The sequence below is a fragment of the Shewanella sp. A32 genome (assembly GCF_029167175.1).
GTDB lineage: Bacteria > Pseudomonadota > Gammaproteobacteria > Enterobacterales > Shewanellaceae > Shewanella > Shewanella yunxiaonensis.
Genome location: NZ_JARFTS010000001.1, coordinates 287,373 through 345,043 on the forward strand (window position 1 = coordinate 287,373; position 57,671 = coordinate 345,043).

The following is a 57,671-nucleotide window of genomic DNA, read 5'->3' on the forward strand; positions in this document are numbered from 1 at the left end:
GTTAGCCACGGCTATATTAGGGTCGGAATTTATTAAAGGAGAGTGGGCTCGTTATGAATATAGAATTAATGCAACAGCGAGCAGACCATGCGGTCGTATTGCTGAAGGCACTTGCTAATGAGAGACGATTATTTATTCTGTGCTATCTCTTGAATGAAGGGGAGATGTGTGTCGGAGACATGAATAAGAAACTCGGCTTAAGCCAGTCCGCATTGTCTCAACATCTAGCCTGGCTGCGTAAAGATAATCTGGTAGCCACTCGAAAGGAAGCACAAACGGTTTATTACTCTCTGAAGAGTGACGAAGTCAAAGAGATGATCCGTTTAATTGACAATCTTTATTGCCATTAAACGGTTGCGTGCACTTTTAGAGACGTATTAGCAATTTTTGGCTGGTAGCCTGGATAAGTTATCCGCAGCGCAGTATGTGACTGCTGCGGAAGAATAGTAGTGGACATGGCCAGCCAAAACGTTGTAGTTGTTAGCTCGTTTTATCTACTGATGTGATTTTGCCTTTCTCCGAACGCTATCCTCTCAAGTTGTTCTCTTAAGCGATAAATTCTCAAAAAATTAGGGCAATAAAAAACCGGCTTTCGCCGGTTTTTTTCATAAGTGCTTATTAGGCAGCCAACGCTTTAATGCGGGTGTTCAGACGAGCCTTATGACGAGCAGCCTTATTCTTGTGGATCAGGCCTTTGGTAGCCATACGATCCAGGATAGGCTGTGCTGTAGCAAATGCTTCAACAGCAGCTTTGTGGTCACCGGCGCGGATAGCGGCGATAACTTTCTTAACATAAGTACGCATCATAGAGCGACGGCTTGCATTGTGTTGACGACGCTTTTCAGACTGAAGCGCGCGTTTCTTTGCAGTCTTGCTGTTAGCCAAGGTGCAACTCCTAAAAACTGGGAATTAAGACTTTTAAAGGCCGAGGAGGATGCCCGTTTTTCGCCTTTTTGTCAACGACAATGATGGAATATCCGCCATATAAAGCAAATAAATCCTTGGCGATTTGGCTTTCCTCAACCCAACTCGTGTAAGATGGGGCGCATTCTAACAGTAATTGCCGCCATGTGACAGTGTCCGATGGAAAATTTGAGACAAGTCCAGCAAGTCGGTCATGGGTTTTCCGGGGAAGTCTGATTGAGTAAAAAACTGGTGCGTTCAGGTCTGATTGTTAGCGTGATGACCTTGATTTCGCGCGTCTTAGGGCTTATCCGAGACGTGGTGGTCGCTAACCTGATGGGCGCGGGTGTCAGTGCAGATGTTTTTTTCTTTGCCAACAAAATTCCCAATTTTCTGAGACGCTTATTTGCGGAAGGGGCATTTGCACAGGCTTTTGTACCTGTACTCACTGAGTATCAGGAAACTAAATCCAGTGATGAAGTCAGACAACTACTGTCAAAAGTCGCGGGAACTCTTGGTATCTTGGTCTCGGTCGTTACTATGGTGGGCGTGCTGGCATCGCCAGTGCTGACGGCTTTATTTGGGGCTGGATGGTTTGTCGCCTGGGTAAATCATGAACCCGATGGTGCCAAGTTTGAGCTGGCATCTTTGATGCTGAAAATTACCTTCCCTTATCTGTGGTTTATCACCTTTACTGCGTTATCGGGTTCTATTCTTAATACCCGTGGTCGTTTTGCGATTTCAGCGTTTACGCCGGTTTTTCTGAATGTTGCGATTATTGCTGCGGCTATCTGGCTGAGTCCTAGGTTAGAACGTCCGGAAATTGGCCTGGCGTGGGGCGTGTTTGCGGGTGGCATAATCCAGTTTTTATTTCAAATTCCATTCCTGTTGCGGGAACACGCATTAGTTAAACCAACCTGGGGATGGCACGACCCTGGTGTGGTTAAAATTCGGAAGCTGATGTTACCAGCGTTGTTTGGGGTGTCAGTGTCACAAATTAACCTGCTGTTAGATACCTTTATAGCCAGCTTCCTGATGACCGGTTCTATCAGCTGGCTGTACTACTCAGATCGATTACTGGAATTTCCACTGGGCCTGTTTGGTATTGCTATTGCTACGGTGATTTTGCCCACGTTGTCGCGTAAGCATGTTAATGCTGAGAGCACCGAATTCGGACAGACCATGGACTGGGGCGTGCGGGCGGTAATTTTGCTTGGTGCGCCCGCCATGGCCGGGTTGATAGTGCTTGCTAAACCGATGTTGATGGTGTTGTTTATGCGCGGTGCTTTCGATATCCAAGATGTGAATATGGCATCCAGTTCATTAATTGCTTATGGCAGTGGCCTGCTCAGTTTTATGCTGATTAAAGTGCTGGCGCCGGGGTATTACGCACGCCAGGATACCAAAACTCCGGTAAAAATCGGCATTATTGCCATGCTCAGCAATATGGTATTCAACATCATACTGGCATTTCCGTTTAGTTATGTCGGGTTGGCGATTGCGACATCGATGTCGGCATTATTAAATGCTGGTATGTTGTATCGAGGTTTACATTTAGCGGGGGTTTATCGTGTCAGCAGCAATACCTTGATCTTTTTACTGAAGGTTTTGCTGGCGGTGACAACGATGGTGTTGGTGTTAGTGTGGTTGTCTCCAGCGATGTCGGATTGGTTGCATTGGTCTATTCATCAACGAATCTGGCATCTTTTACGCCTGATCTTAGCGGGTGTCGCAGTTTATCTGTTGATTATTCTGCTGTTGGGCGGACGTCCATGGCGTAAACCGCTGCGCAAGGGCTGATTATGCAATTTAGCTGGTATATAATCCGCAAATTTCCTTGTGTGCAGTTGTTTGATTAATGGAACTGATTCGCGGAATACATAATATTCAGGCTCATCACCGCGGTTGTGTGCTGACCATCGGCAACTTCGATGGTGTTCATCGTGGGCATGCCGAGGTAATTACTAATCTGGTCAAGAAAGCCAGGCAATTAGGGTTACCTGCCACACTGATGACCTTTGAGCCGCAACCTCAGGAGCTATTTGCTGGTCAAAATGCCCCGGCAAGGATCAGTTTGCTTCGAGATAAGATTGCCCTGTTAGCCGAGTTAGGCGTTGATCGTCTGCTGTGTGTGCGTTTTGATCACCAATTTGCGCAGTTGCCGCCGGAACAGTTTGTTGAATCGTTATTGGTCGATAAACTTGGTGTCCGCTATCTGGTGATTGGTGATGATTTTCGCTTTGGTCAGAAACGTCGCGGTGATTTTGAAATGCTTTGTGAAGCCGGTGAACATCATGGTTTTGCTGTGGTAAACACTGCGAGCTTTTTGGTGGGAGACCAACGCGTCAGTTCTACTATGGTCCGTGAAGCTCTGGCCAAAGGAAATCTGGAACAGGCGCGGCGATTATTAGGTCATCCATTTACGTTGTCTGGCCGCGTGGTTCATGGTCAGCAGCTCGGTCGTACTTTGGGATTTCCCACCGCCAATATTGCGCTAAAACGGCAGGTTGTGCCGGTACGCGGTGTTTTTGCTGTCAGATTATGGTGGTCGGGTAGCGAGAAATATGACGGAGTTGCCAATGTTGGATTCCGTCCGACAGTGAAAGGTCAGAATTGTTTGCTGGAAGTCAATCTATTTGATTTCTCTGGCGATATTTATGGGAAACGGGTTGAAGTGGAACTGGTGGCGAAAATTCGTGATGAAAAGCCGTTCCAATCACTGGACGCGTTGCAAAAACAGATTATGAATGATGTTGATGACGCTAAGGCGTTACTCAGCAATGATGCGGGCTGAGTCATCAGCCATATAAATGGTAAAGGATCAATGAGCGACTATAAATCAACTTTGAATCTGCCGGAAACTGAGTTTCCGATGCGTGGTAACCTGGCAAACCGGGAACCCGAGATGCTGAAACGCTGGAATGATGAACAGCTATATCAGCAGATCCGCAACAGCCGTAGCGGCCGTGACATGTTTATTCTGCACGATGGCCCTCCATACGCAAACGGCAGTATTCATATTGGTCACTCAGTTAATAAGATCCTGAAAGACATCATTGTAAAGTCCAAGACCATGTCCGGTTTTGACGCACCTTATGTACCGGGATGGGACTGCCACGGTTTGCCTATTGAACTCAAAGTTGAGCAGAAGGTGGGTAAACCGGGCCAGAAAATTTCAGCGGCAGAATTCCGAGAACAGTGCCGTCAATATGCGGCGACTCAGGTGGATGGCCAGCGTCAGGACTTTATTCGTCTGGGGGTGCTGGGGGATTGGTATAATCCTTACCTCACAATGAACTTCAATACGGAAGCCAATATCGTTCGCTCATTGGCCAAAGTTATCAGCAATGGTCATCTGCAAAAAGGCGTGAAGCCGGTGCACTGGTGTACCGATTGTGGTTCGGCACTGGCCGAAGCGGAAGTGGAATATGAAGACCGCACTTCACCCGCTATTGATGTAGCCTTTGTTTGTGCAGAACCGGAAAAAGTCGCCGCAGCATTTGGCGTTACAGCGGTTACTGCTCCAGCCATGGTGATCTGGACCACCACGCCATGGACTATGCCAGCTAACCGCGCCTTGTGTGTCAGCCCTGAGCTGGACTACGTGCTGGTAGAAGCTGAACTGGAATCGGGCAAGAGGACACTGGTGCTGGCAGAAGCCCTTTATGAAGAGTGCCTCAAACGTTATGGCGCCACAGCATCCCAAGTATTGGGGCGCTGCAAAGGTGAAGCGCTCGAACTGATCCGTTTCCAGCATCCATTTTATGAGTTTACAGTACCGGTGGTATTAGGCGATCACGTCACCACTGATTCCGGTACCGGTGTGGTGCACACTGCGCCTGGACACGGTCAGGATGACTTCGTGGTAGGCCAAAAATACGGTTTGGAAGTCGCGAATCCTGTCGGTGACAACGGTGTCTATAAAGATGACACTCCATTGTTTGCCGGTAAGCATGTGTTCAAAGCCAATGATGATGTCGTCGCCGTGTTGAAAGAGCGTGGCGCGCTGTTACATTATCAGGCCTATCGCCATAGTTACCCGCATTGCTGGCGCCACAAAACCCCAATTATTTTCCGTGCGACACCGCAATGGTTTATCTCTATGGATAACAAAGGGTTGCGTAGTGATGCGTTGAAAGAGATTGAACAGACGCAATGGATCCCTGACTGGGGTGAAGGCCGCATTGAGAAAATGGTCGCTAACCGCCCTGACTGGTGTATTTCGCGTCAGCGTACTTGGGGTGTCCCTATCACCCTGTTTGTCCATAAAGATACCGATGAACTACACCCTGACAGTATCGCGCTGATGGAAAAAATTGCTGAGCGTATTGAACAACATGGCATTCAGGCCTGGTGGGATTTAGACATCGAAGAGCTGCTGGGTGCCGATGCTGCTAACTACCGCAAAGTGTCTGACACGTTGGATGTGTGGTATGACTCCGGCTCAACTTTTGCCACTGTGGTCGCGACTCGTCCAGAATTTCATGGGAAAGAAGCTGACCTTTATCTGGAAGGTTCAGATCAGCATCGTGGCTGGTTCATGTCGTCATTGATGTTGTCCACTGCCATGAATGGTAAGGCACCTTACAAGCAAGTGCTGACCCATGGTTTTACGGTCGATGCCAAAGGCCGCAAGATGTCCAAGTCATTGGGTAACGTCATTGCACCAATGGAAGTCATCAATAAGCTGGGGGCTGACATTCTGCGTTTGTGGGTAGCCTCTACGGATTACAGTGGTGAAATGACCGTTTCCGACGAAATTCTGAAACGCAGTGCCGATGCCTATCGTCGTATCCGCAACACCGCGCGCTTCCTGCTGGCTAATCTGAATGGTTTTAATCCAGAAACGGATACCATCGCTATCGAAGAGATGGTGGCGTTGGATCGCTGGGTGGTGCGTCGTGCCGCCGCATTGCAGCAGGAGTTACTGGAAGCTTACAACAGCTATAGTTTCCACATCGTGGTGCAGAAGCTGATGCAGTTCTGTTCGGTAGAGCTGGGTAGTTTCTATCTGGATATCATTAAAGATCGCCAGTACACCGCTAAAAGTAATGGTCATGCGCGCCGTAGCTGCCAATCAGCCCTGTTCTTGATTGCGGAAGCCATGGTCCGTTGGATCGCGCCAATTCTGAGCTTTACTGCCGATGAAATCTGGCAGTTAATGCCGGGCAAACGCGACACTTATGTGTTTACTCAGGAATGGTATGACGGTCTTAAATCTGTCACCTTGGACAACGATCTCAGCGATAGCTACTGGCAACAGTTGCTGCAAGTGCGTGATGAAGTCAACAAGGCCTTGGAACAGGGGCGTCGTGACCAACTGATTGGGGGGGCGTTAGAAGCTGAAGTGGTGTTATTTGCTGATGAAGCACTCGCTGACGCACTGGCAAAAATTGGTGATGAATTGCGTTTCGTGCTGTTGACCTCGAAAGCTACCGTGCAGCCGTTGGCGCAGGCGCCTGCCGATGCCACTGACACAGAATTGTCGGCATTGAAACTGCAGGTTAGCAAAGCGGCTGCAGAAAAATGCGAACGTTGCTGGCATCATCGTGAAGATGTAGGCGTAAATCCTGCGCATCCACATCTTTGTGGTCGCTGTGTGACCAATATTGAAGGGGAAGGCGAGCAACGTCTGTTCGCTTAAGGTACCGTATGCCTGCTGACTGGAAACAGAGTGGTCTGCGCTGGTATTGGATAGTGGTGTTGGCCTTTATGGCGGACCAACTATCCAAACAGTGGATTCTGGCCAATTTTGATCTGTATGAATCGGTAAAACTGTTGCCGGTTTTCAACTTGACCTATGTGCGCAACTACGGTGCCGCTTTCAGTTTCCTCGGGGATGCTGGTGGCTGGCAACGCTGGATGTTTACCTTGGTCGCTGTGGGTTTCAGTGTTGTGCTGACCATCTGGTTACGTCGCTTACCTGCGGCAAAAAGGTTGCTGTCAGTAGCCTATACCCTGGTCATTGGCGGTGCGCTGGGTAATCTTTTGGATCGCCTGGTGCACGGATTTGTGGTGGATTTTCTCGATTTCCATTGGCAGACCAGCCACTATCCTGCTTTTAATATCGCTGATTCGGCTATCTGTGTCGGCGCATTTCTGATTGTGTGGGAGGCTTTTGGGGGCGATAAGGCCCAGGAAAAGCCCGCTGCAACAAAGGAATAGCTATGTCTGAGAAGCGTTCTCTACTGTGTCATATGGTAATCTTACTGGAAGATGGTTCCACCGCAGAAAATACCCGAGCAAATCATAAACCGGTACGTCTGAATATCGGCGATGGTAGTTTAAGCCCAGCGTTTGATGCCCAGCTTTCTGGGCTCGTTGTAGGCGACAAACATGATTTCACGTTAGCGCCGATTGATGCGTTTGGAGAGGTAAATCCCGATAATATCTATTATCTGGACCGTACCCGTTTCCCGGCCGATATGACGCTGGAGCCCGGCGTCATCGTCGGCTTTGCCGGTGCTAATGGCGCTGAAATTCCAGGCATTGTTCGAGAAGTTGCGGGAGATTCCGTCACCGTGGATATGAATCATCCATTGGCCGGACAGACACTAACATTCCAGTTAGAAGTGCTACAGGAGCTTAACTATGACTGATACCAAGCCACAACCATCAGCTCTGAATATTCTTCTGGCCAACCCTCGTGGTTTTTGTGCCGGTGTGGATCGTGCTATCAGTATTGTAGAGCGGGCGTTGGAACTGTTCTCTCCTCCAATTTATGTGCGACACGAAGTCGTACATAACCGCTATGTGGTGGAAGATCTGAAACACCGCGGGGCGGTATTCGTCGATGAACTCGATCAGGTCCCAGACAACAGCATTGTGATTTTCAGCGCACACGGCGTGTCGCAAGCTGTGCGTGGCGAAGCCAAACAGCGTGGACTGAAAGTCTTTGATGCGACCTGTCCGTTGGTGACGAAAGTGCATCTGCAGGTGACCCGTGCCAGCCGTAAAGGCGTCGAGTGTATTTTGGTCGGTCATGCCGGTCACCCAGAGGTGGAAGGCACCATGGGGCAATATGATAATCCTGAGGGCGGGGTGTATCTGGTTGAGTCTCTGGAAGACGTTGCCAAGCTTCAGGTTAAAAATGCCGAAAACCTTTGCTTCGTCACCCAAACAACGCTGTCTGTTGATGACACCATAGATATCATTGCCGCGCTGCAAAAGCGTTTCCCTTGCATTGAGGGGCCGCGTAAGGATGATATTTGTTACGCCACCCAGAATCGCCAGGATGCGGTACGTAAGATTGCATCAGATGTGGACCTATTAATTGTTGTTGGCTCTCGCAACAGCTCAAATTCAAATCGCCTAAAAGAACTCGCGCAGAAGTCTGGCACTAAGGCGTACTTGCTGGATAACGCCGCGGATATTGACGCTGACTGGTTTTCTGGGGTCACTAAAGTGGCGGTGACCGCAGGAGCATCTGCGCCAGAAGTGCTGGTGCAGCAAGTGGTGGACGCTATCGCTCAATTAGCGCCTAGTGTGATAACCGAAGTTGAAGGGCGCAAAGAAGATACCGTATTTGCGGTACCTGCTGAGTTAAGATAAACATACCTGGGCAGCGGCAGTATACTGCTACGTCATTCAGTATTTGGCAAAGCTTCTAACAAAAAGGCCACGGTATTGACCATGGCCTTTTTTACATACTAAATCAGAAGGGTTTCCAAATCAGCATCAAAGCTGCTATCGATTTCCTTAAGCTCCCGCATTAAGCGGTGTTTTTCCTTTAACGCTTCAATCTCCCGCCATTTACGTTTTTTGGAGTTGCGAGAACGGCTGGGTCTTTCTTCCACTAGGTCAAGCGCACTACCATAATCTAATTGATCCATGGCAACCTCCTGTTGTTGTATGTTTTGTCAGCATTTAAATAGCATACTTGCTGAACAGGGTGCAAGCTAAATGTTTCCCCAGTGTTAAATGTTTAAGACATTTACATTAAGATGAAATTTCTTGATGTGAAGTGAGATAAGGCCGGGATTGAATGCCGGCCTTAATTATTTGATATGATTTAAATTCTTTGTTTTCTAAACAAACCAATCAGACTGTTACTGGAGCTATCAAGGTCATTACAGTCTTGTGGTGCAGAAAGTCGGGTTAACACAGCATTTCCTAATGTTTTCCCAAGCTCAACTCCCCATTGATCAAAGGAATTAATATCCCAAATAGCCCCTTGCACAAAGGTCCGATGCTCATAGAGTGCAATCAGTGCACCTAGGGTTTCGGGGGTCAGTTTATCCATCAGGATGGTATTACTGGGTTTATTCCCATGCATCACTTTATGACGGGCAATCAGCTGCTTTTCAGATGCACTTAAAGGACTGTTAGCGAGTTCTGTCAAGGCTTCCTCATAGGTGCGGCCTTGCATCAATGCTTGTGTCTGGCCAAAACAATTGGAGGCCAACTGTGCATGATGTTCACCTAAAGGATGATGACTTTGCAATGGCAGAATAAAGTCAGCGGGAATTAACGCTGTGCCTTGATGCAGCAGTTGATGATAGGCATGCTGACCGTTGGTGCCTTCGCCACCCCAAATCACCGGCCCGGTGCTGTAGTCTACAGTTTCACCATCTAAGGTAACGGACTTACCGTTACTTTCCATATCCAGTTGCTGGAAGTAAGCCGGTAAACCGCGCAAGTAATGATCGTAGGTCAACACCACATGCGATTGTGCGCCTTGGAAGTTGTTATACCAGATAGACAACAATCCCATTATTACGGGCATATTTTGCGCTAGTGGTGTTGCGGCGAAATGCACGTCCATTTCTCTCGCACCTTGCAACAGCAGGCGGAAATTATCCATACCAATCAATAATGCGATCGGCAGTCCTATGGCAGACCATAACGAATAGCGGCCACCCACCCAATCCCACATCGGAAAGATGTTATCGGCATCAATACCAAACGCTGTCGCTTTTTCAACATTCGAAGTGATAGCAGCGAAATGCTTGGCAACATCCGCTTGTGTATGCCCCTTGGCTAAGAACCAAGCTTTAGCTGAAAGCGTGTTGGTGAGCGTTTCCTGAGTACCAAAAGATTTAGAGGACATCAGAAACAGGGTCGTCTGTGGATCGAGCGCTTCAAGCTTATCGCTAAGACAACTACCGTCAACGTTTGCGACAAAATGGCAGTTGAGTTTGCCGTTCCAGTAGGGTTTCAGTGCTTCGGAAACGATTTTAGGACCGAGAAATGAGCCGCCAATGCCGATGGCAACCACATCGGTAATTTTCTTGCCAGTACAACCGCGCCACTCTCCGTGATATAACGCGTCGATAAACGCCGCCATTTTTTTGAGGGTTGCTTGTACTTCGGGGACGACATTGCAGTCATCGACTCGAATATCGGCATCGGCAGGTGCACGTAAAGCTGTATGCAGGACGGCACGTTTTTCGGTGGTGTTAATCAGCGCACCAGCAAACATCGCGGCAATTTTTTGCGGTAATCCCGCCTCTGCTGCAAGTTGCAGTAACTGTTGTACAACTTGGGCATCAATACGGTTTTTTGAGTAATCTAGTAGCAGCCCGCAGTCTTTAAGCGAGTACTTATCAAAGCGTTGCGGATCATCAGCAAACAACTGCCGCATGTGGGGTAGGGTGTTTACCAGTCCTGTCAGTGCCTGCCAACTTGTATATCGGGTGAGTTTACTCATGGGATAAATTCATAGTCCTTTATATCCAGAGCGAGCTTAAGCTAACTTAGCCTTAAGCATAGCCTCCAGTTTATCCTGATCGATGGCAAAGTTACGGATCCCCTCTGCCAGCTTTTCAACCGCCATGGCATCTTCGTTAAATGCCCACCGAAATTCTGCTTCGGTCATGGGCGCTGGTGCAGGCTGAGTATCGTCGGCCGGTCTCAACTTTCGGGAAATAACCACGTCACTGTTGGCCAACTCTTCTAACAATGACGGGCCGATAGTCAAACGGTCGCAACCGGCAATTTCGATGATTTCTCCGGTATTACGGAAGCTCGCACCCATCACGACGGTATTGTAGCCGTGCCGTTTGTAGTATTCATAGATTTTCGTAACAGACAACACGCCAGGATCTTCACTGGCACTGTAGTCTGAACCGGTACTCTTTTTGTACCAATCTAAAATGCGGCCAACAAAGGGTGAAATGAGAAATACGCCCGCTTCAGCACAAGCTCTGGCCTGGGCGAAACTGAATAGCAGCGTTAAATTGCAGTTGATGCCCGATTGTTCGAGTTGTTTTGCCGCGCATACACCTTCCCAGGTGGATGCGAGTTTGATCAGAATACGTGATTTATCGATGCCCGCTTCTTGATAGAGTTTTATCAGTTTCTGCGCTTTAGCGATTGATGCTGTTTTGTCAAAAGACAACCGAGCATCTACTTCGGTAGACACTTTACCAGGCACCAGTTTCAGGATTTCGACGCCGATATTGACTGCAAGTTTATCTGCGGCATCTTCCAATTGCTGGGCTTTGTCACTGCTTTGAGCTTTTGCCCAAGCAATTGCGTTATCAATGAGTCCTGCATATTCGGGAATTTGCGCAGCTTTGAGGATCAAAGACGGGTTAGTGGTTGCATCTTCCGGTTGATAACGTTTAATTGCTTCAATATCACCGGTGTCGGCAACTATGGTAGTCATGGATTTCAGTTGTGCGAGTGTATTCGCCATGGATAACGTCCTTTACAGATATTCTGTCAAACTTGCATGATCTTTACTTGTAATGTGTTCGCACATCTTGCCACTCACTGGATAGTCATGGCAACCGGAGGCAAATCGTTTGACGCAACAAACTTTTGTTGTGCCAGTGTACCGACTATCGCGGCAACAAAAAAGCCGCTGAAGACAGCGGCTTTTGTTCGGTATCAACTAACAGCTTATTTCAGCAGTGCTTGCTTATTTTTAAAGCTGATGTGAGCTTCAATGCGGCGGTTTGCTTCGTTAGCTTCAGGAGAAGTTCCCTGTACTAATGGCTGGGTTTCACCATAACCTTTGGCAGTGATACGAGAGGCTGCAATGCCATATTTATCCACCAGGATCTTGGCGACAGCGTCAGCACGTTTTTGAGACAACCACAGGTTGTAGCTGGCTTTACCTGGCAGAGAGGCATGGCCTGAAATTTCCAAATCAGCTTTTGGATATTTGTTCATAAAGCTGGCGACTTTTTCGATATCAGCCATGGAGTCTGGTTTTACCACGGATGAATTGTTATCGAATTTAGCGGCAATTTTCAGGGTTTCCAGCTTTTCTACGTAAATAGAACAACCTTTAGCGTCAACCTTGTGTTCGATAGGGGTATTTGGACACTGGTCCATATCATCAGTTACACCATCATGATCGCTATCGACTGGCGCAGCAGCGACGGGAGCTGGTTCTGGTGCTGGCATTGGTGCCGGTGTGCTATAGCCAAAGCGATAACTCAGTTCCAAGCCCCAGTAGTTACTTTCCATGCTGAGGGTGTTCCACTTTTCTTCATCAAGATTTTCGTAGCGGCGATATTTTGCCTGCAGCTTGAGATTTTCGGTGATGTTGTAACCTACACCCACACCAAAATAAGGTGCTACACCACTATCGCTGTAGTAGTGAGTGCCATATTGTTGTTTGTTAGAGATCAGGTAGTTCATCGCGCCCGCTTCAGCAGATACGGCCCAATCTTGTGCAATAGGCCAGAAACCAACCAAGCCTAAAGTTGCACCTTTGACACCCGCATCATTTCTGACATCGGAATAATCCGTCCATTCAGCACGGCCCAGATTGCGATAACCGAGTTCCACGCCAAAGTAATCATTGAACATGTAACCGCCAAAAACGTCCCAAGCAAATGGGTCGTCTTTGCCGCAAGTTTTCATGGTTTTTTGATCACAGTTAGGTTCGTAATTATTGATACCTGCGCCGGCACCGATGTACCAAGGCGTCAGTTTCTGTTCTGCTGCTGCCGCCACAAATGGCATAGCAGAAACCAGTAATAAAGAAGTAAGTTTAGCGTTCATCATATGCTCCACGTCCTATGAAGTTTGTTGGTCGTATATTCGACCTGGCGAGGGATAAATCCCGTTGTTATTAATCAACATTGAGAATTATCTGGCGTTATTAAAAAACTTTCCACACACAGCACAAAATTTCCTTTATTTGTAATGTATATGATTCTTATATGTGAAAATTTGGTAAATATCCAGATTTAATATGGTTAAAATTAATCTGTTAACCGCGATGTAAAATACCTTTTTGATGTTGTTCTTTAATCAAATGGAAAATTATGACAACCGGAAAATTATCATCATAAATAATCTGCACTGCTTTCTATTGGGCTTTCACATGTTGTCAGCGATTATGATTTATTAGTCAAAAGCGGTATTTCATCTAAAAATATTAAAAATTGTGAGATTTTTTTTCGTATCTACTGCGGAATATTTGCCGATAGCTAGCTTATGGTTTGATTGGGCGCAACAGATTTGTATTCATGCATTCTTTTCGGGTAGATTGATGGTGGAACCTGTTGTGGCAGGTCGGCGATATTCTGCGCAGATGTTGTTGTGCATCTATTTTAGATGATTTGCATCGCCTTCTTATGCAATAAGGGAAATTGCAGAGATAATAAAAAATATAATTAAAACAATGTGGTGGATATGAATTGGAGGCCTTGAAACGGTGATGTTTGGCCGGTTGCGTTCAATTTATGCCTGATGTCTATTTTGTTGGTCTTGGGAGGATGTCTTGGGTCCTGCGGTGGTCATGGTCAATGACTTGCCGTTGTCGCCCTTGAGTTAAGCTCATGGTTGAAACTATCGTTAATTTCCTCAACTCCCTGTTATGGGGCAAGTTACTGGTTTATGCGCTTGTCGGTGCAGGTCTGTATTTCACAATTAGATTGTTATTTATTCAAGTAACTCATTTAGGCCATTCAGCGCGGATCATGATGACCAGTCGTGAAGGTTGCGACAGTGGTTTGTCGTCGTTTCAAGTCTTTTGTACCAGCATGGCAGCCAGAGTTGGTGCGGGTAATATGGCCGGGGTAGCTGTTGCTATCAGTACCGCCGGCCCGGGCGCAGTATTCTGGATGTGGGTCATTGCATTGCTGGGCATGGCGACGGCAATGGTTGAGTCAACCCTCGCCCAAGTCTATAAAGTGAGGGATAAAGACGGACAGTTCCGTGGTGGTCCATCCTATTATATGGAACGTGGACTGGGACAACGGTGGATGGGGATCCTGTTTGCGGTATTTCTGATTATCTCTTTTGGCTTGGTTTTCAATGCCGTACAGGCTAACACTATTACCGGGGCGATGACGGAAGTATTCGGTTGGCAACCCGCCTGGATAGGTGTTTTGCTGGTCGTTGGTAGTGCCTTAGTGATTATGGGCGGACTACGCAAAGTCGCTCGAGTCTCGGAAGTGATTGTCCCGGTGATGGCGCTTGCTTATATCGCTATCGCGTTAGTTGTTGTCGCAATGAATATCAGTCAGCTCCCGGCAATTTTAGTCATGGTGGTGAAAAGTGCTTTTGGTTGGCAGGAGGTGGCCGCAGGTGGTGTTGCGTACACAGCATCTCAAGCATTACAAGCCGGGATTGCGCGTGGGCTATTTTCTAATGAAGCCGGTATGGGCAGTGCAGCTAATGTCGCAGCGAGTGCCTCTCCGACACCTAACCACCCGGCGTCGCAGGGCTTTGTACAGATGGTAGGCGTGTTTATGGACACTATCGTCATATGCAGTGCCACTGCCGCCATTATTCTATTGTCGGGTGAATGGAATAACAGTGCTGAAGATGGTATTCAACTGACCATTAATGCGCTGAGTCATCATGTAGGTTCATGGGGCGGCTGGTTTGTTGCGGGGTCAATTCTGCTGTTTTGTTTCACGTCGATCATTGCCAATTATTCATACGCTGAAACCAACGTGTTGTTTCTTACCGGTAATAGCAAAAAGGCCATCGCCATATTCAAGCTACTGGTGCTGGCGATGGTGATGTTTGGCTCGGTGGCGAAGATTTCGTTGGTGTGGAATATGGCTGACCTTTCCATGGGGCTGATGGCCATGGTAAATATTCTGGCACTGGTACTGTTATCTGGGGTTGCCATGAGAGTTATCAATGATTATCGAGAGCAATTGAGTGAAGGTAAAAGCCCGGTATTTGATAAACGACAGTTTCCAGATCTGGCATCGCAGATTGATGACGATATCTGGAATGGCGAGTCAGAAGAACCAGTAACCGAGGCAGTCGTTGTCGAGGCTAATACCTGACATCGTTTAAGCCTATCGAAAAAACCACGCAATCACCGCGTGGTTTTTTTATTATGGATCAGTATGATATTAACAATTGAAACGCCAATTGGAGTGACGAATGCTTATCCTGATTTCGCCTGCAAAAACCTTAGATTTTGAACATCCTGCAGCGGTGAAACAATATTCCCAGCCCGAATATCTACAGTACAGTGAGCAGTTGATGGCGGAGTGCCGCCAATTAACCCCTTCACAAATTGCATCATTGATGAAAGTCAGTGATAAAATCGCAGGCCTGAATGCCGCACGTTTTGCGCAGTGGCGTCCTCCTTTTTCTCCTGATAACGCTAAGCAGGCACTGTATGCCTTTCGTGGTGATGTCTATACCGGGCTTGATGCCGATACCATGTCTGAAACCTTAGTGGAAAATGCCCAACAACACTTGCGGATCTTGTCTGGTTTATACGGGTTATTAAAGCCCTTGGATTTAATGCAGCCTTATCGTTTGGAGATGGGAATACCGCTGCAAAATCAGAAAGGGACAAATCTGTATCAATTTTGGGGCAATACCCTTACTGAAGGGATTAACCAAGCATTACTGGGGCAGCCGGATAAATTGATCATCAATCTGGCATCTAATGAGTATTTTAAGGCGGTACGCCCTGAGAAACTTAGCGGTCAGCTAATCTCGCCAGTTTTTAAAGATGCCAAAAATGGTCAATACAAAATTATCAGCTTCTATGCCAAAAAGGCGCGCGGCTTAATGGCGCGTTATCTGCTGGAACATCCAATAACAAAGGCGGAAGAACTGCAGCAGTTTAACCGTGCGGGTTACTACTATTGCGCCGCACAGTCGACAGCTAATACGCCAGTATTTCTTCGGGAAGAACAATAGGCATACATAACTGAAAAGGCCGGTGAGTTACGGCCTTTGTCTTTTTATAAAAGGGCGTTGATTAACTAAGGATCTGGATTTGATCTGCGGCCTGAATGGGTAACAGATGTTGGCCGTTGAGTTTCATTACCGCTCCAGATACAGCGACTTTTTTATGCAAAAAGTATGACGCTGGATTAATGATTCCCTGTTCCTTCAATTGCGCCACCGCATTAGCTGTCAGCGCCAGATTCAGTCCCTTATTGCCATTTGCAGACCATAGAAACACCGCACCTTCATCAGTCAGGCGATCTAACCCCTGTTGTACCAGCATTTCAATCTCAAGGTTACTTTCACCGATTTTCTGTAACACCTCTGTTTCATTGGAACGTTTACGGGCGTTAATAAAACAACTGGTGATAAACAGCAGTGCGATAACAATTTGTAAAACCATGGCAAATCCTATAAGCAATTAGTTGTTTAAGTTAATTTAGTTACGATACTGTGCGTGGTTTGACGAATTGTCCAGTCAATTTGACCAGTCCTGCTTTAAGGTTTAAAGGCCATTAGCATGCGGGGAGCGCTATGGTTCTGCGTTAACTATTTTTCAATGGGCTACGTTACTCAGCAGAGTATTAGTGGCTAGGTAGCTTTCCAGTTGCCCAGGCGCAAACTCAAGAATATCCACTTTACTTTGCCGGTCGTAGTTATCGGTAAAATGTACCTGGCGAAGGCCAAATTTACTAAAGTCTGCTGCACGATAGCTCCACCAAGATTTACCGGAACGCTGCTGAGCAAATGGCTTAATTTGTCCCATGAGGGTGATTTCCTCCCTGACACCAATACGTTCAAAGAAGGCGATTTCACGCTCACGCCATTCGGTAACTGATAGACATTTATGTTCATCAAAGCCTGGCACTAAAAATCGGTACCAGGGCTTGTCCCAGTGTTGCTGCCAAGCCCCTCCCTGAAAGCCAATCACGGCATCTTGGTCGACCTTGACACTACTGGCTGCGGTAAAGATATAGTTGGCACAACTGCCCGCACATATCTCCCGAACTTCTACAGCGACTTGCTGCTGATAGACCCATTCCCCCAACATCATTCCGCCCGCGGGATTACTGCCTGTGCTGGTAATAATCAATGTGGTGACCGGAGATTTAGCATTTTGCACCAGAGCTAATGCTTGTTTAACACTTTCAGTTCTAGTCTCGCCGCTGAAGACTAATGTGTGTTGATCCGGCATATAAACATTCGCCATCGGTGGCTGGTAGGCAGAACAACTGCAACCGCCTAACAGTAGCAATGTCAGGAAGAAAAAGATTTTGGACATAACCCCTCCCCAGGGACACAGAAAACCAAGGATGGATGATTGCGTTATGCGCTCTGGAGAAAAAATAGTCATGAGCGGCAAGACAAACCAGAATTAAATTCCAAATCGCTGAAGTACCCCGCAATATTAGTGTTAGCGTGATCCGCGTACCAATATGGTGTACCCTGTCAAGGCACAAAGTGATGCAATGAATCTAGGCTGTTTATCCTCGACTTCCGTGAGTCAGCATGGCTTTGCTGCTGAATTTTTGCAGTTGAGTGGGTAGGCAGTATTAGGGGCTGAGATTTTCTATCATCCTACTGCTGCAAGCCTTTAGTGAAAGCCCAGCCTGTCTTCTATCTTAAATTCCTCTTTATCAGCTCTCGCCTCTTCTGGTGTGCTAAGCCAGTGTTGTCAGCCGTCTGGTAACGGTGGTGCGTTATTCTCGGAGTGTTCGCATTATGATGATTGGTCCCATGATTAACAGTTGTGCCATTATTGTGGGTGGCTTATTGGGTGCATCGCTTTGTAAGTTTATTCCAAAACGACTGCAGCATGGGTTACCCGCCACTTTTGCGCTGGCTTCAGTGGCCATTGGGACTTCGATGATCATCAAAGGGCACAACATGCCTGTGGTAGTGATGTCGCTGATTTTAGGAACGGCTATTGGCGAATTATTTTATTTCGAGGCGGGAGTCACCAAAGTCGCCGCCATTATTCAGCAAAAAATTAATCGTTTTCTGCCCATGCCGCGGGGATTAGGAAAAACTGAGTTTTCTCAACAGTTCACAGCATTGATTGTGCTGTTTGGTGCCAGCGGGTTAGGGGTGATTGGTGCCATCACCGAAGGGCTTAATGGCGACTATAAACTGTTATTGGTTAAATCAATGATGGATTTAGTGACCGCCATGATATTTGCGATAGCGCTAGGTCCCGGAGTCGTGATGATCGCAATCGTGCAGTTTGGTGTGCAGGCGTCGTTGTTTCTGTTGGCAAAACCGATTCAGCCATATATGGATGCGATAGCCTACGCTGATTTTTCCGCCGTAGGTGGCATCATTATGTTAGCGATAGGATTGCGGATTGCGAAAATCATGAATTTTTCCGTGGTGAATTTTTTACCGGCACTGTTATTAGTGCTGCCTTTTTCCCATCTGTGGCGACATGTTTTCCCTTCGTAAGGTTGCGGCAATCTCCGAAGTTAAACCCGCCAAGTGGCGGGTTTAACTAATTGGCACTCACTTATTTTAGTTGTTCCCCGTTCACATACAGCTTAAAGCCATGAGCATCCACATTGGCTAAATTGCCTTTGAAGTTGCTCAGATAACTATCGGCAGTCAATTGCCAGTGGCTGGTAGGGCTTAATATCATTGCCACTTCAGCATTGGTGCCATCAGCATTAATACTGCCTGTTAACATTGAGTTACCCTCCAGAGAGAGTTGCAGACTGGAACTATTATCCACCAGGATCTTGCCCTCAAGCTGCTGATCAATTGCGGTAAACTCGCAGTGGCCGCCATTTTTACCTAAGTGTCCCCAACCATTGCGCGCATCGTTACCCGCTACTTTCAGTAGTACGCTGTTAGCAAGGTTGAGCATGACTTGTTGCAGGGTGACTTTTGCATGGGTATTGGTCACATAAAACATGTCGCCATTGTTGGCGGTCAATGCACCACCTGTCATGGTAAAGCGGCCAGTGCCTTGTTGTGCATCACCTGACATGCTTTGGTACAACATAACATTCTGTAGATTCTGAGCACCTTTGCGCTGCATGTTGCCACTCACAACACTGCCATTTAGTTGCACACTGTTGCTACCTTCTACAACAACCGCTTCTGAGGTCGTTGCTGTCAATTTGGCATCATTCACAATGATATCGGCAGTGCTATATATCGCAGGAGAGCCTTCTCCCTGTGCCATGTACTGACCGCCATTTACGGTTAATTTGCCGCCGCCGCGATCACTTCTCAAAGCGGCAGAAGCGCGACCTTGAGTGTCAATATCTGCGCCTTGTACATATACTTCGGCACCACCAGCAACCATGACGCCACCGGCATTGTCGCTGGTGGTACGGATATAGGTGTTGTTGACGTGAATTTTCGTGGAGGTGCCATAGGCAAATATACCATTGCCGCCACTGGCTTTGCTTTGAATATTACCTCGAACCAAGGTGACATCGGCACCATTCAGGGCTAAGACGGCTGCATTAGCCCCATAAAAATTTGCGGCGTCTTCTGTGACAGGTTTACCCGCAGTTTTGAATACGGTGATATCGGTGAGCGTGGGATGAACCTTACCCGTCACCCGAAGCGCGTTCTGATTATCTGCACTTGAACGATAGCTACTGTGATTCACATCAGCGGTTAGGGTATTGGCATAACCACCATGATCCACCGGACGTTCAGGCATCGGCGCAAATCCATTATTTAACTCTGGCGATGGCAAGTCTTTCGGGGGTTCCCCAAATTGATCTGGTTGATGGCCGTCACGAACTCTTGAACCATCCGGACGCGGTGGTCGGCCTTTGAAATCAGTTGGCGCCTCATTGCGGGTCACTAATCGGTAAAATATGGGGGCAAACTCCGCCCGACTGAACGCCTCTTGGGGATTAAAGTTGCCATCATAATCTGTGCGCATCACACCAAGTTTTAGCATGGTCGCGACCGCTTTTTCGTACCCCAATGTAATGTTGGCTGCATCGCTTACAGAAGAAAGATCTTCTGAAATACTGTCGGTCGGCATACCGGCAAGTAATTCACTTTTATACATCCACAAGGCAACGTCCTGACGCGTCACCTGAGTGTCAGGGTTGAAGGAAAACGTATCTTTGAAGACTTTGGCTGCTCGGCCGTGCAAGGTTGCCTGATAGTAGAAAATATCAGGTTTTACATCATCATAAGCGGCACTGCTATTCGGGTAACGATAAAAAGCGTAGAGCATTGCTGCCAGTTCACCTCGGGTCAATGCCAGATAGTGGTGATATTCGCCCTGATATCCAGGCAGTAATCCTTTTTCCTTTAAGGCATCAGCATATGCGTTGATATCTGCCGTACGATCATTCAGATCTTTGAAATATTTAGAATGTTGCTGCGCTGGCAGCGCATTCTTATCCATTTCACCCTCTGTGATATCGCAATTACCGGCACCGCCTGGAGGCATTCTGCCCTTACCGCCAGGACCGCCGCCCATGCCACCTCCAGGGCCGCCCCCCATGTCTCCGCCGGGACCACCGCCGATGCCGCCAGGTCCTCCGGCTGGGCCGCCGCCATGACCACCAGTGGACATGCCTTTCTGCGTTCCCCCGCAATTGCTTTTATGATTGTGGCCAGTACTACTGCAACCGCCTAAGAGCAGTGGCATTACAAGCAACAAAACACCTGAAACTCGACAGGTGTTGCTGTAAAAAGTCATTGAAAATCCTTATAACAACATGTTTTTCAGGATTATAAGAGGGACGCCTGTAAGCCGATGTAATGAAGTGTCAGCCTATTGTATGACCTGTATAGAACCATGAAATATTTGAGATTAACACGCAGAGCGATGGGCCCATTCTTCCTTGAGTAATCCATAACAGCACATATTGCGGCGTTTACCATTAACGATAAAATACTGGCGCAGATTACCTTCTAGTTTGAACCCCAGCTTTTCGGCAACGGCCATACTGCCGAGATTATCGTCATTACAACACAAGGCGATTTTATCAATCCCTGAAGCAAGCAATTGCTCAATCAGCCAGTGACAAGCCATGGTCGTAATCCCCCGACGCTGCCACTTTGTACCGAGCATATAACCTATCTCTGCCCAGTTAGCGTCGTGATTGATTTCTCGTACCAGTAGATATCCGGCCATGGTGTCCCCATCCCAGAGCGTATAATAATGCCCTAGGCCTTGCGACTGACGGTCAAGGTTGCCACTGATGACAGCTTGCATGTCTCTCAAGTCATGGGTGCGACTGACAAACGGAATCACATCCTCATAAACATCGCGGTTGTCGTTGATGTGAACTAAAAACGCATCAGCTTGTTGTACACAAAGTGGTTTTAGGGCTAATGGGCCAAAAGTAATATTTGTAGATATTTTCATATTGTTATTACCTTCAAAATTCAGAAAGGGGGGGGCAATTGATAAATCGGAATTCCATTTCAATATTTTTGATAAATCAATTGATTTATTTAAAAAGTCAGAAAAGCCAATAATATGGTTGAATATAACTATTTTTAAAATTTTTTACAGTATCTCGTCATTATCACGACAGTTGTTTAATGAGAACATCAATAGAATTCATTAATAAGAGATAATTTTATCATATCGATGTTATACCGCGTTATCTCTCCAGTTTGCAGTCATTTTTAAATTTATTTATTGAAGAGCAACGTATGAAAAAACTCCCGAATATACTGGTGGTTATATCTTTAATTGGATTTTCAATATTACTGGGTGGTTGTGGTGGAAACGATGATGCCACTGTTGTTAGCAGCGATAGTTCGCAAACATCAGATGCATCAGATAATGGCTCCAATACGACTGATACCGCTGATAGCAGCACAATTGTGACTGAAAGTTGGAACCTTACTACGGGGCAAAACGCTGCGGATGATAGTTCAGAATTGAACTTTAATACCATTAATATCTATCTCAGTACTGACGGAATCTCAGCAGAAAGTGAGAGTAATGAATTGGTGATCGGTACGGCGTCTGATGGGGTTATCCCCGTGACTTATGACGGTACTACAATTATTTCCATCGTTGCAGGTAGTGATGGTCTTACCGTAAATGCTACCAATGATGATGAGATGCTGATCAATTATGCCTTGTATGGCAGTTATGAAAAGACTGTAACGTTTTATAGCAATAGTGAATTTAAGCTAACTCTTGCTGGTGTTGAAATTGATAGTAGCGACGGGCCCGCTATCAATATTCAAAGTGATGAACGCGCATTTGTTTCGCTGTTGGAGGATACCACCAATATATTAACTGACAGCAGCACTTGGAGTGATCGCACGTTACCTGATGGTAGTGATATGGATCTAAAGGCCACATTTTTCAGTGAAGGGCCATTAATTTTTAATGGCACCGGCCAACTTGACATCACTGCGACCAAAAAACATGCCATATGTAGTGATAAACATGTGCGTATTGCTAGCGGCACTATCGAGATAACTTCAGAAAATAAAGATGGTATTCGTACTAACAATGCCTTTGTGATGGATGGTGGTGTACTGAATATTGTGACCGAAGATGGCGCCGGGAAAGGGATAAAAGTTGAGGGAAAAGAGAATGATAACGGTGGTTATGGTTTTATTGTTATCAACGATGGCACCATTAACATTGAAAGCTATGACAAGGCCATAACCGCTGCTTGGAAGGTTGCCGAAGATTCAGAAACGACAACGACGGATGATGATCCTGATCCACGAGTCACCATTAACGGTGGTGATATTACCATTGTCACTACTGGTACCCCGTTTGAAACAGCGGATGACTCATTGTCTCCCGAGGGTATTGAAGCCAAATCGACTCTTACGATTAATGGTGGAAATTTAAGTGTTCAGACCACGGATGACGCGCTGAATGCCGGTAATGCTCTGGTTATTAATGATGGGTACATTTATGCTTCAGCGAGTCAGAATGATGCTATCGACTCTAATGGTACGTTAACGGTCACGGGCGGTGTTGTTGTTGCTGATGGTGCTGGCGGGGCAGACGGGGGGCTGGATTGTGACAACAATACGTTCAAAATTACCGGTGGCTTAATTGTAGGTATTGGCGGACGCAATAGCAGTGTTACCCGTTCTGTGACAACACAGAATACCGTGGCCCTTAGTAATATAAATTCAGGAAACTTAGTGGTAACGGATGCATCTGGGAATGCGGTGTTTGCGTACCAGATGCCTAATTCCGCTTCGGCGGTACTGATTTCCAGTCCAGCGTTGGCAACCGGTTCCAGTTATACTGTTTACCGCGGTGGTACGCTGCGCAGTTACGACGAATTATTTAATGGGATGTATGTTGACCCGGCCAATTATACTGCAGGTTCTGTAGTTACCAGCTTCACTATCAGTAGTACGGTCACGAGCGCCAACTGAGTAGCATGATCATCGTGTAAATAGGCATCTCAAGCGGTGCCTTTTTGTTGTAAATCCTAAACCACGCTATTCAAATAGATGCAGATGCCAGTTCGCGTGGCTAAGTTTTGCCGACGCTATCTGAAGCAATGCTTCAGATAGCTACTGTCGCTCATCACCGGAATACTCTGGGTGAAAACTCCATTGTTGGCACTTGCTGCGGAATCACCAGTTTGCCAGCGGTTTTGGCTTTTATTTCATCTATAGTCACGCCGGGAGCCAATTCTTTTAGGTGAAAAGCACCGTCATAGATCTGTAACAGTGCCAAATCGGTCAGTACTGTGTGAATACAGCCGACGCCGGTTAACGGTAAAGTACATTGTGGCAGTAGTTTTGAGTTGCCCGCTTTGTCTGCATGCATCATGGTGACAATGATATGCCGCGCGCCGGCAACCAGATCCATAGCACCCCCCATTCCCTTGACTAATTTGCCGGGGATCATCCAGGAGGCAATAGAACCGCTGACGTCCACCTCAAATGCGCCCAGTACCGTGAGATCGATATGGCCTCCGCGGATCATCGCAAAGCTGTCGGCGCTGGAGAAAAACGAGGCGCCTTTAACTGCGGTAACCGTTTGCTTGCCCGCATTAATCAGGTCGGCATCAACTGCTGTTTCCTCTGGGAATTCACCCATCCCCAGCAAACCATTTTCTGACTGCAGCATCACTTGAATGTCTGCTGGAATATAGTTAGCCACTAAGGTAGGGATGCCAATCCCCAGATTCACATAGTCGCCATCATGCAGTTCGCGGGCGACCCGCATTGCCATCTGTTCTCTGGATAGTGCCATGCTGTTCTCCTTCAAACGTGACTGCTTTTGACGGTACGTTTTTCAATGCGTTTTTCGAAACTGCCTTGGATCACCCGTTCAACATAGATGCCGGGGGTGTGAATATGATCCGGGTCGAGTGCACCCGCTTCGACAATCTCTTCCACTTCAGCCACGGTGATTCTGCCCGCAGTGGCCATCACCGGGTTGAAATTGGCCGCGGTATGGCGGTAGATAAGATTGCCCATGGTGTCAGCTTTCCAGGCGCGGACTAAGGCAAAATCTGCCGTCAGCGCCGGTTCAAGGACATAATGGCGACCACCGATTTCGCGGGTTTCTTTGCCTTCGGCCACTGGCGTACCATAGCCAGTCGCCGTAAAAAATGCCGGAATACCTGCCCCACCTGCGCGGATTTTCTCTGCCAGAGAACCTTGTGGGGTGAGTATGACGTTGAGTTCCCCACTCAGCATCTGCTGTTCAAATAACGCATTCTCTCCCACATAAGAGGCGATCATGGTGGTGATCTGATGCCCCCGCAGTAACAGACCTAAGCCAAAATCATCAACACCTGCATTGTTGGAAATAGCGGTTAGCCCGGTCACCTGCCGTCTGACCATCTCGCTGATCAGCCCCTCCGGAATGCCGCATAAGCCAAAACCACCCACCATCACCGTCATATGGTTTTCAAGCCCTGACAGCGCTTCGGAATAACTGTGAACGACTTTATTGAGACCCGCCATGGCATGTTCTCCTGTGCTGGCTATCACTGTTCGGTGGCTAACACCTGACCGACCTTACTACCATTATTACGCTTGAGTATCTGACTGATCTGTGCCCCCGCGCGAGCCAGATTCGGTAAGTCCACGCCGGTTTGTATGCCTAAACCGTGCAGCATATACACCAGATCCTCTGTCGCCAGATTGCCAGAGGCACCTCTGGCGTAGGGGCAACCCCCAAGACCCGCCACTGCGGCATCAAGCGTCGTAATCCCGGCATCAAGACACGCGAGAATATTGGCCAGCGCCTGTCCATAAGTGTCATGAAAATGCAGCGCTAATTGCGCTACTGGCACCTTGCTGGCAACGGTATCGAGCATGTTTCTGGCTTTCAGTGGGGTGCCGACACCAATGGTGTCGCCGAGGGAGATTTCGTAAACTCCAAGTTGCAGTAATTCCTGTGCCACCGCGGCGACTTGTGTTGGTGCAATGTAGCCTTCGTAAGGGCAACCCAGTACGCAGGACACGTAACCTCGCACTGGTATGCCGACAAGCTTGGCCTGTTTCATTAATGGGGCAAAACGCGCGATTGATTCTTGAATACTGCAGTTGATATTGCGCTGGCAGAAACTTTCAGAGGCAGCGGTAAACACTGCCACTTCATCGACACCGGCGGCTAGTGCGGCCTCAAATCCGGCAAGGTTTGGTGTCAGTGCTGAGTATCTCACACCGGCATGGCGGGTTATCTGTCCCAGCACTGCTGCCGAGTCGGCCATTTGTGGCACCCATTTGGCAGACACAAAGCTGCCTGCCTCAATTCGCTTGAGCCCCGCCTTGGCTAAGTGATTAATCAATTGCACTTTGTCACTCATTGCCACTGGGCGCTCATTCTGCAGACCGTCGCGTGGACCGACTTCATAGATACTGATGGATGATGGATACATCAGACCGACTCCTTGACAGTGAACTGGACTAACAATGCCCCGTCCTTTACCAGTTCTCCGGCATGACACAAAAAGCGGTCAACAGTGCCATCTGCTGGCGCATTGATCTGGTACTCCATTTTCATTGCTTCCAGTACCAGTAGTCCGCTGCCTTTGCGGACAAAATTGCCAGGCTGTGCTAACAACGTCACGATGGTGCCATTCATCGGGGCTTGCAGCGAGGTATCGGCATTGTCGCGGCCAATATCGTAACGCTGCGGTCCACTCTCAAACTGCCAAACGTGACCTTCACGCAGCAAAAAAAGCGTCTGTTGATGCTGACAGAAATGCCAGTGTTGACTCATGCCATTGAACGTCAGCTTGAGTTGCTGTGCGGTGGTTAATTCACCACTCACTAACACGGATGTTTGAGCGGAATCAGCGGCTGACGTGCAATTGATTGTCAGTGAATACTCACCAATAGCTTGTTGCTGCACCTGCAATTGGAAACTGGTCGAGGTTGCGGCATACCGCAGCTGGAAGTGCCATTCCGCCGCGGCATTCAGTCGAAACCCTGCTAGCTGCTGCCATGGCGAGCCGTTGTTAAACCGATCTTGTGGTTTAAACGCCAGCAGCTTCACCATCGCTACCGCAGCCAGTACTTCAGCTGTCGGCGCCGGTGTAGTGGCTTGCTGCAGCAATTCATCGAGATGCTGTTCAATAAAGTGGGTACTGAAGTTTTCATTGATAAATGCGGGATGTGAGGTCAAGGCGGCCAGAAACGCAATGTTATGTTGAAGCCCTGCTATCTGATACTGGTGCAATGCCTGTGTCAGTTGGCGTAAGGCTTCACGGCGCTGTGGGTGCCAGATGATTAACTTAGCGATCATCGGATCGTAAAAGGGGGTAATCACATCACCTTGGTGCACCCCGGTATCCAGCCGCAGATGTTCCGCCACTGGTTCTGCCAGATACAGCAGGGGGCCGCAGGCTGGCAGAAAGTTATGGCTGGGATTTTCGGCATAAATTCGGGCTTCCACAGCACATCCATTGATTGAGACTTGCTGCTGCGTCAACGGCAATGGCTCACCAACAGCGACGGTTAGCTGCCAGGCCACCAGATCCTGACCAGTGATCAGTTCTGTCACCGGATGTTCTACCTGCAAGCGGGTATTCATTTCCATGAAGTAGAACTGCTGGTCGTTGCCCAGTAGAAATTCAATAGTGCCCGCACCGTAATAGCCGATAGCCTTTGCTGCTGCCACCGCAGCTTGCCCCATTTGTTGCCTGAGTTCATCACTGAGACCGGGGGCTGGCGCTTCTTCAATGACTTTCTGATGACGACGTTGCAATGAGCAATCGCGATCGCCCAGATAGATGCAGTTCCCCTGCTGATCGGCAAATACTTGTACTTCAATGTGACGCGGCTGCGTCAGGTAACGCTCCAACAGTACGGTATCATCGGTAAATGCGGCGTTGGCCTCACGCTTTGCCGCTGCTAGTGCAGCAGCAAAATCCTCAGCGGTTTCCACCACCCGCATTCCCTTACCACCACCGCCAAATGCAGCTTTAATTAGCAATGGGAAACCGATCATGGGTGCCTGCTGTTGCAGAAAACTGGCAGATTGCTCCGGACCGTGATAACCCGGCACTAACGGCACCCCCGCTTCGGTCATAATCGTTTTGGCGGCACTTTTATTGCCCATCGCTTCAATGGCACTGGCTGGCGGGCCAACAAAAATCAGTCCATGTTTGGTACACGCATTGGCAAAGTCTGCATTTTCCGAGAGAAAACCATAGCCCGGATGGATCGCATCGGCGCCACAGCGCTTGGCCGCGGCAATAATCGCCTCAATATCCAGATAGGGTGCCAATGGCGAACTGCCTTTCAGTGCTACCGCTTCATCGGCCGCGCGGACATGCAAAGCCTGGCGGTCAACGGCTGAATGGATAGCCACTGTGCTAATCCCCAGTCGCTGACAGGTTCGTATGATCCGGCAGGCAATCTCGCCGCGATTGGCAATCAATAACTTGCGAATGCTGGCTTCAGTCATGCTCAGACTCCTGCACTGGGGATGTGCTACTTGGTTGCCAACTTGGCTGCCGCTTAGCAAAAAACGCATCGATGCCCTCAGTCGCTTCTTTATCTGCTCTGGCTTCAGCGATCGCTTGGGCGGTAAGGTGAGTGAGTGCTTCATCAAATGGTGCAGTTTCAATTTGTGCCAGCAAGGTTTTACATTGCTGCTGAGCTGCGGGGCCGCCTTGCAGTAACGCACTGATCATTTGCTGCGCCGAATTCTCCAGGTCATCGCTTAATTGATGTATTAATCCTAACTGTAAGGCGGTGACGGCATCGATCAATTCAGCAGTGAGTGCGTATCGCCGCAGTTGCCGCATCCCAATACTGCGATTGACGTAGGGCGAGATCACCGCCGGAATAAGTCCCAACCTGACTTCGCTTAGACAGAAGCGGGCATCGCTGCTGGCAATCGCAATATCACAACAGCAGATAAGCCCTAACGCGCCACCAAAGGCAGCGCCTTGTACTAACGCCACGGTTGGTTTGGGAAAACTGTCCAGCGTTTGCATTAGCGTTGCTAACTGACGGGCATCGGCGATATTGGCTTGCTCATCCATTTTTGCCTGACGCTGCATCCAGTGCAGATCGGCTCCGGCGCTGAAGTGCTTGCCTTGGCCTCGCAGCAGCAGAATTCGGCAACTCGGGTCGATAGCGAGCTGATTTAACTGAGTGATTAATTCGGCGATTAGCTGTTCATCAAAGGCGTTGGCGGCATCTGCGCGATTGAGGATGAGATGACAGACACCGTGTGCATCCCGCTTAAGTAGAATGTGCTGCATAATGTTCTCCTACATGCGAAATACGCCAAATTGACAGGGCTCGATTGGCGCATTGGCAGCCGCTGCAAGCGCCAGTCCGATAACGTCGCGGGTTTGCGCTGGATCGATAATGCCGTCGTCCCATAAGCGAGCACTGGCATGATAAGGATTACCTTCACGTTCATACTTATCGACGATGGGGGCTTTAAAATCGGCTTCGTCAGCTTGTGACCAGGTTTGCCCCTGGCGCTCCAGACTATCGCGTTTGACCGTCGCCAACACATTGGCCGCTTGTTCGCCGCCCATCACCGAAATACGGGCATTGGGCCAGATCCACATCATGGTAGGGTCATAAGCGCGGCCACACATGCCATAATTGCCGGCACCATAGCTGCCGCCAATAATGACGGTAAACTTCGGCACATTGGCGCAAGCAACAGCCATTACCATTTTGGCGCCATGTTTGGCGATGCCTTCCTGTTCATATTTTTTACCAACCATAAAGCCGGTAATGTTTTGTAAAAACAGTAGCGGGATCTGTCGTTGACAACATAACTCAATGAAATGTGCCCCTTTCTGTGCCGACTCGGAAAATAGGATGCCGTTGTTGGCGATGATACCTACGGTGTAGCCATGCAGGTTGGCAAAACCGCATACCAGTGTGCTGCCGTAATTGGCTTTGAACTCGTCAAAATCTGAGCCATCGACCAGCCGGGCAATCACTTCGCGAACGTCATAGGGTTTCTTCAGATCAGTACCGACAATGCCATAGAGTTCCTGACAGTCGTATAGTGGCGGCATGGCTGCAGATTGTGGTGTCAAGTTAGGGGCTCGACGATTCAAGCGTGACACGGCCTGCCGCGCCAATTGCAATGCATGGGCATCGTTTTGAGCCAGATGGTCGGCTACACCGGATAAGCGGGTGTGAACGTCACCGCCGCCCAGTTCTTCCGCCGACACCACTTCACCTGTGGCAGCCTTTACCAGTGGCGGTCCAGCCAGGAAGATGGTGCCCTGATTAGCCACAATAATCGATTCATCGGCCATCGCCGGGACGTAAGCCCCACCTGCAGTGCATAATCCCATTACCACGGCAATCTGTGGAATGCCTTTAGCTGACATGCGCGCCTGGTTGAAAAAGATCCGGCCAAAATGCTCGCGATCAGGAAACACTTCATCTTGCAGCGGCAGATTCGCGCCACCGGAGTCAACCAGATAGATGCAAGGCAGGCGACAACGCTCAGCAATGGCCTGGGCGCGTAAGTGCTTCTTAACCGTTAACGGGTAGTAGCTGCCGCCTTTAACGGTGGCATCATTGACGATGAGCATACACTCGCAACCACTGACACGGCCGATACCCGCAATCACACCAGCGGCTGGCACGACTTCATCATAAACCTCATATGCGGCAAACTGGCCGATTTCAAGGAATGGAGCGTCAGCATCCAGCAATTGCGCCAGCCGTTCTCTGGGGGCTAGTTTGCCTTTGCTACAGTGGCGCTGCATGGCTTGTTCACCGCCGCCCTGAGCAATCACTGTGAGTTTCTGTTTGAGATCATCCACTAACTGCTGCATCGACTGCTGACGGCTGATAAAAGCGTCATCACTGGGATTGATCTGGCTGATGATGCGGGTCATGGTGGTTGGCTCCGCTATTGATTAGATGGCGGCTCAGTGACATTCACTGAACAGTTCACGACCGATGAGCATTCGGCGAATTTCCGAGGTGCCAGCGCCTATCTCATACAGTTTGGCGTCGCGCAGTAAGCGTCCGGCCGGATAGTCATTGATATAGCCATTTCCCCCCAGCAGTTGGATGGTATCCAGCGCCGCGCGAGTTGCCCTTTCGGCACTGTAAAGAATCGCACCCGCCGCATCTTTGCGACTGGCTCGCCCCTGATCGCAGGCTTTTGCTACGGCATAAACATAAGCTTTGGCAGCATTCATTTCGGTGTACATATCGGCCAGTTTGGCCTGCACCAGTTGGAACTCACCAATTGCCTTGCCAAACTGTTGTCGCTCAGTTGTGTAGGGCAGTGTCAGATCGAGGCAGGCTGTCATAATGCCTAATGGTCCGCCCGCCAGTACCACGCGCTCATAGTCAAGGCCGCTCATCAGCACTTTGGTCCCCTGATTTAACTGCCCGAGAATGTTGGCTTCTGGCACTTCACAATCAGTGAATACCAGTTCGCAGGTACTAGAGCCACGCATTCCCAATTTGTCTAATTTTTGCGCGGTTGCGAATCCGGGAAAGTCTCGTTCAACAATAAACGCGGTAATGCCTTTGGCTCCCAGTTGGGGTTCAGTTTTGGCGTAAACCACAAACACATCGGCGTCGGGACCATTAGTGATCCACATTTTGTTGCCATTCAGTAGATAATGATCGCCCTGTTTACGGGCATGCAGCTTCATGGATACCACATCGGAACCCGCATTGGGTTCGCTCATCGCTAAGGCGCCGATATGTTCACCACTGACCAGTTGGGGCAGATATCGGTCTTTCTGTGCTGCCGTACCGTTACGGAATATCTGATTTACACACAGATTAGAATGCGCACCGTAAGACAGTCCGACAGAGGCGGAGGCGCGAGAGATTTCTTCCATTGCCACCACATGCGCCAGATAGCCCATGCCGGCACCCCCCAAAGTTTCGCTGACAGTAATACCCAACAACCCCATTTGACCTAATTGTGGCCATAGTGCTGTAGGAAATTGATTGTCTTGGTCGATTTGTGCTGCGAGAGGGGTAATCTGAGCCGCGGCGAATGCGGCAACGGTCTGCCGCAACATGTCGATATCTTCTCCAAGTCCGAAGTCAAGTCCTGAATAACTGGGTATCATGGTTGGCTCCTGTAACGACGCTGAAGACCGCAACAATCTGCAGATGATCGCAGCGGCGTGATTAACCGGTTTTTTCGGTAGCGATTTCTGCTAATGCTTGGCGACATTGACTTTCTGCTGACATCAGTTCCATCAGCACAATTTTGATGTCATCCATCTGTTGCTGCAGCGAGGTCTTTTTCTCTTCAATAAGCTCCAGCATGGTGCTGAGCTGTGACACACTGCTTTTATCGGCATCGTATAATTCAAATAAGCGACGGGTTTCTGCCAGCGAAAATCCCAAGCGTTTACCGCGCAAAATCAACTTCAGCCGTACTTTATCTTTCAGACTGTAAATACGAGTCTGACCGCGGCGTTTAGGTTTCAACAGCCCCTGATCTTCATAAAACCGGATGCTCCGAGTCGTAATATCAAATTCCCGTGACAGGTCACTGATGGAATAAGTGGTTTGGGGCGTTGGTCGGATATTCATTTAATAACACTCAGTTAGCAGCAATATGCGCACGATATAGAAAGTTTACGTAAAGGTAAAGTTTGCTGTGTGTATTTTAGCGCAGAATTTTGAGTATTAGCTGTTGAATAAAGGCAGGTCAGTCCAGTTGGCTAATTAGCAAAAGGTCTTAAAAAAGCCCTGTTTAGGCTAACGTCTAATAGGGTCTGATTATAAAAGCGTCTATTAATGAATGCGGAAGGAAGGGGGTGTTACGCCGAGAGGCGGTCCTTGGGGAGGACAGTTAGATGACAGATCCGGGTTTAACCCTGTACCAGAAGTCCATAGAGGATAAAGCGGCTTTCTGGGGTGAATGTGCCACAGCCATAGACTGGTATCAGCCGTGGGAAACAGTACTGGATGAAAGTAATGCGCCATTTTATCGCTGGTTTAATAAGGGCCAGCTGAATACTTGCTTTAATGCAGTCGATCGCCATGTTCAGGCGGGGCGGGGGGCGCAGTTTGCGATTCGCTATTTCAGTCCGGTCACTGGCACCGAATATGGCGTGACCTACGCTGAGCTACAGGCGCAGGTCAGTCGGTTGGCGGGTTACATGGCATCTGTCGGGGTGGTGAAAGGTGACCGCGTTGTGATTTACATGCCAATGGTGCCTGAAACAGTGTATGCGATGCTGGCCTGCGCGCGTATTGGCGCTATTCATTCCGTGGTGTTTGGTGGCTTTGCTGCCAATGAACTGGCTACACGAATCAACGATGCGAAACCTAAGTTGGTACTGAGCGCCTCCTGTGGTGTCGAACCTTCTGGTGTGGTGCCATACAAGCCATTGCTGGATAAGGCCTTGGAGCAGTCGAGCCATAAAGTGGAACGTTGTTTGATCCTAGGCCGCAGTCAGTATGCTGCGGATTTGCAGGAAGGACGCGATTACGACTGGCAACAGTCAATTAAAGACGTATCACCGGCGGAATGCGTGCCGGTTGAGGCCACTGATCCACTTTATATTTTGTATACCTCGGGTACTACAGGACAGCCGAAAGGTGTGGTTCGCGATAACGGTGGTCATGCCGTAGCGCTCGCCTGGTCGATGAAGCATATCTACAACATCAATCCGGGTGATACCTTTTGGGCCGCATCGGATGTAGGTTGGGTCGTCGGGCATTCCTATATTGTCTATGCACCGCTGCTGGTGGGCGCAACGACAGTTCTGTACGAAGGAAAACCCGTTGGTACGCCTGATCCAGGTATTTTCTGGCGCACTATCCAGAAATATAGCGTGAAAAGCTTCTTCACTGCCCCTACCGCTATTCGGGCGATTAAGCGCGAAGACCCTAATGGCGACTTTGTTGCAGATGCGGATCTGAGTTGCCTGGAAACGGTATTCTTAGCTGGAGAGCGCTGTGATCCCGATACCCTAAATTGGGCCGGCACAAAACTGGGTAAGCCGGTGATAGATCACTGGTGGCAGACGGAAACCGGTTGGGCGGTGGCCGCTAATCTGATGGGGGTACAGGCGATTCCTGTGAAACCGGGCTCTCCTGCACGAGCGGTGCCTGGATACCAGGTGGAAGTCGTTGATGAATTTGGCGCACAAGTGCCACCAAGACAATCCGGTAACGTAGTCATTAAGCTGCCACTGCCGCCAGGAACACTCATGACGCTCTGGCAAAATGATAAGCGCTATCAGGAAAGTTATCTCAGCATGTATCCCGGTTATTATCTTACTGGGGATGCCGGTTATATGGATGAAGACGGTTATCTGTACATTATGAGTCGGATTGACGACATCATTAATGTGGCGGGACATCGTTTGTCCACCGGACGTTTTGAGGAAGTGTTATGTCAGCATCCGGCAGTAGCAGAAGCTGCAGTCATCGGTGTGGATGACAAACTGAAAGGGCAGGTGCCGTTGGGTCTTGTGGTATTAAAAAATGGAATTGATATCAGCGAGAAGCAATTACATGACGAACTGGTGGCTAAGGTTCGGCAGGAGATTGGACCGGTGGCGGCATTTAAACTGGTAAGTGCGGTGCAGAAATTACCTAAAACTCGTTCAGGTAAGATCTTGCGCGGTACGATGCGTAAAATCGCTGACAATCAGTCTTATACTCCTCCCGCGACGATAGAAGATCCATTGACGTTAGATTTGGTACGTGATGCGCTGACGCGTATGGGCTATGCTGATGCATTAGTGCAACAACATGCCTAAAACTTGCTAACTTTAATGCTAAAGCCCACGATTATGTGGGCTTTATTGTTTTTCATTTTCATCATTTTTGATCAATTGATTAAGTTAGGCTGCGTTATCGAGATACTTTGTTGGAAAAAAACAACAGAAGCTCAGTATAATATGCTCCTTTATTGAATTTGGTCGTGATTGGCCTGTGGTTATGGCGACGACAACTGGTGAAAAATTATGAAATTCCATTCTGCTGATATTGGGGTTATCGGCTTGGGTGTCATGGGCAAAAATCTGGCCCTCAACATCGTAGATAATGGTTACCGAGTGGCCGCATTTGATCTGGATGAGGCAAAAGTCTTTGCCGCAGAACAGCAAGCGATGACTGAAGTACCTGAGCGTGGATTGGTACTTAAAGGTTTTCATTCAATGCCTGAGCTGCTGCAATCGCTCAGTAAGCCCAGAATTTTGCTGCTCTCTGTACCTGCCGGGAAACCGGTTGATGGCGTATGTCAGGCATTGATAGACGCTGGCATCGAAAGTGACGATATCGTCATTGATACTGGTAACAGTCTGTGGACTGATACCATAGATCGTGAACAGATCTACAAAGGTAAATTCATATTTTTCAGCTCAGCCGTTTCTGGCGGTGAGGTCGGTGCGCGTTTTGGACCGTCATTAATGCCGAGCGGTGATATAGCTGCATGGGAACACCTCGCCCCGATTTGGCGCGCGATTGCGGCTAAAGTTGATCGTGTCACTGGTAAGCCTATCGAGCGTTCACACCCCGGACAACGGGACACCGATGGCGAACCTTGTACCGCCTATATTGGCCCATCTGGTTCCGGTCATTACGTCAAAATGGTGCACAACGGTATCGAATATGCCGATATGCAGCTGATCTGTGAAGCGTACCAGATCCTGCATCAGGGATTGGGGCTGTCGGCCGCAGACGTCGCCTCTGTCTTTGAAAAGTGGAATCAAGGCAAGCTTAACAGCTACCTCATCGGTATCAGTGCTGAAGTGCTCAAACAAGCCGATCCGCTGACCGGCAAGCCGTTGGTGGAGATGATCCTCGATAAGGCTGGGCAGAAGGGGACTGGCTTATGGACGGCCGTCAGCAGTCTGCAAATGGGCTGTCCGGCGCCCACGATCGCCGAGGCCGTATATGCCAGAGCGATGAGTACCCAGAAAGATCTGCGCATGCAGCTTAGCAAACAGTTAGTCGGACCTGAAATTAAACATGATCCTACCGAGCGTCAAACGCTTATCGATGCACTGGAAGCTGCACTGTATTGTGCCAAAGTCTGTGCTTACGCTCAGGGCTTTCAGTTGATGGCGATGAACGCCAAAGAGCAGGGATGGCAACTCAATTTCGCGTCGATTGCGAGTATCTGGCGCGCTGGCTGTATTATTCGTGCCGGTTTCCTGCAGACGATTACTGATGCATACGAAACCGCGCCACAGCTGGATAATCTGTTGCAGGCCGAAAGTTTTGCTAATACTCTGTCGCAATTACAACAGCAGTGGCGGCAAGTGGTGGCTACTGCGGTATTGAAAGGTGTACCTGTCCCATGTATCAGTTCAGCACTGGCTTACTACGACAGTTTTCGCAGTGACACATTGCCTGCGAACTTGTTACAGGGCCAACGTGACTTCTTTGGCGCTCATACGTTCGAACGTACAGATAAACCAGCGGGTGAGAAATACCATCTGAACTGGAGTCAAGCTGAGCGTACGCTGGTAAAAATCGTCTAGTTAGTTCAAGGTCGGAAAATAAAAAGGCTTCCAATGGAAGCCTTTTGATTACCTGGAAAAGGTTCTCAGAACATTAATCCCACACTAAATAACGCGCTGAACATCATGGTCAGTTTTGCGGTTTTACCCAGCAGCGGATTAAGTGCGGCACCTGAACCCTGATAGAAATCATAAGATAATTTGCGCGCCATAATCAGTGACAATCCCGCCAGCAATACTGGAAATCCTGGCAATTGTCCGAGCAAGAAGCCTGCAATGATCAGCCCAAACGGCAGATATAACAGCGCCTGATACAGCACCCGAGCCTGAGCCTCCCCAATGCGTACCGCCAGTGTTTTCTTTCCGGCTTTGGTATCGGTCATAATATCGCGGGTATTATTGACTAACATTATCGCGGCATTCAGTAAGCCAACCGCGCAACCCAACAGCCAGGAAGCGGTAGTGGTCACCCCTGCTTGTAGGTAATAACTGCCAACCACAGCCACCAAGCCAAAGAAGACAAATGCGGCGAGTTCACCTAGGCCATGGGAGGCCAGTGGATAGGGGCCACCGCTATAGCCCAAAGCTCCAAGCATGGATGCCGCAGCAAGAATGGCGATTGGCCAGCCACCGTGCCATATAAGATAACTGCCCACCGCTAACGATAACAACAGACATAACACCATGGCATTGCGGACTTTATAAGGCGCTAGCATACCGCTTTGGGTTACGCGGGTTGGCCCTATACGATCTTCAGTATCAATCCCATTCTTAAAATCGAAATAGTCATTTGCCAGATTTACCGCGATTTGCAATAGCAGCGCACAGGTCATCGATGCGATAGCAACAACCCAACTAAATTTCTCCAAAGGCAGTGCCATCATGTTGCCAATCAGTAGTGGCCCTGCCGCAGCTGGCAGAGTCCGAGGGCGTATTGCCAAAAACCAAGGATTCATGTTCACGTTTCACATTTACCGAGTTACTACTGTATATAGGATATCAAGAAGCCATGCGAAAGTTAGCACAATCGGATAAATGCATGTAAAAGAGTTTGAAACAGCGCACATTTGTTAGGCGACTATCCAAGAAAAATACAGTCATAATGGATCTGTAGTAGTAACGAAATTGGTGTAAATAAGCCGTAAATCTATCCCGGCATCAATATGCTCAGGAGATTGACATTATGCGTTTCCAGCACAGGACTGCAGTAGTTACGGGTGCCGCCTCAGGATTAGGCCGAGCATTTGCAATCGCATTGGCTCAACGCGGTACCCAGATTGCGCTTATCGACAAACAGGATTGTCGGGAAACTGCGGCGGCCATCGCCGCGTTGGGTGCCGAAGTGAAATATTGGTACTGCGACGTCACTAACGAAACTCAGGTGGAAGAGGTTTGTCATCAAGTCATACAGCAATTTGCCAAAGTGGATTTCTTGCTGTTATGTGCCGGTGTGCATAAGTCAGCTCCGTTTGAAAAAATCACCATGAATGAATGGCGGCGCCAGATAGATGTCGATCTTACCGGCAGTTTTCTTTTTTGCCGCGCATTCTGGGGCATGATGAAGCAGCAGGCTTTTGGCCGCATTTTGATGCTAACGGGGGCCAGTGGTTTGTTTGGCGATCAATTTGAGGCTGCTTATTCCAGTGCAAAAATGGCGTTAATTGGTTTGGTTAACAGCCTTAGTCTGGAAGGGCAAAGCTACAACATCTGTGTTAACAGTCTCTGTGCCCAAGTCGTGACCGGCATGACTGCCCATCATATGGCTGATGATGTGGGAGCCATGTTTTCGATTGAAGCGCCGGTTGCTGCTGCCATGTACCTGCTGGGCGATTCCGCCCCCACCGGACAGCATGTGTTAGCCGCTGCGGGCAGTGTGAGTTGTGTGCGCTTGGCGGAAACCGCTCCCGCTTATTTTACTGCCGATGATTGTACCCCTGAGCTGGTGGGTAAGACCTGGCCTAAACTCAGTAAAGCCCATCCTTTAAGCTTTGAGAAAAGCGGTGAAGAACAGATAGTCAAATGGGCGAGAAACGCCTGTCGTGAACATGGTGTGCTACTAGAATAATTCCCAAAGCTGGCGTTTAACTGCATGTCTGCGTTACTCTTTATCGTTAATGATTAAGCGTTGATGGGACACTATGAGCCAAGTATTAAATGAGCTGTTATCACTGCTGACACTGGAACCGGTAGAAATGGGCTTGTTCCGTGGTCAGAGTCAGGATTTAGGCTTCGGCCATGTTTTTGGTGGCCAAGTGATGGGGCAGGCGTTAAGCGCTGCCAGACAAACCGTTCCCCCAGAGCGTCAAGTCCATTCGTTGCATTCATATTTTCTGCGCGCCGGGGATGAAACCTTACCCATTGTTTATGATGTGGAAAATATGCGTGATGGCGGTAGCTTTAGCGCTCGCCGGGTAAAGGCGATTCAGAAGGGACGCCCCATATTTTATATGACCTGCTCGTTTCAGGAGCCTGAAACTGGGTTTGATCATCAAGCCAGTATGCCTAAGGTGCCAGGACCTGATGGGTTACTGAACCAGCAGGAACTTGCCATGACGATGCGTGACCGAGTTCCGGCAAAAATTCTTGAAAAATTTTTAGCCGATTCACCAATTGAGATGCGCATGGTCAATCCGCTAAATCCCGTTGCGCCGGCGGTTTCAGAACCGACCCGTTACGTGTGGATGAGAGCGAATGGTGAGTTGCCCGCAGAACATTGTATGCATGACTACTTGCTGGCCTACGCCTCAGATTTTAATTTCCTGGTAACAGCCGTTCAGCCGCATGGGGTGTCTTTTTTAACGCCTGGAGTGCGAATGGCTACCATTGATCATGCGATGTGGTTTCATCGACCAGTCAATATGAGTGAGTGGCTGTTGTACGCGGTGGATAGTCCAAATGCTTATGGTGGTCGCGGTTTTGTTCGTGGTCAATTCTTTAACCAACAGGGGCTGTTGGTAGCATCTGCTTCGCAGGAAGGACTTATTCGAATGACAAATCCTAAAATGGAAGGATAGAAAAATGCGGATAATGAAATCACTATTGATGGCTGCGAGTGGATTGTGGTTGGCTGGGTGCGTCACAGTAGAACCGCCTGCACCTGTTGTGGTGAATGGTGCGGCCTCTTATCGCGAGAAAATCATGTTACCGGATGGCTGTAGTATCACTATGGCGATCATTGATTTAGACACGCCAGGCGCAATCATTGCTCAAAAGACCTTTAACGTCGCCCGGGTACCGGTGCCATTTAAGTTTATCCTGCCAGCAGACTCGCTGAACAGTAAAACCAACTATGGCGTGGTGGCCATGATCATCTATCAAGGGAAAGTGATTTTTCAGACCTACGATCGTTACCCTGTGATCAATAACGGTAAGTACACTACCGAAGTGATGATGAAAGCTGTGCCCATAGCAAATTTACAACGCTAATCGATAGCACGATAAAAAAGGCGCAGTTAGCGCCTTTTTTATCGTTAATATCAAACCCGGAACACCCCGATTTGGCGTTTTAGCGCTGCGGCTACGTCTGCCAGCTCCTGCGCTGACTTCACTGTCTCATGCGCTCTGGTGTCGCCTTCTCTGGCTAATTCCGTTATCTCATGCAGGTTACGAGTCACTTCATCGGCTACGGCACTTTGTTGTTCAGTCGCACTGGCTATGCTGCTGACAGAGATAGCCAGCGAAGCGATACGCTCAGTGATGGCACTTAGCTGTTGATTGGCAGCTTCACCTTGAGTCGCTGAACTGTTACCGAGTTCATGACTCTGTGTCATACGGGAAGCGGTATCTTTTATCTTTGCTTGTAGATGCACAATGGTTTGACTGATTTCGGAGATCGATGCCTGTGTTCTGCTGGCAAGTGTGCGAACCTCATCGGCAACTACGGCGAAACCACGGCCTTGTTCGCCGGCGCGAGCCGCTTCAATGGCAGCATTCAGTGCTAAAAGGTTAGTTTGTTCAGCAATACCATTGATCACATCAGTGATGGTGTTGATGGCTTCGCTTTCTTTCGCCACGCCTTCAACCGCCTGCTGACTCAAATTGAGTTGCTGTGCCAGTGTTTTAAGGCTATCCACAACCTGCCTAAGTTGCTGGTGACCATCGCGAGAAGCACTGTCTACTTCAGCGCTCTGTTCGGCACTCTGTCCCGCATGGTTGGCAACATCACGAATCGAAGTCGACATCTCTTCAATAGCAGTGGCGATCTGATCGGTTTGACCCATCAGTGCTTTCGCTTCTTCGCCATTGAGTTTAGCAATTTCCTGTGCTTGTTCTGCCTGATAATCTACGGTCTGTACAGAGTTGAGCAGTTCTTGAATCAATTGCCGTAAGTTTTGTGTCATGTGACGCGCACTGGCGGTGATACGACTGACTTCATTATTGCTTTGACTATCTGTGGCCGGAAGGTCGACACTTAAATCGCCTTTACCTAACTCTTCCATATGTAGTTGCAGACGCCGCAGTGGCTTGACCGTGTTAAGCAATACCAATGATAAAAATGCGGTAATTGCCAAAATACCGACAAATGACGCCGCAGTATTTATCAGCAATAACGTTGTGCTTTCTTCATTCAATTCTTTGGCTTTTACCTTGCCAACCAGTAGCCACTGCCATCCTGGAATAACGTCACTCATCGCGTACATTGGTGTCCCATCAGCGCTTTGGTATTGTTGTAGGTTGTGGTCGTTGAGTAATGCTTGTAGTGGCAGTCCATCCAATTGGGCGGCTGTAGGCTTTTCTCCTTCAGGTAAGATGTTATCAGCCACAACTGACTGCTCCTGATTTAACAGACTATAGCTGCCGCTTTCTTCTATGCGCAATTGTTTAACTGCTTGTTTGATTTGGGCCAACGATTCACTGATATCAAAACCTGTGTAGAGTATGCCCACCACGGTGCCTTGTTTATCTTTAATGGCGCGATACTCAGTCATATAATCTTTACCGAATAAATTGGCATAGCCTTTATAATTTTCGCCATTGAGCAGCTTGTTGTAACCAGGGTGATTTTTCCCAAGATAGGTCCCGACTGCGCGTGTCCCATCGGCTTTTTTCAGTGAGGTAGAGATCCGCAGGAAGTCATCTCCATCTTTTACAAAGACGGTGGCATTTCCGCCGGTAAGGTTGGCAAAACGGTCCACTTTGCTGATAGATGAATTCACCAGCTCATTGTTGTGTTTCAGTGTCGGGGTCGCTTTACCCATCACGTCGGTGGTTTCACCAACGGGTTTAGAAAACTCACCGGGATACATCTCGTTGAATACACTTGCATTACGATCTGCAATTACCAATAAAGATTTGTACTGCAGTTCCAGCAGGTCATTTACGCTGTGCATTTCCTTGGCCATCGCGGAAAGCGCCTTATCTTTTAGCGCCTGCGCTGCGGTTTTGTAGGAAAAGACCCCAACGATACCAAACACCAGTACCGTGAGTATAAATGCGAGCGTCCCAATCTGTTTGGCTATTGGCCAGTTGCGAAAATTCATCTGTTTATCTCTAGTTATAAGTGGTGTTATGCCTGTTTTTCATGTCCCCATCATGCTCATTAAGAACATATTGAATGGAAAACAGGAGGTTGCTCAGGAACGGATGATCACCGTCATTATAGTCTGTATCGGCAGCCGCTTTATTTTCTTGGATCAAATTAGACGCTACTTGATGACAACCGGTCATTTTACAGACAAATGATGCTGCTAGATTGATAAATTTCTTAATATTTATATAAATAACAGTTGGTTATAATGTGGCTAAAGGCTTCGTTAAGTAGGGTGATCTTATGACAGCCACTGCGAATCGAAAATATGGACCACATTTGCATTGTTCTGCAAATCATCGCCACATGTGTTCAGAAATTTATCAGCGTTATCGCGCAGTTGGTGATGGCGCTTTTTATTGTCGGTGTTTACCTTAATGGTAAGGTTGGCGTACAGAAGTCATGTTGTAGTGAGGTGCCGGCCCTGCAATTTCACACTCGTTGTTGAGCGCTGCTGTACTGCAGGGTCTCCAACGTTATTGACCGAGCATTTCTTTTTTCAAACTTTTTTGTGCGGGCTCATCACCTAACCAGATTTTTAACAAGGCTTCTCGAAAGTCTTCACCGGCAATGGTGTCTTTGGCTACGCCGTTTTTGTATGCGGTAACCCCGTGCTGTTTATTCGTGACTAATAAAAACTCATCGCCGACTTTGATTTCATCTTCAAACAATGCTGTGAAGTGCTTTATTTCCTCGGCAATTGGCTGAGTTTTACCTTCTGTTGCATCATCGAATCCTTCTTCAATGGCGTTACGCATCTTCTCTGATGTAATCAAACCTGAAACTATTTTCAGGCTTACCACTGCGGAGTTCTCAGATAACACAGTGGTAGTGGTGGTCGCTTTCTCTGGTAAATACAAACCGCCAACATACAAATCCATAAAAAACTTGCTGCGAACTCCGGCACCATTCAATTGTAGTTGTTGGCTATCGATGGATAAGGTTTCAGGAACTTCAACCCCAGATATTTCCCTCGCAGAGGCAGATACTGACATCAATAGAAACACTAAGCTCAACGGCAACAATTTCATAAAAATCCCCATAAATAATCAGCTGCGTAATCCCAGACGATAGTTACCATCCTGGCTAAACCAAACAGCTTGCCGATGTTGGTTGCTGATTAACAGTGGACCATCGTCGCAGAAGAGAAAACACTTCCAGTGTTGTTTAAAAGTGGCCCAACTGGTTTCTATCACTTCATATTTTTCGATACAAAAATAGACCCGAGTGTCATCAGCCCACGGAATAAACTGGGCGAGGGCTTCTGGCAAATCTGGCTGTTCGCTGTCCCATTGTGATTGCCAGTTGTCAGTATGATGCCAGGTAGATTTACGGTCAGCCCAGTCCCCTTTAGTGAATTGTTCAGCGCAGCTACTTTTGTTGCTGATCCAGCAATTCCACAACTCCATGGCACTTTTGCTGGTTAATGGCAAAATATCCGCTTTTTCCTTTTCTGAAACAGGCATTTCATGGTGACTAAAAATCCACTTGCGACGGTATTCAGCAAGTGGAATGTAACTGTAAGACAAGCCATTTCTCCAGAGTCTAAAATGCTGATTATACCTAGTATTGTTGTTAATAGAAGGATGCTACTCAACTACCGGACTCAATGATTGCAATGCAACCCTGGCCGGTATGTTATCTGGCGCTAGCTCCAATACTTGAGTGTATACTGAAATAGCTGCCTGGTGTTGTGTTATGTGCACAAGAAATTCGGCTAGTTTTAATAATATCAATATATCTTTTGGATATTTCTCAATATAATCCAGATAAATATTGAGCGCTTGTTGGTTTTTTCCCTGAATTTTTAAAACCTGTGCGTAAGCAGGTTTAAATTGATCATTTTTTGATTGTAAAAGGCACAAGGTGTTCTCTGTAAGCGGTAAATTATTAGTCTTTAGTGCAAGTTGAGATATATATTTTAGTTCAATTTGTGAACGTTGATCTTCAGGCGTAGTGAGCAATGAATCCAAAGCTTCTTCTGGCTTATTTTCGATGTCTAATTTATAGGCTAGAGCTAAAGAATATAGTTGTTTATATTGCTCATTTTTATCCACTAATAAAGCTAGGTTGCGAGCTAAATAGTCTAACCCCTCGTAATGATGTTTTTGTTGAAGAAATATTATTTTACTAAAAATTTTGTAGTAAAGAGATTCGGGAGATTCTGGGGCAAGATATGTATGATGCTGTTGTTGTTGATATTCTGATAGTAATTCATTACGTAATGTAATAGGACAGCTATCATTGATCAGTTGCTCTCTGATGATAACTCTTCCTGGGGTCATATCTTTACGCCATTGTTGTGCCAATTCTGAAAATGACGTTGCTTTATCCAACTCAGATAGCCTGCTGCTAATGCGGAATAGGGTTTCGTCGAGTAATAGTCGTAAGTTGTGGGCAATAGTGTAATAGGCTTGGTAGTAACTGCTATTCATTAATAAAATTTGTTTCTCTTCCCACTCATCCACTTGGCGACTTGTTAAGAAAAAAGAAAACTCATAAAATCCATACCCTTTAATTAGGTTTGTTAGTGAAAGGTATTTTTTATTTAATTTTGATTCTGTTTTTTCTAACAGTGATGATAATTTTGCATCTAACGCTTCATGTTTTACTGCTTGTTCACATTTGATTTTTGCTTTATATGTTAAATTTTCAATTGCTGACAGTGCTTGTTGAGTGGTTTTCACTTCATTAAAACAATATTGTAGATCTTGTAAATAACTGCATTGGCTCTCTTGTTCCTTAGTTAAAGACATAACCATCGACATCACTGCCATTTTTCGGAATTGAGGCAGTAGAATATCTTCGGGAGCGCGATGAGTTACTGCCGCGATTTTTGCTGCATTCTCTGATAGATTAAAGATTTCTATCTGTTTTTTACTTAATGTTGACGCTTGCTCAGCTATTTGTTGTGCAGCTTGTAATAACTGTGATGGTGATTCAACTTTTTCTCCTTTATAGGTTTCAGTCCACTCTAAGGGTTGTCCAAGATTGGGGCCTAATGTTGCTTCGTCTGTGCCTTTTGTATGACTTAAACCTGAATGGCTATGACATAAATCCACTCCGCTCAATAAAATCTGCTTACAACCAATATATGCGGCAAGGGCTATGGCGCTGTTAGTTACAGTAGGCGCTGCAACAGGCAAATTAGGCATATTATCTTGCCAAGGAAATCTACTCCCCATATAAAGCTTAGGACCTTGCCATTGGCCAATAATAGTATTTGTAGCATGATAGGCATTTACTAATAATAACTTGTCAGAATATTGTATTACCTGACGACTTACATCGAAACTCAGATCTTTAGGATCTACGGTTACCACAAAGTCTGGATTAATGCCTGCTGCTATTAGCTTTCCCGCCACTCGTGATACGGCGATGATCAGTAAAAAGTCTTGATTTTTTTTGATCCAATTTAAGTACTCATCGAGTGATGGCCCACCACCTAGCACCACTGCCATATGATGTTTTAGCTGATTTTTTAGCAATGAAATAGGAAAACGATTTTCAGTAATATTTTGTAGTTGCTTATGAACAAATATTTTTTGCTCATTAGCCTGATTTAGTTCGAATTGTGTTTTTGTTAATAGCGCTTGGATGTTTTTATAGAGTATGCTGTATTCAATAATAGATTGATTAGCAGCTGCTAATGAGAGGTGGAACATGTAGCGTTTTTTAGCGATACAGACAGTACATCCTTCATCTTCTAAAATATCCTCTAACTGAGATTCATCACAAATCTTAATTTTTTGTTTTGTTTGTTTGTCTAATTCAATATTCAGTAGTTGTAAAACCTCTGGAAGCTCTACAAAAATAAAATAGCTGCCAGGAGTATGTTCATGTTGAAGGATATAGTTGGTTAACAGCCCTGAGTCCATGCCAATAAAAATATGCAGCATCTCTTCATATTTAAATAGATCAGAATATTTTTCATTATAAATGGTCTGTGAATCAGCCTTTTCAAATTGCCTGCCATTGATTGCTGGTAAGTAGGTTTCGCCGAAAGGACTGATACTAAACGTCGCTAATACCGCAGAAGTGATAGATTCCATGAACTTTCCTGAATATCGTCGCAATGGTCAAAAATTTGACAGAAAAAGAGCTGTTTTATAGGCAAAACCTGTAGTCAATATACGTGCCAACTATGTCTTTTGCTAATAGGTGGTATGAAGTTTGTATTTTTATTTATAATCATGATGTTATCATGTATTTTATAGCTTAGAATACCTTTAAGTTAGTTGTGAGCTGTTAGCCTAAGTAGTTTGGCGTAAAACTTGTATCATATACATATCAACAATGTGTTAATGGCGACTGTGTATCGTGTATCCATTGGTGAAAACTCATTTGGGATAGGGATAAAAAATGTTCAATAATCAAACAATCCTAATTACCGGTGGAACCGGGTCTTTCGGAAAAAAATATACAAAAACCTTGCTCGAGCGATATAAGCCAAAACGATTGATTATTTTTTCCCGTGATGAGTTAAAACAATACGAGATGCAACAAGAGTTTAATGCTCCATGTATGCGTTATTTTATCGGGGATGTCCGCGATCGTGATCGTTTAACACAGGCCATGAATGGTGTTGATTATGTCATTCACGCTGCGGCGATGAAGCAGGTCCCTGCGGCAGAATATAACCCGATGGAGTGTATTAAAACTAACATTCACGGCGCCGAGAACGTCATCGCCGCCGCCATTGCCAATCAGGTAAAAAAGGTCATCGCTTTATCAACCGATAAAGCCGCCAATCCAATTAATCTCTATGGTGCGACCAAGCTAGCATCTGACAAGCTGTTTATTGCCGCTAATAATGTCGTCGGCAGTGGTACAACTCGCTTCGCTGCCGTACGCTACGGTAACGTGGTGGGGTCGCGGGGCTCTGTCGTGCCCTTCTTTAAAAAGCTCGTTGCCGAAGGTGCTGCGTCATTGCCCATCACCCATGAAAATATGACCCGTTTTTGGATCACTCTGCAACAAGGTGTTGATTTTGTGTTGAAGAATTTTGAACGGATGCAGGGTGGTGAAATCTTCGTGCCGAAGATCCCTTCTGTGCGCATTACTGATTTGGCAGAGGCTTATGGTCCGGGGCTAACTCCGCAGATTATTGGGATACGGCCGGGGGAAAAACTGCATGAAGTGATGTGCCCGGCAGATGATTCTCATCATACGTTGGAGTTTGACGATCACTTTGTCATTACCCCGAGTATCAAGTTCTTTGGTCGCGACAATGATTTTTGTCATAACGCCCTTAATGAAATCGGCCAACAGGTTGATTTAGGATTTGAATATAACTCTGGTAGCAATCCCCATTTCCTTAATGTGGATGAGATCTTGTCAATGGAAGAACGTGCATGATCCCTTATGGAAGGCAGGCGATCAATCAAACCGACATTGATGCCGTTATCGAAGTGCTGAAATCTGATTATCTAACTCAGGGACCCCAAGTTCCCGCTTTTGAGCGAGCCGTTTGTAATTACACCGGGGTTGAATATGCGGTAGCTGTGAGTAACGCAACGGCGGCATTACATATTGCCTGTCTGGCTCTGGGGGTTGGCCCAAATGATTGCGTGTGGACATCACCTATTACGTTTCTAGCGTCTGCCAATTGTGCGCTATATTGCGGCGCTACGGTTGATTTCGTTGATGTTGACCCCGCAACTGGCAATATGAGTGCGAATTCCTTGGCTGAAAAACTGGCGGATGCTAAGCAGAAGGGGTGTTTGCCCAAAGTGATTATTCCCGTGCATCTGGCCGGTCATAGCTGCGATATGCAGCGTATTGCCGAGTTGGCCTATGCCTATGGGGTAAAGGTGATTGAGGACGCATCACATGGTATTGGTGGGAGCTACGGTGGCAGCAAATTAGGCTGTTGTCGCTATTCAGATATTACTGTTTTTAGTTTTCATCCAGTGAAGATTATCACCACGGCAGAAGGTGGTATGGCGACAACTAAGGATGCTGCACTTGCTGAAAAAATGGCACTGTTGAGGGCACACGGTGTGGTACGCGACAAAGCACTGTTAACTCGTCCCGATGAAGGCGATTGGTATTATGAGCAGCAGTTATTAGGGTTTAATTACCGTATGACAGAGCTGCAGGCAGCATTAGGTTGCTCGCAGATGCGGCGTATAGATGAGTTCGTTGACCGTCGTAATCAATTGGCTGAGCGCTATCAACAGCAGTTGCACACTCTCCCTTTAGCTATTGTTAGTCCGCTAAATGATAGTTATAGCGCGCGACATTTGTATATTGTCCGTTTGCCTTCAGAAAAACGTAAAGCTGTGTTTGATAACATGCGCCAGCTCGATATTCAGGTGCATGTGCATTATTTCCCGGTGCATTTGCAACCCTACTATCAATCATTGGGATTTAAGCTCGGCGATTATCCTAATGCGGAGCAGTTTTATAGTGAGATTTTGACTTTACCACTTTTCCCTGGACTAAAAGACGACAATATTGATTTTATTTGTAATAACCTTTCTGCTTTGTTATCAGACAACTAGTTATTACCACTTTAATGATATTTACTAATGTATAAATATTCATAGCCTGTCAGTAAATAAAGGCGATAATAACTTTATCTATGCCACAATTTAATACTTGTCATGAACCATTAAACATTGCTTGGATCTTCTTGCAGAAAATATTTACCCCATCAATGTTTGCAGTTAGTGCCGCTGCATTATCGAGTATTTGTTGTTTAGTATCAGTATCTTTGGCATTAAACACTTGCCGTAAGATTGGTGCTATATCTCGCTCATGCTCACAAATAAAACAGCATTGAAGCTGCTTTAAAAACCGTAACTCATTACTGCTGGTCAATTGTTTCGCTGGCAGTAATATGGTGAGCGCTTTAGATGCGATAGCCTCAAATAAAGATAACCCATAGCAACTGATGATGGTTGCAGACTCTGCAACTAATGTCGGTAGGTTTGCAGGATTTTGAAGTTTTTTCCAATGGGAACTTTCAGGTAATTGTGGCGCTTCCGCATAGGGTCCTTGGATCCAAATGCGCTCGATCTCGGCAGGTACGCAGGCATCGATGGTCTCGGCTAACCATGCACCATATTTGAGCGCATCACTACCGCCTGTAAGTACCAATAGTTGATTTTTCTTGGTTGCGGTTTGTGGTGTGAAAAGATAGTTCTCCCAGCCAAAACTCAAATTGGGGTGTGCAAGTTCGCAAAAAAATGAAGGTACAAATAGTAGATCGATGTGTGGCAGTAAAAAGTCACATTTGTCTATAGCAATGACTCTTTGCTGGTTTGCCTTTGCTGTGCAACAAAAATCGATCAGCTGTTGCTGTGGCACAAACGCTGGATGTAAATCGACGATCCATAGATCAGCGTTGAGTTCTTTAAGTACAGTGAGTGCTTCGGTGATATCGGTATGCCATTGTGTCAGGTTCGCTTGTAGCCACGGTAGTGCTCTGGATTCACCAATGATATGCAGTTGCACTCCGATAGAAAGCTGCTCCATCAAGGCATTTGCCAAGAGTACACTTCGACGTAAATGCCCCATACCAACATCAGCACCAACCTGGCAAAGTATTACGGCTTTACGGTACTTCACATTGGGCAATTTCTGGTGCACATGCGCATTTATTTGCCGTAACTGCGGATCAATGAGTAATTGCTGCTGAACCCAACTGAGACTGACGATCGTTGATTCGCCATGATGTTGATACCAGCGGCGATATATTTCACTCATAAAGCGGTAATCGGCATCAGTATCTACAGAAATTCTATGTTTTATTTTGCTGAAATCGGCGCAATCCTCAATTTCTAAGGCATCCAGCACTGGCGTGAGTTTATTGCCATAGCCAACATGTTCACGAGCCAAATCCGATGTGCTGATCGCCACTAATTTTTGCCAACCATGATGGCTGTATACTGCAATACCTTCATGGATGGTCTCCGTTCCTGGGGCAAGCTTGATGCTGTCCTTTTGCGGATGGGCGATAAGTTGCGTTAGCGCATGATCGATAAAGGCTGGTTCAATAAGTGGGCAGTCTCCGCAGATGTAGACAATATAATCAGCGTTATATTGTTGCACTACAGTGTCGATACGGCCTACCAGGTCATCCACATTGCCGCTATAGGCCATCACCTCTACGGCGTGGCTATGGGCCCAATCCACTAACGGCTGGTTGAATGTATCAGCGGTGGTTGCCAGTACCCTAGTATTTATCTGCTGACATTGTTGTAGTCGCTGAAAAATATGGTGGATCATCGGCTGGCCTGCCAGCGATAGTAGATGCTTCCCCGGTAGCCGACTGGAATTTAATCGAGCGCCTACTACTGCAAGAATGTTCATAAAGATTCCTCGGGCAATGAGCAAGGCTCGATCTGGAAACTGAAATCAGGCAGATAGCCACCTGCTTTCAATGTCTCGTCAGCTTCTGCTAGCGAAAACCATAAGCGGTTGAGATAAGTATCATTAATTTTTTTACAGGAAAGCATCGGCAGTGCCGCACCATTGGCGGGATCCCAAGTCAATTTAATCCCATTACTATTAACCCCAAAGCGTACTTCCCCAGTGGTTGCCCCAACAGCACAATTGGCAGAGACGATGGATGAGACCGGTGTCCCATGGTCAAAATCACTGTCGGCATGAAAGTGTTCGGCAGTATCACCCCCAAGATGGGTTTCATACCAACAGCGGCCATGGCAGTTAAGTAGGGTGATAAATCCTAATCTTATTGATGCTTCAGGCCGTAGGTGTTGCTCAAACAGAAATCCGCAGGTGACCGATTCGCCATTGAGTCGGAAATACTTAATGACCTTACCAATTTTTAAGGATAGTTCTGTGCTGATAATTAGTGCGTCTCCCTCTTGCCATAGCTGGTAGGATACCCGCTCTAGATCAGTCACTCTATCTCGATGAGTAAAGCGCTCTATCACCATGTGGTTGGTATAGAAATCTGCACCATAACTGATGTGGTCAAAAAAACCGTGGGAAAGCGTACCAACAATCGGTACAAATTGTTGTGAGTCAAATGCGAGTAATTCGACGGCCAATCCGCGGTTAGCATTGAGTTTCAGATGCACTGAATCTGTTTTTACCAATAATCGCCGCCGTTCTTCATCATAGCTGATATGCCAGTCATGGCATTGGTGGTTATAAACTTGCCATCGGGGGCACGGTTTATTCGGCGCCACCAGTGCCAGTTTTTGATAGCGGGTAGGCGTCAGATGGGTACGTAAATCACTGGCCCACAGGCGACATAAGTTACGCCAGTCTTCATCAGTTGTTATGTTATTGGCTATTAGTTGCTGGTAATCTCGGTAACAAAGACTATTGAGCAGTACATCATTACGGCCACTCAGCCCCCAACGCGTGATGTTGTATTTTGCCTGCTTTTTTACAGCGACGGGATGAGCCGCTGTTGCGAGTTTCAATTTCTCGCCGTTTTGCCATAGCGTTAAGGTTTCACTAGGTAGCAACCATTTGTGTCCTTGGCTTAGCGCCTGCTTAAACAGCATTGCGATTCGTTGCCATTCGCCGTTAATTTTTTCTGCTTCAGTGCCATAACGTCCCGGGCGATAATCAAACACTTCGGCATCACTGCCATAAACTGGGAAAACTTCAATACCGGCATTAGTAATTTTTTGCAGGTACTGTAGATAGTCTTGTAGCACTAGCTCCCCATGGACATAACGCTGAAATTTTTGAAAGCCAATAGCATGATTCCAGATCACTTTTATGCAGTGGCCCGACGCCGTTGCCAGCGTTGCAGGGCGATTAAGTGCCTGGTGATCCCAATGCTCATTATGAGAAAAAGGGTTATCCCACTCGACGATTACAGCATCAAATCCGGCATCAAGGTAGATATCCAGTAAGCTCTCTGACACCGCTTGTTCATTAATATAGGCGATAGTGGGTGTTGTACCGATGAGCGCTTGATAACCCTGCTGACCTAATCTCAGGTTATGTCGATTGACATCTGCGGGCACCAACGGTCCGATAATTTGGCTATCACCACTGGCAATAAGTTCGCAGCAGCCTTGTTTAATAAGCGTTGAGAGCTCTTCTAGCCATTGTGGGGCGACTTTTGCTATGGCTTCTAAGGTATAAACGGTTGCTTCAATGCCTATAGGGTAGCCAGATTTTGCCAGTTGCAGAATTGGCTCATAACAACAGTTCACCACATCGGCATGATTTTGCTCATCGATGGATGAAAATGCCAGATTCAGATGAAAAACAGTATAAAGTCGCATGAGTTAGTTATGGCTCGTAGCAGATTTTTAATTGTGCTAGCGATGTGTTGGCAACGGCTATCGCATCCTCTTTTGTCGCGGCACAACTGATGACAAAACCAGCACGTTGAGTATGGTTTACTAGCGGTTTGATGATATCGCCAGGTTGAATAAACAGTGATAACAGTTCGACGCCGGCTAAAGCCTTTGCTTTATCCAGATGTTCAATTGCGCTGATTTTCCCAGGAGGAAGATCCAGATAGCGAATGGCTACCCCTTTTTCATATTGAGCGCTGACCTCTTGTTTGGATAAACGTTCTCCTAGTGCTAGCTTAATTGCTTTTTCAATGAAGTTAACACCTGTTGCCAATGGAATTTGCGTAGTTGAAAAGTAACCCCCTGATAAACGTCCCGCAATTTCAATGACTTTGGCCTGTCCATTAGAAAATACCATGTCACCTTTTGCTACGCCGGTTGCAATGCCTAACGCTTTGGCCGCGTGCTCGACTGTCGCAATAACTTGTTGTTTCACTTCTATAGTCTGCGAAGTAGGGCTATCGCCGCCATTTTCAATCATGAACGGTTTGGTTTTTTCTAGCCACTCATAGTTTCGGTCGGCAAAACCCAGCGTAAAGTAGTTGCCACAATCTGCTAATGTTTCAGTGCTGAATTGTGGGCCAGGTAAATATTCCTCCATCATCACCCGCCCAGAGGGGGATTCTCTGGCGGCTAGTTCCCAGGCCTGTGGTAATTGTTCAATACTATCGATGTACTGCACACCGCGGGCACCACGGCTGTCTACTGGTTTGATAACCAGTGGTAACCCAATAAGGCTGGCACATTTTTCAATGTCAGCTTTTTCGGGTACGGCACAATAGGCCGGAATAGGAATATTCATCGCTTTCAGACGATCTTTCATCGCCAATTTATCCGCCACCCAATGTGCAGATTCTAAGCTTAAACCTGGCAGCTGTAGTGCCTTAGCCACAATGGCAACACTCATGGGGACATCGGCGCACATGGCTATTACACCATCAATAGTTATGCCTGTAGCTTTCAACGTCATTGCTTGGTCGACGATAGCCTCGCCATCATAGGTGCTGGCAACAATGATGTGATTCGCCCAAATAAATCCAGGCGCAGATGGATTGCCATCAGCAATAATCAGTCCTAAGCCCATACTTTTGGCGATTTTGATGCCTTCACAGGCTTCAATGCCAGCCCCAATAATCAGTATGTTTTTCATTTAATGGGCCTTGGTATCATCAACATTATGCAGGCGTAATGTGTTGACTTGCTTATCTCTTAGCCATTGCAGGGCATCAAATATCTCTTTTTCTGAGGCGTATGAAGATATTAATACTGCATCACCCTGCTGCCATTCAACGGCATCAGGTGGTACGCAATGCCAATTGCCTTGCTTTAATCCCCACTTTAATTCCGAGGTATCTGTTAAACCAGTAATAATAACTTTTTCTAGAAGATTGGTGTTTGCCACAAGTTGACTTGTGTGAATTCCAGCGCCCCAAAGATAAACACGTTTAGCTTGTTGTAACTGAGGTAAAATAACATCTAGTCTTTGCTGCCAATATTCAACTTCTTGGCGGCGGTACGCTTGAACTCTATTCCTGTTTTTAGAGTACTGGTTAACAAAATCATCGGTGTGATATTGTGGTTTTGTGCTGGCTAAAACACCAATGATTGGTGAAAGATTACTCCTATAATGTTCGATAACAGAAATTGGATAATAATCTGAATTCAAAAGACTCTTTAGTAAGTTTTCTCTCGTATAGTAGTTGATGTGTTCAAAAGCGAAAAAACCAGGGAAAAGACTCTTTGGCGGTGCCAATAATGGAACTTCTACATAGATAAAGCCTTCCGCCAAGGAATCTTGAATTTTTCGACATTTATTTAAAGTTTGCTGCGGTTCGTAGAGGTGTTCGAGTACATGGGTCAGAATAATTAATTCAAAAGCTTCAGTTGTTTTGAAGTTTTCAGCTGTGTCATTAATGCATTCTACATTGTACAGTTTTTTAGCTAACGCCACGGATGCTTTACCGGGTTCAACCCCCAAAACCCGATCGATACCCGCACTTTTAAATCTTGAAAGTGTATAGCCATCTGAACTGCCAATTTGTAGGGCTGATGAAGGTAAATTACCGATCCCTCTTTTTATAAACTGGATCTGCTCATCTAAATCTCTGATTTTTGCTTCAGACGGTTTCTCTTTTCGTCCTGGGTTAGTATAAACGGCCATAGAGCTGTAAAAACGCATCATGTCGTCAAAAGTCACTGTTGGGCTTTGGCATACGGAACCACAGTGTGGACATATTGAAAAACCAATATTAGTTGGTGCCAATCCCGGTAATACCCAATTAGCATCATAAAGTAGTTCTGTTTGGTTTTCACATAAAAAGCAGTTTCTAATCATTAGGTTACCCTTGTTAGCCTAAATACATCCCACCGTTAGCATTGAGCGTCTGACCGCTGAGATAACCACAATTATCACCGGCAAGAAATAGCGCCAGTGCAGCAATCTCATTACTGCTGCCCAAACGTTGCATCGGAATCGAAGCCACTTTGCGTTTACCCGCTTCAGAGTTAAGTTCTCGAGCGGTCATTTCTGTTGCGACTAAGCCAATGGCTATGGTGTTGCAGTAAATGCCATCTTTAGAATAAATTTTGGCAATAGATTGGCTGAGGTTAATAAGCCCCGCTTTCGCCGCAGCATAATGTACCTGATTAAATCCTCCCCACTGACCGCCAACAGAGCTGATATTGATGATGCGCCCCCATTGCTGTTGCTGCATGTGGGCAATACAGCCTTGAGCCAGTAAAAATGGACCTCGTAAATTCGTCTCCATCATGATGGAAAAATCATCGGCGGAAATTTCATCAAACGGCTTTTCTTGGGCAATAGCACCGTTGTTGATGAGAATGTCGGGGAGTTGTCCGAAGTGCTTTTTTATGCTTACCAGACACTCAGTAATGCTTTGTGGCTGGGCTTGATCCAATGCGAAACAGGCAATATCACCACTCAGTTTCTGTTGTAACGCTTGAGCCTGTAATTGGTTATGACAATAACTGAAAGCAACCCGAAATCCAGCATTGGCAAAAGCATCAACCAGCGTTGCCCCTATACCGCGGTTGCCCCCGGTTATCATCACCAATTTAGTCATCGTTTAAATCCCGAGGTTCGCCTTGCATATCGTAAAATGGCCACATTTTATCAATGGCTTGCCCACCAAGGAGCATCGGCAGAACATCGTGGCGTTCATCCAGTTCTAGATGTAGCAGCATGGGCCCTTTATGAGAGGCAAATTGCTCGGCAATGCCATCAAAGTCAGCAGCGGAATCACAATGCAGTGCGTCGATACCATATCCCTTAGCGATGGTTACAAAATCGGGTGATTGTTTGTGACCACAGGCGGTATCGGTATCCCAATTCATCAATTGAAATTGAGATACTAGCGCTAAGCGGTGGTTGTCCATCACCACAATCTTCAGATCCAAATCAAGTTCGCGGATCATAGCCAGTTCTTGGATATTCATTTGGAATGAGCCATCGCCAACGAAACATAACACGCTGTAATCTGGTGCATGAATGGCTGCGCCAACTGCGGTTGGCAAGTCAAATCCCATAGCCCCATGTCCCGCCGAGGTAAGCAAACGGCGGTTGGGCAGGGCAAAGCGGAAGTGGCGAGCAGCCCAATGCTGGTGAGCGCCAACACCGGTAGTTACTATGGTTTTTTCTGGAAATAAATTACTGAGACGCTCTACTACTGTATCGGGCCGTAGCCCATATGATCGAGGATAAGGCCACGGATATTGCTCACGCCATGAGGTTATTTGTTGAAACCAAGGCGCAAGGCTTGTTACTGTAACTGAGGGGAGTTGCGTTTGCCATAATGCTAAAAAGTCATCCAGATTAGCCACTAATGTTTCATCGTGACGAATTTTGCTGCAACTGAGTTCCCCTTCATCAAAATCCACACGAAATATTTTGGCTTTTGAACCAAAAGTGTCACGTAATGTGCCTGTCTGACGAATATCCAGCCGACTGCCGAGCACCAAAATTAAATCGGCTTCGGCAATCGCTTTGCCACTGATTTGGCTACCTGTATGGCCGTGATATCCTAAGGTGCCGTTGTCGGCAGAGTCTGCAACACCTACCCCCAATAAACTGTGACTTACTGGCGCTGGCCACTGTTGGCGAATATTTGCTAGTTGTTGGGCCCTAAGAGTAGTGGACATGCCATTACCACAGATAATCAACGGCCTAGACGCTGTATTGATAGCATCATTCAATGTCGCTATAAACTGCTGGCAAGCGATTTTGTCAAATTGCCGTGTTGTTGGTGGCAACGGCTTAATCGCTTGGGTAAAAGGGGCCCGTTGAACGCTCATTGGTAAGTCAATAGACACTGGCCCTGGCCGACCTTCCACTGCTATAAGCCACGCTTTCGGTAAGATGTCCGCTAATTCCTCAACAGTATGCGGTTGAAATTGTGCTTTAGTAACTGGCACCATCAAGGCTGGCGTGTCAACTTCCTGAAAGCCGTTTTGGCGCACCGGCTTATCACTCCGCAGATCACTTACACCAACTTGTCCGGTAAATACCAGCATGGGCACACTGTCAAAATATGCGTCACTCACGGGGGTTATTACGTTGGTCACCCCTGGGCCTGAGGTGACGGCCACTATTCCGGGTAACCCACTGATTTTAGCTTGAGCAAATGCCGCATAACCGGCACCTTGTTCATTTCTCGAGGTATACACCTTGATGCTGAAGCGACTACAAGCATCCAGCAGCGGGGCAATTGTGCCTCCCGGATAATTATGCAAGCTGGTGTGTCCTTGTTGTGCCAAAAATGCTATGACAGCATCGGCCGCAACGTTGATAGTATGCTGTGTCATTGAGGTTATTCTCCAAAACTACTTCTGATGGATCTCATCGGCCGTAAACCATCGCTAGGATCGGCGCGCCAGTCACGATCATCGGCTTCGCTGGGCACAAATTGTTTATTACCTGAGCCGTCGATGATAGTGCTACGTTTAGCTGCGGCAATAACGGGTGCCATCTGTTGTGGCAACCAACAGTGTCCGGCTGCATATTCTGCTCCGGTTTTATCTAAGTCGATATGGAATTCAATGCAATCTGCTTGCCAGTGATGTATTGCTCGGTTAATGACTGCGCTCGAGACCGAATGATCTGACCAACCGACCTTAACGTTGTAACGTTCGCGGAACGTTCCCAGTACTGCCAAGTTGCACTCGTTCTCTGGTGTTGGATAAGCTGACACGCAATGCAGTAGCGTAATATCGTTACATCCTGCATTTTTCAGTACCATAACGGCGTGGTCTATCTCATCAATCGTGGCCATGCCCGTAGAAATAACTACCGGTAATCCAGTTGCTGCACAGGTAATTAGCAGTTCATCCCATAACAGTTCGTATGAAGCGATTTTATAAAAGTCTACGTAAGGTTTTAGCTCGGCAACTGCTTGCAGATAAAATGGCGTGCAAGAAAATTGGATTTGGTACTGATCACAGGCTTGTTTCAGCTCCGGTAGAAAGGAAACCGGTAGTTCCCACTCTTTGCGTTTGCGGTGCATTTCACTTCTACTGAGAATTTCCGGAGCAAAAAGTTCATCGATTTTAAATAGCTGAAATTTCACCGAATCGCACCCGATATCGGCCGCCGCTTTGATAAATTCAATACAACGCGCCAAATCACGGTGGTGATTGCTGGAAACTTCGGCGATAAAATGGGGCTGACTCATGACGCTGATATCCTTAAAATTGCTACAGCCTTGTTATCGGCACAACGATACAATTCCTGATAGTTTGTTAGTTTACACCTTTGAAAATATTGGCATAACCTCATATTCAATGGTGTCTGCTAACCCCAGCCAGTCTCTGTTTTCCTGAGCATTTAATAGCATCGGCATCAATGGTATTAACTGCTTGGCTAACGGCGGTTTCTGTAATGCGAGCTGTAATTGGTCAATGCACTTACCGAACATTTCAGATGCTTTTACTTCTTGACCGATACGGAAAGTGTTGGCCGTTTCAATAAATAATTGGCAAATA

The 57,671-nt window shown here is 47.1% G+C and carries 48 protein-coding genes (1 of these 48 only partly in view); 18 read left to right on the forward strand and 30 right to left on the reverse strand.

Going from position 1 to position 57,671, the window contains the following annotated elements; all coding sequences use genetic code 11:
• Positions 1-53 precede the first annotated feature (53 nt).
• Entirely contained in the window at positions 54-350 is a 297-nt protein-coding gene (locus tag PY479_RS01235; RefSeq protein WP_212595788.1) for a metalloregulator ArsR/SmtB family transcription factor, read from the forward strand.
• Positions 351-618: 268 nt separating this feature from the next.
• On the opposite strand, the gene rpsT is transcribed toward PY479_RS01235, so the two are convergent.
• A complete protein-coding gene (rpsT, locus tag PY479_RS01240) occupies positions 619-885 on the reverse strand; it encodes a 30S ribosomal protein S20 (protein ID WP_212595789.1) in 267 nt (88 codons plus the stop codon).
• A 255-nt stretch (positions 886-1,140) separates the two neighbouring features.
• On the opposite strand from rpsT, the gene murJ reads away from it, so the two are divergent.
• From murJ to ispH, 6 genes are read left to right on the forward strand one after another with little or no spacing between them, the layout of a single operon-like run.
• Positions 1,141-2,703 carry a murein biosynthesis integral membrane protein MurJ gene (murJ, locus tag PY479_RS01245; RefSeq protein ID WP_212595790.1) on the forward strand — a complete coding sequence of 521 codons (1,563 nt, stop codon included), beginning with the start codon at positions 1,141-1,143 and terminating at the stop codon, positions 2,701-2,703.
• Positions 2,704-2,761: 58 nt separating this feature from the next.
• Complete coding sequence (ribF, locus tag PY479_RS01250; RefSeq protein ID WP_212595791.1) at positions 2,762-3,697, forward strand: bifunctional riboflavin kinase/FAD synthetase; 936 nt, start codon at positions 2,762-2,764, stop codon at positions 3,695-3,697.
• Positions 3,698-3,727: 30 nt separating this feature from the next.
• Positions 3,728-6,547, forward strand: a complete 2,820-nt coding sequence (gene ileS, locus PY479_RS01255; RefSeq protein WP_275482598.1) for an isoleucine--tRNA ligase — start codon at positions 3,728-3,730, stop codon at positions 6,545-6,547.
• Between the two features lie 8 nt (positions 6,548-6,555).
• A complete protein-coding gene (lspA, locus tag PY479_RS01260; protein WP_275482599.1) occupies positions 6,556-7,068 on the forward strand; it encodes a signal peptidase II in 513 nt (170 codons plus the stop codon).
• A 2-nt stretch (positions 7,069-7,070) separates the two neighbouring features.
• Positions 7,071-7,502: an FKBP-type peptidyl-prolyl cis-trans isomerase gene (gene fkpB, locus PY479_RS01265; protein ID WP_275482600.1), complete on the forward strand. Its 432-nt coding sequence runs from the start codon at positions 7,071-7,073 to the stop codon at positions 7,500-7,502.
• Between the two features lie 22 nt (positions 7,503-7,524).
• On the forward strand, positions 7,525-8,454 hold the full coding sequence (gene ispH, locus PY479_RS01270) for a 4-hydroxy-3-methylbut-2-enyl diphosphate reductase (protein ID WP_275482700.1): 930 nt from the start codon (positions 7,525-7,527) through the stop codon (positions 8,452-8,454).
• A gap of 98 nt (positions 8,455-8,552) precedes the next feature.
• Here the strand turns inward: ispH and PY479_RS01275 are convergent, their stop codons facing one another.
• From PY479_RS01275 to PY479_RS01290, 4 genes are all read right to left on the reverse strand, one after another.
• Positions 8,553-8,735 (reverse strand): DUF3545 family protein, encoded by a 183-nt coding sequence (locus PY479_RS01275; protein WP_212595795.1) that lies wholly within the window; start codon positions 8,733-8,735, stop codon positions 8,553-8,555.
• 179 nt (positions 8,736-8,914) lie between these two features.
• Positions 8,915-10,552, reverse strand: a complete 1,638-nt coding sequence (gene pgi / locus PY479_RS01280; protein WP_275482601.1) for a glucose-6-phosphate isomerase — start codon at positions 10,550-10,552, stop codon at positions 8,915-8,917.
• A gap of 36 nt (positions 10,553-10,588) precedes the next feature.
• Entirely contained in the window at positions 10,589-11,542 is a 954-nt protein-coding gene (tal, locus tag PY479_RS01285) for a transaldolase (protein WP_275482602.1), read from the reverse strand.
• A 206-nt stretch (positions 11,543-11,748) separates the two neighbouring features.
• Positions 11,749-12,864: an OmpA family protein gene (locus PY479_RS01290; RefSeq protein ID WP_275482604.1), complete on the reverse strand. Its 1,116-nt coding sequence runs from the start codon at positions 12,862-12,864 to the stop codon at positions 11,749-11,751.
• A 779-nt stretch (positions 12,865-13,643) separates the two neighbouring features.
• Here PY479_RS01290 and PY479_RS01295 point away from each other — a divergent pair.
• The gene (locus PY479_RS01295) at positions 13,644-15,110 is read left to right on the forward strand and encodes an alanine/glycine:cation symporter family protein (RefSeq protein ID WP_212595799.1); all 1,467 of its coding nucleotides are present in this window, start codon (positions 13,644-13,646) and stop codon (positions 15,108-15,110) included.
• A gap of 100 nt (positions 15,111-15,210) precedes the next feature.
• Positions 15,211-15,984 carry a peroxide stress protein YaaA gene (gene yaaA / locus PY479_RS01300; protein WP_212595800.1) on the forward strand — a complete coding sequence of 258 codons (774 nt, stop codon included), beginning with the start codon at positions 15,211-15,213 and terminating at the stop codon, positions 15,982-15,984.
• Between the two features lie 61 nt (positions 15,985-16,045).
• Here the strand turns inward: yaaA and PY479_RS01305 are convergent, their stop codons facing one another.
• Positions 16,046-16,417, reverse strand: a complete 372-nt coding sequence (locus tag PY479_RS01305; RefSeq protein WP_275482605.1) for a hypothetical protein — start codon at positions 16,415-16,417, stop codon at positions 16,046-16,048.
• A gap of 153 nt (positions 16,418-16,570) precedes the next feature.
• Complete coding sequence (locus PY479_RS01310) at positions 16,571-17,296, reverse strand: hypothetical protein (RefSeq protein WP_275482606.1); 726 nt, start codon at positions 17,294-17,296, stop codon at positions 16,571-16,573.
• A gap of 440 nt (positions 17,297-17,736) precedes the next feature.
• On the opposite strand from PY479_RS01310, the gene PY479_RS01315 reads away from it, so the two are divergent.
• On the forward strand, positions 17,737-18,456 hold the full coding sequence (locus tag PY479_RS01315) for a DUF554 domain-containing protein (RefSeq protein ID WP_275482608.1): 720 nt from the start codon (positions 17,737-17,739) through the stop codon (positions 18,454-18,456).
• A 61-nt stretch (positions 18,457-18,517) separates the two neighbouring features.
• Here PY479_RS01315 and PY479_RS01320 read toward each other — a convergent pair whose 3' ends face one another.
• Together PY479_RS01320 and PY479_RS01325 are read right to left on the reverse strand one after the other, a co-directional pair.
• A complete protein-coding gene (locus PY479_RS01320; RefSeq protein ID WP_275482609.1) occupies positions 18,518-20,635 on the reverse strand; it encodes an S-layer homology domain-containing protein in 2,118 nt (705 codons plus the stop codon).
• Positions 20,636-20,800: 165 nt separating this feature from the next.
• Positions 20,801-21,358 carry a GNAT family protein gene (locus PY479_RS01325; RefSeq protein WP_212595805.1) on the reverse strand — a complete coding sequence of 186 codons (558 nt, stop codon included), beginning with the start codon at positions 21,356-21,358 and terminating at the stop codon, positions 20,801-20,803.
• A 293-nt stretch (positions 21,359-21,651) separates the two neighbouring features.
• Here PY479_RS01325 and PY479_RS01330 point away from each other — a divergent pair, with 293 nt between their 5' ends.
• Complete coding sequence (locus tag PY479_RS01330; protein ID WP_275482610.1) at positions 21,652-23,361, forward strand: carbohydrate-binding domain-containing protein; 1,710 nt, start codon at positions 21,652-21,654, stop codon at positions 23,359-23,361.
• 154 nt (positions 23,362-23,515) lie between these two features.
• Here the strand turns inward: PY479_RS01330 and PY479_RS01335 are convergent, their stop codons facing one another.
• The 8 genes from PY479_RS01335 to PY479_RS01370 form a co-directional block, all read right to left on the reverse strand.
• Positions 23,516-24,190 carry a CoA transferase subunit B gene (locus PY479_RS01335; protein ID WP_212595807.1) on the reverse strand — a complete coding sequence of 225 codons (675 nt, stop codon included), beginning with the start codon at positions 24,188-24,190 and terminating at the stop codon, positions 23,516-23,518.
• 11 nt (positions 24,191-24,201) lie between these two features.
• Positions 24,202-24,909, reverse strand: coding sequence for a CoA transferase subunit A (locus tag PY479_RS01340; protein WP_275482611.1), 708 nt, complete (start codon positions 24,907-24,909; stop codon positions 24,202-24,204).
• Positions 24,910-24,932: 23 nt separating this feature from the next.
• The gene (locus tag PY479_RS01345) at positions 24,933-25,829 is read right to left on the reverse strand and encodes a hydroxymethylglutaryl-CoA lyase (RefSeq protein ID WP_275482612.1); all 897 of its coding nucleotides are present in this window, start codon (positions 25,827-25,829) and stop codon (positions 24,933-24,935) included.
• Positions 25,829-27,862 carry an acetyl-CoA carboxylase biotin carboxylase subunit gene (locus PY479_RS01350; protein WP_275482614.1) on the reverse strand — a complete coding sequence of 678 codons (2,034 nt, stop codon included), beginning with the start codon at positions 27,860-27,862 and terminating at the stop codon, positions 25,829-25,831. The genes PY479_RS01345 and PY479_RS01350 overlap by 1 nt, the downstream gene beginning before the upstream one ends.
• Positions 27,855-28,667 carry an enoyl-CoA hydratase-related protein gene (locus PY479_RS01355; protein WP_275482615.1) on the reverse strand — a complete coding sequence of 271 codons (813 nt, stop codon included), beginning with the start codon at positions 28,665-28,667 and terminating at the stop codon, positions 27,855-27,857. The genes PY479_RS01350 and PY479_RS01355 overlap by 8 nt, the downstream gene beginning before the upstream one ends.
• Before the next feature lie 9 nt (positions 28,668-28,676).
• Positions 28,677-30,284: a carboxyl transferase domain-containing protein gene (locus PY479_RS01360; protein ID WP_275482616.1), complete on the reverse strand. Its 1,608-nt coding sequence runs from the start codon at positions 30,282-30,284 to the stop codon at positions 28,677-28,679.
• 33 nt (positions 30,285-30,317) lie between these two features.
• Positions 30,318-31,487 (reverse strand): isovaleryl-CoA dehydrogenase, encoded by a 1,170-nt coding sequence (locus tag PY479_RS01365; protein WP_275482617.1) that lies wholly within the window; start codon positions 31,485-31,487, stop codon positions 30,318-30,320.
• A 61-nt stretch (positions 31,488-31,548) separates the two neighbouring features.
• On the reverse strand, positions 31,549-31,959 hold the full coding sequence (locus tag PY479_RS01370) for a MerR family DNA-binding transcriptional regulator (RefSeq protein ID WP_212595814.1): 411 nt from the start codon (positions 31,957-31,959) through the stop codon (positions 31,549-31,551).
• Positions 31,960-32,225: 266 nt separating this feature from the next.
• Here PY479_RS01370 and PY479_RS01375 point away from each other — a divergent pair, with 266 nt between their 5' ends.
• Both PY479_RS01375 and gndA read left to right on the forward strand, forming a co-directional pair.
• Positions 32,226-34,142: a propionyl-CoA synthetase gene (locus PY479_RS01375; RefSeq protein ID WP_275482618.1), complete on the forward strand. Its 1,917-nt coding sequence runs from the start codon at positions 32,226-32,228 to the stop codon at positions 34,140-34,142.
• A gap of 207 nt (positions 34,143-34,349) precedes the next feature.
• A complete protein-coding gene (gene gndA, locus PY479_RS01380; RefSeq protein WP_275482619.1) occupies positions 34,350-35,870 on the forward strand; it encodes an NADP-dependent phosphogluconate dehydrogenase in 1,521 nt (506 codons plus the stop codon).
• 65 nt (positions 35,871-35,935) lie between these two features.
• Here gndA and PY479_RS01385 read toward each other — a convergent pair whose 3' ends face one another.
• A complete protein-coding gene (locus tag PY479_RS01385) occupies positions 35,936-36,805 on the reverse strand; it encodes a 1,4-dihydroxy-2-naphthoate polyprenyltransferase (protein ID WP_212595817.1) in 870 nt (289 codons plus the stop codon).
• Positions 36,806-37,032: 227 nt separating this feature from the next.
• Between PY479_RS01385 and PY479_RS01390 the strand changes: the two genes are divergently transcribed.
• From PY479_RS01390 to PY479_RS01400, 3 genes are all read left to right on the forward strand, one after another.
• Positions 37,033-37,914 carry an SDR family oxidoreductase gene (locus PY479_RS01390; RefSeq protein WP_275482620.1) on the forward strand — a complete coding sequence of 294 codons (882 nt, stop codon included), beginning with the start codon at positions 37,033-37,035 and terminating at the stop codon, positions 37,912-37,914.
• Between the two features lie 73 nt (positions 37,915-37,987).
• A complete protein-coding gene (gene tesB, locus PY479_RS01395; RefSeq protein ID WP_212595819.1) occupies positions 37,988-38,863 on the forward strand; it encodes an acyl-CoA thioesterase II in 876 nt (291 codons plus the stop codon).
• A 4-nt stretch (positions 38,864-38,867) separates the two neighbouring features.
• A complete protein-coding gene (locus tag PY479_RS01400) occupies positions 38,868-39,275 on the forward strand; it encodes a YbaY family lipoprotein (protein ID WP_275482621.1) in 408 nt (135 codons plus the stop codon).
• Positions 39,276-39,325: 50 nt separating this feature from the next.
• Here the strand turns inward: PY479_RS01400 and PY479_RS01405 are convergent, their stop codons facing one another.
• The 4 genes from PY479_RS01405 to PY479_RS01420 form a co-directional block, all read right to left on the reverse strand.
• The gene (locus tag PY479_RS01405; RefSeq protein WP_275482622.1) at positions 39,326-41,329 is read right to left on the reverse strand and encodes a methyl-accepting chemotaxis protein; all 2,004 of its coding nucleotides are present in this window, start codon (positions 41,327-41,329) and stop codon (positions 39,326-39,328) included.
• A 523-nt stretch (positions 41,330-41,852) separates the two neighbouring features.
• The gene (locus PY479_RS01410) at positions 41,853-42,407 is read right to left on the reverse strand and encodes a chalcone isomerase family protein (RefSeq protein WP_275482623.1); all 555 of its coding nucleotides are present in this window, start codon (positions 42,405-42,407) and stop codon (positions 41,853-41,855) included.
• A gap of 18 nt (positions 42,408-42,425) precedes the next feature.
• Positions 42,426-42,905, reverse strand: coding sequence for a DUF2947 domain-containing protein (locus PY479_RS01415; RefSeq protein ID WP_275482624.1), 480 nt, complete (start codon positions 42,903-42,905; stop codon positions 42,426-42,428).
• Positions 42,906-42,965: 60 nt separating this feature from the next.
• Positions 42,966-45,428 carry a 6-hydroxymethylpterin diphosphokinase MptE-like protein gene (locus PY479_RS01420; protein ID WP_275482625.1) on the reverse strand — a complete coding sequence of 821 codons (2,463 nt, stop codon included), beginning with the start codon at positions 45,426-45,428 and terminating at the stop codon, positions 42,966-42,968.
• Positions 45,429-45,738: 310 nt separating this feature from the next.
• Here PY479_RS01420 and pseB point away from each other — a divergent pair, with 310 nt between their 5' ends.
• Positions 45,739-46,734 carry a UDP-N-acetylglucosamine 4,6-dehydratase (inverting) gene (gene pseB / locus PY479_RS01425; protein WP_275482626.1) on the forward strand — a complete coding sequence of 332 codons (996 nt, stop codon included), beginning with the start codon at positions 45,739-45,741 and terminating at the stop codon, positions 46,732-46,734.
• Positions 46,731-47,882, forward strand: coding sequence for a UDP-4-amino-4,6-dideoxy-N-acetyl-beta-L-altrosamine transaminase (gene pseC, locus PY479_RS01430; protein ID WP_275482627.1), 1,152 nt, complete (start codon positions 46,731-46,733; stop codon positions 47,880-47,882). Before pseB ends, pseC begins: the two co-directional genes overlap by 4 nt.
• Positions 47,883-47,982: 100 nt before the next feature.
• Here pseC and PY479_RS01435 read toward each other — a convergent pair whose 3' ends face one another.
• The 8 genes from PY479_RS01435 to PY479_RS01470 form a co-directional block, all read right to left on the reverse strand.
• Positions 47,983-49,695 carry an NTP transferase domain-containing protein gene (locus PY479_RS01435; protein ID WP_275482628.1) on the reverse strand — a complete coding sequence of 571 codons (1,713 nt, stop codon included), beginning with the start codon at positions 49,693-49,695 and terminating at the stop codon, positions 47,983-47,985.
• Positions 49,692-51,599, reverse strand: coding sequence for a glycoside hydrolase (locus PY479_RS01440; protein ID WP_275482629.1), 1,908 nt, complete (start codon positions 51,597-51,599; stop codon positions 49,692-49,694). The genes PY479_RS01435 and PY479_RS01440 overlap by 4 nt, the downstream gene beginning before the upstream one ends.
• 7 nt (positions 51,600-51,606) lie before the next feature.
• Positions 51,607-52,824, reverse strand: coding sequence for an ATP-grasp domain-containing protein (locus PY479_RS01445; protein ID WP_275482630.1), 1,218 nt, complete (start codon positions 52,822-52,824; stop codon positions 51,607-51,609).
• On the reverse strand, positions 52,825-54,009 hold the full coding sequence (locus PY479_RS01450) for a methyltransferase domain-containing protein (RefSeq protein ID WP_275482631.1): 1,185 nt from the start codon (positions 54,007-54,009) through the stop codon (positions 52,825-52,827).
• A gap of 13 nt (positions 54,010-54,022) precedes the next feature.
• Positions 54,023-54,757 (reverse strand): SDR family oxidoreductase, encoded by a 735-nt coding sequence (locus PY479_RS01455; protein WP_275482632.1) that lies wholly within the window; start codon positions 54,755-54,757, stop codon positions 54,023-54,025.
• The gene (locus PY479_RS01460) at positions 54,750-56,495 is read right to left on the reverse strand and encodes a thiamine pyrophosphate-binding protein (RefSeq protein ID WP_275482633.1); all 1,746 of its coding nucleotides are present in this window, start codon (positions 56,493-56,495) and stop codon (positions 54,750-54,752) included. The genes PY479_RS01455 and PY479_RS01460 overlap by 8 nt, the downstream gene beginning before the upstream one ends.
• A gap of 5 nt (positions 56,496-56,500) precedes the next feature.
• Positions 56,501-57,361 (reverse strand): N-acetylneuraminate synthase family protein, encoded by an 861-nt coding sequence (locus tag PY479_RS01465; RefSeq protein WP_275482634.1) that lies wholly within the window; start codon positions 57,359-57,361, stop codon positions 56,501-56,503.
• Between the two features lie 72 nt (positions 57,362-57,433).
• Positions 57,434-57,671: the 3' portion of a hypothetical protein gene (locus PY479_RS01470; protein WP_275482635.1), read on the reverse strand. It continues 8 nt past the right edge of the window; only the last 238 of its 246 coding nucleotides appear in the window; its start codon lies beyond the right edge, outside the window; the stop codon is at positions 57,434-57,436.

Excerpts from the sequence above, each read along its gene's own strand:
- PY479_RS01235 (WP_212595788.1), top strand. The coding sequence starts at position 54 with ATGAATATAGAATTAATGCAACAGCGAGCAGACCATGCGGTCGTATTG.
- ribF (WP_212595791.1), top strand. The coding sequence starts at position 2,762 with ATGGAACTGATTCGCGGAATACATAATATTCAGGCTCATCACCGCGGT.
- ileS (WP_275482598.1), top strand. The coding sequence starts at position 3,728 with ATGAGCGACTATAAATCAACTTTGAATCTGCCGGAAACTGAGTTTCCG.
- lspA (WP_275482599.1), top strand. The coding sequence starts at position 6,556 with ATGCCTGCTGACTGGAAACAGAGTGGTCTGCGCTGGTATTGGATAGTG.
- fkpB (WP_275482600.1), top strand. The coding sequence starts at position 7,071 with ATGTCTGAGAAGCGTTCTCTACTGTGTCATATGGTAATCTTACTGGAA.
- PY479_RS01275 (WP_212595795.1), bottom strand. The coding sequence starts at position 8,735 with ATGGATCAATTAGATTATGGTAGTGCGCTTGACCTAGTGGAAGAAAGA.
- pgi (WP_275482601.1), bottom strand. The coding sequence starts at position 10,552 with ATGAGTAAACTCACCCGATATACAAGTTGGCAGGCACTGACAGGACTG.
- tal (WP_275482602.1), bottom strand. The coding sequence starts at position 11,542 with ATGGCGAATACACTCGCACAACTGAAATCCATGACTACCATAGTTGCC.
- PY479_RS01290 (WP_275482604.1), bottom strand. The coding sequence starts at position 12,864 with ATGATGAACGCTAAACTTACTTCTTTATTACTGGTTTCTGCTATGCCA.
- PY479_RS01295 (WP_212595799.1), top strand. The coding sequence starts at position 13,644 with ATGGTTGAAACTATCGTTAATTTCCTCAACTCCCTGTTATGGGGCAAG.
- yaaA (WP_212595800.1), top strand. The coding sequence starts at position 15,211 with ATGCTTATCCTGATTTCGCCTGCAAAAACCTTAGATTTTGAACATCCT.
- PY479_RS01305 (WP_275482605.1), bottom strand. The coding sequence starts at position 16,417 with ATGGTTTTACAAATTGTTATCGCACTGCTGTTTATCACCAGTTGTTTT.
- PY479_RS01310 (WP_275482606.1), bottom strand. The coding sequence starts at position 17,296 with ATGTCCAAAATCTTTTTCTTCCTGACATTGCTACTGTTAGGCGGTTGC.
- PY479_RS01315 (WP_275482608.1), top strand. The coding sequence starts at position 17,737 with ATGATGATTGGTCCCATGATTAACAGTTGTGCCATTATTGTGGGTGGC.
- PY479_RS01320 (WP_275482609.1), bottom strand. The coding sequence starts at position 20,635 with ATGCCACTGCTCTTAGGCGGTTGCAGTAGTACTGGCCACAATCATAAA.
- PY479_RS01325 (WP_212595805.1), bottom strand. The coding sequence starts at position 21,358 with ATGAAAATATCTACAAATATTACTTTTGGCCCATTAGCCCTAAAACCA.
- PY479_RS01330 (WP_275482610.1), top strand. The coding sequence starts at position 21,652 with ATGAAAAAACTCCCGAATATACTGGTGGTTATATCTTTAATTGGATTT.
- PY479_RS01335 (WP_212595807.1), bottom strand. The coding sequence starts at position 24,190 with ATGGCACTATCCAGAGAACAGATGGCAATGCGGGTCGCCCGCGAACTG.
- PY479_RS01340 (WP_275482611.1), bottom strand. The coding sequence starts at position 24,909 with ATGGCGGGTCTCAATAAAGTCGTTCACAGTTATTCCGAAGCGCTGTCA.
- PY479_RS01345 (WP_275482612.1), bottom strand. The coding sequence starts at position 25,829 with ATGTATCCATCATCCATCAGTATCTATGAAGTCGGTCCACGCGACGGT.
- PY479_RS01350 (WP_275482614.1), bottom strand. The coding sequence starts at position 27,862 with ATGACTGAAGCCAGCATTCGCAAGTTATTGATTGCCAATCGCGGCGAG.
- PY479_RS01355 (WP_275482615.1), bottom strand. The coding sequence starts at position 28,667 with ATGCAGCACATTCTACTTAAGCGGGATGCACACGGTGTCTGTCATCTC.
- PY479_RS01360 (WP_275482616.1), bottom strand. The coding sequence starts at position 30,284 with ATGACCCGCATCATCAGCCAGATCAATCCCAGTGATGACGCTTTTATC.
- PY479_RS01365 (WP_275482617.1), bottom strand. The coding sequence starts at position 31,487 with ATGATACCCAGTTATTCAGGACTTGACTTCGGACTTGGAGAAGATATC.
- PY479_RS01370 (WP_212595814.1), bottom strand. The coding sequence starts at position 31,959 with ATGAATATCCGACCAACGCCCCAAACCACTTATTCCATCAGTGACCTG.
- PY479_RS01375 (WP_275482618.1), top strand. The coding sequence starts at position 32,226 with ATGACAGATCCGGGTTTAACCCTGTACCAGAAGTCCATAGAGGATAAA.
- gndA (WP_275482619.1), top strand. The coding sequence starts at position 34,350 with ATGAAATTCCATTCTGCTGATATTGGGGTTATCGGCTTGGGTGTCATG.
- PY479_RS01385 (WP_212595817.1), bottom strand. The coding sequence starts at position 36,805 with ATGAATCCTTGGTTTTTGGCAATACGCCCTCGGACTCTGCCAGCTGCG.
- PY479_RS01390 (WP_275482620.1), top strand. The coding sequence starts at position 37,033 with ATGCGTTTCCAGCACAGGACTGCAGTAGTTACGGGTGCCGCCTCAGGA.
- tesB (WP_212595819.1), top strand. The coding sequence starts at position 37,988 with ATGAGCCAAGTATTAAATGAGCTGTTATCACTGCTGACACTGGAACCG.
- PY479_RS01400 (WP_275482621.1), top strand. The coding sequence starts at position 38,868 with ATGCGGATAATGAAATCACTATTGATGGCTGCGAGTGGATTGTGGTTG.
- PY479_RS01405 (WP_275482622.1), bottom strand. The coding sequence starts at position 41,329 with ATGAATTTTCGCAACTGGCCAATAGCCAAACAGATTGGGACGCTCGCA.
- PY479_RS01410 (WP_275482623.1), bottom strand. The coding sequence starts at position 42,407 with ATGAAATTGTTGCCGTTGAGCTTAGTGTTTCTATTGATGTCAGTATCT.
- PY479_RS01420 (WP_275482625.1), bottom strand. The coding sequence starts at position 45,428 with ATGGAATCTATCACTTCTGCGGTATTAGCGACGTTTAGTATCAGTCCT.
- pseB (WP_275482626.1), top strand. The coding sequence starts at position 45,739 with ATGTTCAATAATCAAACAATCCTAATTACCGGTGGAACCGGGTCTTTC.
- pseC (WP_275482627.1), top strand. The coding sequence starts at position 46,731 with ATGATCCCTTATGGAAGGCAGGCGATCAATCAAACCGACATTGATGCC.
- PY479_RS01435 (WP_275482628.1), bottom strand. The coding sequence starts at position 49,695 with ATGAACATTCTTGCAGTAGTAGGCGCTCGATTAAATTCCAGTCGGCTA.
- PY479_RS01440 (WP_275482629.1), bottom strand. The coding sequence starts at position 51,599 with ATGCGACTTTATACTGTTTTTCATCTGAATCTGGCATTTTCATCCATC.
- PY479_RS01445 (WP_275482630.1), bottom strand. The coding sequence starts at position 52,824 with ATGAAAAACATACTGATTATTGGGGCTGGCATTGAAGCCTGTGAAGGC.
- PY479_RS01450 (WP_275482631.1), bottom strand. The coding sequence starts at position 54,009 with ATGATTAGAAACTGCTTTTTATGTGAAAACCAAACAGAACTACTTTAT.
- PY479_RS01455 (WP_275482632.1), bottom strand. The coding sequence starts at position 54,757 with ATGACTAAATTGGTGATGATAACCGGGGGCAACCGCGGTATAGGGGCA.
- PY479_RS01460 (WP_275482633.1), bottom strand. The coding sequence starts at position 56,495 with ATGACACAGCATACTATCAACGTTGCGGCCGATGCTGTCATAGCATTT.
- PY479_RS01465 (WP_275482634.1), bottom strand. The coding sequence starts at position 57,361 with ATGAGTCAGCCCCATTTTATCGCCGAAGTTTCCAGCAATCACCACCGT.